This is a genomic window from Gracilimonas tropica DSM 19535, from assembly GCF_000375425.1.
Taxonomy (GTDB): Bacteria; Bacteroidota; Rhodothermia; order Balneolales; family Balneolaceae; genus Gracilimonas; species Gracilimonas tropica.
The window spans coordinates 57,672-115,342 of record NZ_AQXG01000002.1 but is presented as its reverse complement, the minus strand read 5'-3'; the positions used below and the strand labels follow the sequence as shown (position 1 = coordinate 115,342).

Genomic DNA, 57,671 nt, shown 5'->3' with positions numbered 1-57,671 from the left:
TATATATTAACTACTGTTTATTTATAAAAACAGTAGTTATGAGACCAACAAGTACGCCAGATAGTTACTTAAGAAATCCCTTGGATCAAATTTTGGGATATCCAGGCAACATCCAGTTGCTTCGAACCTTAATTGATAGCGGGAGAGGTTTGAGTACAACGGAAATTTCCGAGAGGACGGGCCTGTCCGTTCCAGGGGTTCATAAAATTATTTCAAGATTACTTGAGACGGGTGTTGTGCAACGTGAGGGAAGCGGGAGAACGTCAAAGGTCTTTATTCGTGAAGAGCATCCTTTAACACCAGTACTAACCGAGCTTTTTCAAACCGAAAAACGAAATTCTCAGAATCTTTTTAAGAAACTTAAACAGTGCGTAGATGAACTGGAGGTGAAACCAAAGTCAGTGTGGATCTATGGTAAAGTTGCTAAAGGAACCGATGATTATGGAGATCCGCTTCAGATTGCAATATATGGGCATGCAAAAAAGATAGATGAGCTCACGGAAAAGTATAAAGAACGATTAATTAATGATCATGTTGAGAATGACTTTGATGTGACCATTGAGGTGAGAGGGGTTACTTCGGCAGAGGTAGATTTGATCAAAGAGCCTGACAAAATCATGATCTGGGGATTTGATCCTTCGCAATTGTATTCCGAGCAAAGTGAAAGCAAAAAAAGTTCGATATCTCACCAAGAATTAGATGCTCGTTCACTGAATGATGCGGGTTTATGGATGGATTTTTTAAAAAAACATCCTGAAGTAATCGAAAGAACAAAAACGAATCTCAAGGAGAAGATTCAGTCGGAACAATCCGGCGTTAGAAAGGAATTACAGGAATGGCATAGACTGCTTGAAAACATGTCCTTCCAACGGTTGAAGAAATTTATGCAATCAGATTCGGAGCGTTCCACCCGAATGCGACAATCCTTACCTTTCTGGCCGGTGCTAACCGAAGCCGAAAGAAAAGATTTTAAATCTATGGCTAAAGAATAATGAACAGAGAACAATTGGAACATGCGATACGATCTGCTTGCGAAGTGTCCGGAGATAACGAGTTATATATCTTTGGATCACAGGCTATATTAGGACAGTTTGCCACAAGCAGATGAAAAACTGACTCGTTCCATAGAGGTTGATGCCTCTCCAAAGAATAAACCTGAGGCCGTTGACAAGATTGATGGAGCTTTAGGAGAGAATTCTCCTTTTCATCATACGCACGGGTTCTATGTCCATGGAGTTTCGATTGAAACAGCTTCATTGCCCGAAGGTTGGGAAGAGCGTACCAACAAAGTTCAGGATTATATGGATGAAAATAATATTGGCTGGTGTGTTGAAGCTCATGATCTGGCTGCCTCCAAACTAATCGCTTACCGGGAAAAGGATATAAGTTTTGTTCGAACGCTACTCTTGGAGCAATTGGTCAATGCCCAAACTCTTAAGGATCGGATAAAGATGGTACAAAGTGACAAATCTTTAAAAGAAAGAGCACTTAACTGGCTTACTCGAATCATTGAGGAATCGTAGCCGGAGGAATTCTACGGAGTTATATGAGTAAACCGGAATAAAGCAGCATTCCTGATAGCCTCTTATTCACAAGCAAAAAGCCTGATTCGCGAAAGTGAATCAGGCTTTTTTACTTTTCAGTGATTATTTCATAATTGTTACTCGATATGAAAATGATTATCTGACCGTACCAGATCGGGTCGTGTGCCATAGGGATCAATACTTATATATTTAGGGAGGCTATCAACCTTTACGGTAATTTCCTGTTCTCCGCTTATTATTGTCTGTGAATCAAGTGATAATACTTGTTTCCTGGTAGCCTCTGATGGATGGGCAGTAAATACTCCAATTGTAACTGGCTCATCCATTTCAGTCGGATGATCCATACCATCCACTGATTCAAATTTTAAGGCTTTTACTCTAATTGTTATTTCATATCCACCTTCCTGAAGTTTAACATAACCTATATCTTCAACTGAAAGGTCATAAGTGATAATCTCTTTAAACCAATCGTCAATGAGGGCATGGTGTTCTTCTGAGGTGCCTGCATATAATTCGGTTAAAAATTCAAGGGTGGTGACAGTAGCATCGACCTCATGTTTATGCTTTTTTACTAGTGTTTTCAGGATATCATTTATGGCGTTCTCACCAATGAGATCTTTAAGTGCCATCATCACCATATAGCTTTTACCATATAACATGTAATGCTCACCCTGTTCCAAATACAACGGCTGTTCCGGGGTGGAGGCATAAGACCGGCCGGTAAAATAGGTGTGATTGGCAGACTTGCCCAGCTGGAATAGTGAAGGCATTCCATAATATTTTTCCATAACGACTCCTTCTGTGTATTTAGCAAATCCTTCTACAAAGATCTGGCCACCGCTGATACTTTGCGTGCCAAGCTGATGTCCCCACCATTGGTGTGCCACTTCGTGAATTGTTCGTTTGGCAACCAGGTTAAAAGCTTTCGGATCGCGCTCATCCACTAAATAGAGATTATCTTCTACCATACTGATAGTTCCTGCAGCCGCGAAACCTCCGAATCCCCAGAAAGATGGAAGTTCTGTAATGCGCAGATGATCGAGTGGATAAGGGCCGAACTCATTCTGCATATAATCCAGTGTTTGTTTCATGCTGTTCATGACGGTTGTATTGTTAAAGCCATGTCCAGAATGGTAGTATTGTTCAAGACTGATACCCTTATAACTTTCCTGAACCGTTTCATAATCTGCAGAGTGATAGGTGATGATGGGCGCCACAGGGTAGGGTGTTTTGTAACGGTAGTAGTTCCTGTCCTTCTCGGTCCACATTTCTTGAAGATTGCCTACAGAGATGCCTGTTTGACCGTCAGGAACAGAAAGTGTTGTTTCAAAATCGACGCGACCAAAACCGGATTCCATCAATTCAAAATCGGCTTCGGATGGTTTATCTATTGTACGCTTCGGTAGACCTCGTTTTCTACGTTCGTCGTTGTCTTGAATTTCAAGGCTTTCAGAGTATCCGAAATAAGGGCTGAAATCGCGCAGATGGATATAACTTCCATTCTTGACGATATCATTACCTGAGAACAAGCCTTTGCCATCATTAGTAGCGGAAAAAGTCAGATCAACGGATTGCCCGGGTAATACAGGCGTATCGAATTGGAATTCGTAGATCCCAAGTGTGGAATCAATATTAACTAACGTTGCACGTTCGAGTTGAATATTACTGATTTTTTTCTTCTCAATGATGAGAGATCGATGTACGGACGTATCACTCTTATTTTCGAGGGTGTATATAGCATCGACGGCGTAACTTCTTTGTTCTGGGTAAAGTGCCAGATCCGTAGTGATAGCTACTGGATATAACCATTCTTCCTGAGCATAATGCTTGTACTGTTTTTCATAATCTGCCCAGCGATTTAGCATTTCCTCAGAAGAGATATACTCGGATTCGATGTTGGTCTTGTAAAAGATCATACCTGAGGTAGTGAAAAAGGCCAAACCCAATACGATCACCGCAGTTAAATGGTAGGATGACCACTCTTTGAATACTCGCTTAATCTGAATGAAGAAACCATCAGTGATACCTCTTTGCCAAACATGCTGACCGATCAGTGAAAGGATTAATCCTAAAAGGAGCCAATGTGTAGATAACAGATTAAAACTGGAAGCATTGTTACTTACACCGGCCATGTCAGAAAAGACTACAGGTGGCATCGCTCCAATTCTCAAAAGCGGATGTTCTATGCCGAGATTCCCGGCTAACGAAGTTCCAAATACGGCAACTACCAATCCTGTGAGTCCCATGCCGATGTATTTATCCGGTGACAGCCCCTGTATAAACAAAGCAACCAGCAGGTAAAATAAAAGCGGTGTACCCTGATAATAAAATAGTGAAAGATATCTGCTAACGTCTATCTCCGGATGATCCATTATGAACTGAAAAGTAATAGCGATCAGGATCTCCAGGGTTATCAAAAGAAGTGGGATACATATCAATACAGAGACTTTTGACCAAAAGAAGGAAGCGTTAGAAGCAGGAGTGGCATCGAGGATCAAATACATGTTCTCGGTCCGTTCTTTCCAGCCCCATTCGCCACTAAAGAAGATGATCAATAATACACCAAATATAAAAATAGCAGTGGTGTTGAGTTCTGCAAGAATTGCAGTCACCGGATACAAACTTTCGGAATAGCTTCCACCTTCTACTAGTGTTGAATAAAACTCAGAGCCCATGATCACGGCCATTAATACGATCATTACCTGAAATGGGAGACTCTTAAATAATTGGTTAATTCCTATTTTACTTTGAGATAAAAAACTTTGCCAAAAAGCCTTGTTTCCGCTATTTGACGATGGACTAAGTGGTAAATAGGCCGTTTCAACGGGATTAGCATCATTCAAAGGTTCATTGGTTGAGTCAGGCTTTTGATTTTTTCTGTTTAGAGTCCTGAAAGAGAATAACCGATAAGCTCCGCCTAAAATAGCTGCGGTGATTGAGATCCAAAGCAATCGGTTTAGCAGAAAGTTTCCGCTCAGAGATACCAATACTTTATTTTTTTGCAGTGGGGTCAGGTATTGACTTTGCTCCATGAAGGCTGATATGCCAAACGGATCTGCAAGCGCGGCAAGCATCATATTGTCAGTGTGTGTAGGGGTTGAATCAGCAAGTACCGGGGAATTGAAGTAAAAGGAGGAGATAAAGTAAAGGACATATATCAGTACAGCGGATGTATAGATCGACATTCTGTTCTTAGTGAGAAGTCCTATCGAAAATATAAATCCGGTACAGATTAAAACATTAGGCAATACAAACACCAGCCAATTCCAGAAATAGGGGAAAGTTGAAAAGGGAGCCAGCCGCTCAGGGTCCATGTCCACGATCATAGTGCCGGCCATCATACCCGGCAGTAACATACTTACTGATAAGAGACTGAAGAAAAACACTCCACCAAACCGACTGAAGAAGAAATGATGTTTTTGAATGCCGGTAGAAAACATAATTTCTTGCATGCGATACGTGGAATCGCGTAAGATCCCATTGATAACAAAAAACATGATCGCAAATACTGATCCTAGCGTAAAAACAGAGGTGTAGTAACTGATCTGATACGGAGCATTGAAGTTGATCATATCCGGTGCAAATCCTTGTCCGCCGATTTGAAATCCGGTGAGAAAGAACAGAGTCATAGCAACGGGAAGCGCCCAAAGTTTACGTTGATATATGATCTCGAATTTGAGTAAGGATGCAAGCATCATACCCCCACAGTTTGAAGTTCTGAGTTCGAAACCATGGAGAAATAATAATCTTCAAGGGTAGGAGTGACGGCCTCAAAATCATTGCCGGGGGAACTTTCCGCTTTTACATGAATTTGGGTTTTCCCTGCTATGAGTCGGGTTGAGATTACTTTATGTTCTTTGCGGTAGTGCGATAGATCACCAGCTGAGATAGTTTTTCGCCAGATCTTTCCTTCCAATGTTTCCACCAATTTGGCCGGACTTCCGTGAACCACTAATTGTCCGCAATCCAATACCCCCATATTAGAGCACAGATTGTAAATATCAGCGACAATGTGGGTCGACAGGATCACAATAATATTCTCCCCGATCTTGCTGAGCAGGTTCAGGAAACGGTGACGTTCTTCGGGGTCTAATCCCGCGGTAGGCTCATCTACTATGATGATCTGGGGATCACCAAGCAGTGCCTGGGCAATACCAAAACGCTGACGCATACCCCCGGAGTAGGTATGTACATATTTTTTTCGGTGCTCCCATAAATTGGTTTGATGCAACAGGTTTTCAATTTGCTGACTGCGCTTTTCTTTGTTCAGTAACCCCTTCATTACACCTATATGGTGCAGTAATTCAACGGCCGATGACTTAGGATAAACGCCAAATTCCTGAGGAAGGTAGCCCAGCACCTTGCGAACGATATCAGGGTTTTTATGGATGTCTTCTCCATTGAAAAGTATGGTTCCCGATGAAGGAGATTGCAGGGTGGCGATCGTTCGCATGAGCGATGACTTACCGGCTCCATTAGCCCCTAAAAGTCCAAACATGCCATTATTTATTGTCAGTGAAACATCGTTTAGCGCTTTGGTTCCATTAGGATAAATTTTGGATATATGTTGAATGTCGAGGGTGTTCATAAAGGAATTTTGCTGTTTGGTTATGAGCTAACTTTTATCACATTGATTTGGGTGTCATCCGAGAATGTAAAACCGCATTTATCTGCTTAACTCAATTCGGTTCATATCAAAATATGTTTCGGTTTAATACTAAATTTCAGCGATAGAAATTGTAGTATGATGATTATGAGAAAAAGCTGAGGGCTAATAAGAATTTCATCTTTGCCCTCAGCTTATTAGTTGAAATTGAATCCTACTCCGGTCATTACAGCAAAGGCTTCTCTATTGCCATTATCTGACTCAATTTGTCCTGCCTGAATAATCCCTTGAAGATCGATTGAGAATGAACCCTTTCGATATACCTCATATCCGGAGCTGAGGAGTATAGCGGCACCAAAATCTATTCTGCACTGGTCACCGGTGTTATCCGTGTAGAAGGCCGGTACATCCATAGCTAAGCCAATACCACCGTTGATCCAAAGGTTTGGTTTGATCCAATATTGAAGGGATGGAACAAGGCCACTGATACTTCTATCCTGACCAGATTCTTCATAAGAAAGACCTTGGGTACTTAGCATAATGGCCAAATCAGGATTTATCATATAACCGGCTTTCAGATTAGGTAAACTGATACCAAAGCCGTCTGATGTATTGGCAGTGTTACCACTTAAAGAAAGGTGCCCAACTCCAACCATTGCGCCGACAACAAATCCTTTTCGGTCGGATTGAGTTTGGTTTTGTTGAGCATAGGCTTGTAGGGTTACAAGCATTAAGGTGATTACGAATATTGTTTGTTTCATAGTTTTAGATTGTTAGTTATTTGATTAGTTACCTTAAATCACTGTGAGCAAATTACGAGCACCTTACTGGGATCTCATTGACTTAGGTTAAGAAGTGATTCCCCTTTTTTTGTATTGCTATTTAAAAAAGGAATACGGTAATTCGGTTTAATTCAGAAAACTTGATGATGAGCAACTTTAAAATGTCAGCAATGATGGCTGAAAATCTTCCGATGGATGAGGAAGAAAAACAAGCCATCGATGAATGCATACCGATCAAAAACTTTGAAAGAGGCACCGTTTTACTTCGGGAAGGACAAGTGGCTAAGGACAGTTACTTCAATTTGAAAGGGTGTGTTCGTCATTATTATATCATTGATGGAGAAGAGAAAACCACTGCCTTTTATACAGAAGGAGAGTCTATTGCCTCCCTTAGCAGTTATGTGAATAAAACACCCGCCAATCATTACCTGGAATGTGTAGAAGATTGCACCTTAGCTGTTTTGAATTATGATAAAGAAAGAGAGCTGTACGGAAGAGTAAAAGGGTTTGAAAGCCTTTGCCGGGCCTCGGTGGAAGAGGATCTTGGTAAACAGCAACAGCTGCTTGCAGCATATATCACCAAAAGCCCTGAAGATCGGTACCTTGATCTGCTTGAAAACAGGCCGGAACTTCTACATCGCGTTCCCCAATATCATCTGGCAAGTTATTTAGGAGTTAAGCCGGAATCGTTGAGCCGAATTAGAAAACGAATAGCGGAGAAAAAGTGATTTTTAATCAAGAGGAATAAAAGAGAGTAACGTAAATAGAATATTTGTTGCCATGTGTACAAATAAGGGGTATCTAAAACCGAACTCAATTCTGGTATATCCTGCAATTGTGGCACTAAACAACTGTGGTAACGTAATAATGGGTAACAGTAAGAGATTCGCTAAATTCAATTCAAAATTGAAAAGATGTAGCCAAGCAAAACTAATACAAGAGAAATAATAAATGAATCTGAAATTATGATGCCAAAAGCGCTCAAAGTATATTTTGATCTTTTCTCTTCGAATAAAAACATATGCTATTAACATTAGTATAATTGCAAAGAATACTCTAATTCCGAAAGTCTCATCAACAAGTGATAATCTGGTCCTGAAAACAGCCTTTGTAAGTATATAATAAGTAAAAGCTCCTGAGGTGAGGGCAAAGTATATCGGTTTAAATTTCAGTGATAATCTAAAAGTAATCTCCTCGTAGACTGGTAAAATTATTCCTGCCACCAGTAGTAACATGATTGGACTGAATCGCTCCAACATACTTACCGCTGTTAGGTTTTTAGGTTCATATACAAATTGAAGTAAAGACGCTACTGCAATTGAAAAACAAATTTTTATAATGAATAAGCCAATTGTATCATAGGTTTTATTTTTTACTGATTTTACAGCTAACGGGTCACTATCTGGGCGTTTGATGAAGCTAAATAAATCACCTAAAAGAGAAAGGTAATATTTGGGTTTTATGAAAGGATAGGTCATTGAAATTATTTCTTGTTAGCATTAGTTAATCAGGTAATTCAGACTACGCAATCTTGGAAATTTCACGAGTAGCCAATGATTACACCCTTAATTAAGGATGTTACCAATACTCGAATATGCGCCGGATCTTTCCCTGCTCAAATTCGAATAAGGTCATTTGAGATTCGCCGACAGAATTTTTTTCATCTTCCTTTTTCAAATATCGACGACCAATTGCCATTGCATTTAATCCGGTGATCTTCTGATCGATAATTACATCGATAATTTGTCCGTCATATCCACCATCTTCCAGGTTTCGCTTGTATCCATTATAAAGGTCTTCCCGTGTATAGACCCCTCCATAATTGGGATGGACATAGGTAAAATCGTCAGTAAAAAGAGTAAAAACGCTGTCTATATCTTCAATTGTGGAATTTTCCTGGAAAATGATAAGGTTTAAATCGTAGTAGGCTTTTACGGTGTGATCAAGAGAGTCTTTGTGAGCTTGGCTTATTTTATTTTGAGCATTGCCTGTGTTTACGAACAATGTTCCTCCTAATACTAATACCAATAGGACTATGTTTTTTAACATCTAATCTATTTTAAACCATTGATTTGTTACAGTAGGTCGCTTTCTCAAAATCCCTGATATTAATAGAGATAATTGGAACCTCGGGAAACATAACATTGAGTTCAGAAATTATCTTTTGGGATAAATCTGCTTTTTGATCTGTGTTTCGCCCCTCCATGATATTTGCAAAAATGTGGATAAAGTCATCCTTGGAACTTCCTGCCATATAATCTTGAAAAGGATTGATCCGAACTTTGATATCCTCTGGATCAAAAAGTCCAGTGGATTTGGCGGTATTATAAACCAACTGCATTATGGATTCAGGTGATTTTGATTGTACAACTGTGTTGGAACAGTCAAGTATGAAATGTGGCATTATAATTTTGTTTGTTTAATTATTGAGATAATTCAGACAAAGCGATCTTAGCAATTTCGCGGGTAACCACCGTTGGAGAGTTGCAATCACAGTTACTAAAACCAACTACATAAATATCCTGATCCGGCAAATAAACTCCCATAGATTTGAAACCAAAAATACTGCCACCATGCTCTCTCACTGGTTCACCATCCCATTCTTTCAGGTGCCATCCGAAACCATAGGTGGTGTTTTCACCATTAGCCAATGTTCCGGGAGTAAAAGCTTTCTGAAGTGTTTCATGACTTAGCAGTTCTTCAGAATTCAGTGCATTTTGCCAGATCAACATATCATCCACCGTTGACATCAGCGAGCCAGAAGCATAGGGTATATTTAGACTCACCCACATTTTATTGGTATAACCACCTCGGTCATGATAACCGTAAGCTCGGTTTTTGATCAGCTCCCTGTCTGATGCATACCTGGAATCAGCCATTCCTAACTTGTCAAAGATCTTTTCTTCAATGAAGTTCTCATAGCTCATTCCTGAGACTTGCTCGATCACATACCCAAGCACTACGTACCCAGAATTATTGTATTCAAACTTTTCGCCCGGACTAAACTCCACAGGTTCATCTTTGAAGAAATCAATTAACTCTTTTGGAGAGAGATCCTTTCTTGCGATCTGCATGATCGTCTTCATTTTGGTGAAATCTTTTATACCTGAGGTATGATTCAGTAAATGCCTGAGGGTGAGACTGTCTCTCTGAACAGGAAAATCAGAGATATATTTACGGACGTCATCCTGTAGGCTGAGTTTTCCTTCCACTTCCAATATTAGTATTCCAATTGCGGTAAACTGCTTTGTCATAGAACCAATCTGGAATACATTGTTCGGGGTCATGTCAACACCCAGTTCCAAATTGGCTTTCCCGAATGCTTTTCTGTAAACAGGTTCTCCATCTTTTGCCACCAAATAGACACTGCCGGGACCATTTGCCTCAAACATTTCTGTTAGCAAGCTATCAACATAACTTTCAAGTGACTGAGCTTGAATATTTACATAAGGCGTTAGCAAAAAAGCATTTAGGATTAGGGAGGTAATTACAAGTTTTAGTGTTTTATTTATATTTAGGTGCATGTTTATAAGTGTTTCGTTGTTTATTGGAGCGCATTATTGATAAAACTTTTTTCTGTGAAATAGAACATTCCGAGCAGGACCTGCTGAGATTTCGTAACTGCAAGGATTTCTATTGCTTGGTTAGAACAATTATCGCCTAAAAATCTTGGTCTTTTTTAAACATCCTTTTTTGTCAACCATTTTAAAATGGTTTTGTTTGTTTCTACTGGTTTTTCCTGAGGAATCCAATGACCACAATCTATGCTTACAACATCAAGATTAGGTGCAAAATCTTTTAAACTCTCTGATTTTGGAATTAAATCACGATTGCCATAAATCATTAGTGTAGGATGTTGAATAATTGGTTTGACATCAGCCAACAAATGCCAGTTACGGTCAAGGTTTCTGTACCAATTAATACTACCTGTAAATCCGGATGATTCGAATGCTGATACAAAAACTGATAAATCATCCTCACTCATAATAGGTTCACCAAGAGGCTTTTCTGCTGTAGCCATGTTAATCAATAACATTCCTGGTTTGGGAGGAGCTAGTGGCACATTTTTACGAAATAGATTTCTAAGAAACTGAGATGTGTTCTTTTCTAAAATAGTATCTGCTACCCCTGGTTGTTTATTGAAGTGAACAAAGTAGAAGTCTTTTCCAAAGACCTTTTCCATGAACTCGAGCCAAGGTATTTCACCTCTCTCTTGATAAGGAAGTGCAAAATTAATCACTTTATTTACTCGTTTTGGGTGCAACAGAGCTAGATTCCAAACTACATTTGCTCCCCAATCGTGGCCAACAAAAGTTGCATTTTCGTATTCATAATAATCGAGTAATGCAACAAGGTCGCCTGTTAAGTGTTTTATATCATAGTCTGTTACTTTTCCAGGACGTGATGAATTGCCATAGCCTCGTTGGTTTGGAACAATAACATGATAACCAGCTTTCACTAATTCTGGGATCTGATATCTCCAAGAATATGCATGTTCAGGAAAACCATGACAGAGTATAATTGGTTTTGTATTATCATTTCCAGCCTCAAAAATTTCTAACTCGATATTATTTAACGATATCATTGTAGGTTTTGGAAAGTCAGTCGGGTAGGTAATTTGACTATTATTTAGTTTCATGTGTTTATGGATTCAGGTGATTTTGATTGTACAACTGTGTTGGAACAGTCCAGTACAAAATGTGGCATATCTGTTAGATTAATTGGCAAGAATCCAGGTTGAAATTTCACTTAAAAAATTATCTACAAATTTCTTTTCGAGTGTTGCATACTCATCCCTGCTTCCTGTTATCGCCTTTTGGAAGTAATGGTTAGCATGTTCAAAAGTTATTAAATGGTAGTCTGTTCCTGATTTAAGAAGGGCATTTTCCATGCGGTCTTTATTTTGACCAATTGTAACTTGGTAATCTAAACCACCAAACAAGCTTAGTACAGGTACTTCCAGTTGTTCGAGATCGCATGAAGGGTCATAGTAAAGAAAGGATGTAAGTGAAGGCAATGCATAAATGATTTTATATTCGTTTGCTTTAGCTATTGCATCTTGCTGTATTTTCAGGCTATCGATATCTCTTTCAGTCGATAACTCATACAAAATAGATTCAGTGGTTTTTTTGAATAAATGGTATGCCTCGTCGATATTCGTATTATCCTCAATAGCCCTCATCAGTTTGTTATGTGCGGAAACATCAGCTTCAATAAGTGATTTTGAAATGGAGGTCGTGGCGTATTCCTGTCTAACTTGATATAACACTACTTCTACAAGTGGAACCGAAGGGGCTCCCATTAGGATTACTTTTTTTACCGACTCATTTCCCACAGCTACTTTTGCTGCAAGAATACCTCCCTGACTATGTCCAAATAGTATAAAATCTTTGAATCCATGGACTTCATTGGATTTAAAATAGTCCATTATTCTTTCCAGGTCATTTGAGTGGTCATCAATTGTGCTGTTAACAAAATTACCCGTACTGGTTCCAACACCTCTATCATCATAACGGAACGATGCTATTCCTTGAGAAGCCAAATGGTCGGCAATGACTTTAAATATTTTAAAACCCTCTAGTGTTTCATCTCTATCCTGATCGCCACTGCCGGAGCTCATAATAACTAGTGATGTTGTCTCAAGAATAGCTGGAAGAGTTAGGGTACCACCAATTTTAACGTCATCCGTTTGTATGATTAGGTCAATCTCATTGGAATTTAGATTATTATTTTGTGGATAGGGGGATTGCCTGATAAGCCCAATAATTAATACAAAAAGACCAAAAATGAAGGTGATATTGAATAGAAATACTTTTTTCATTGTTGATTCCTCACTCCTTTAATGAGTAACCAAAGTGTCAGGGTTATTTCCCCGATGCCTGCTGAAAATCCAACGATGAGGGCAAACGTGCTTTTCAACTCCGGGAAAAAGATGAAGCCAAATGATTCGATCAGGTATCCGAATGCGGCAATCGTTATAAGTACACCAATGAATTTTGGAAACAAGCTTGATCGATACAGCAGGTATCCAAGCAAAAAGCAATGGATTCCAAAGAAAGCCCCGGCAATTAGATAGCCCATGTTATGCAGTTCCATGAAAAACAGTGAGAATTCCTGAAGCTGGGTGAGATCAAAGGAGGATGTAAAACCGGGAGATTCCAGCACTCTCAGTGCAGCGAAATGATTCAATAAGTTCAGGCTTCCAATTGCAGGATGGGCAATCAGCCGGAATGCTGCAGCCGTCATAGCCAGTCCTTTGCTGACCGGTTTTAGCAGGATATAAAGCAACACGGAAACACCGGTATCACTCAAAAAAGCAATGAGGTCTGTCATAAGTCCTGCTTTAAACAGAAAAGCATTATCTAATATATTTTGAGTGGTAGCACCTGCGTTTCCGGCAACAATCAACATCTCACGTACGGCACCCTGACTGAATCCGGCACATACAATAATGAGTAGGTATAAAAAACCGGTTATTCGGGCTAGTTTTTTAAAATTCGTTGATTCCATTTTGATCTCCATTAGTATTGTTAAGCTTAAAAAGTAATGACCACATTACCTGTTTTGTGCCCCTGAGCTACATAATCAAAAGCTTTGTTGATTGTGTCTAAGGTGAATTCTTTATCAATGACTGCCCTGAGCTTATGGTTTTTGAAAAGCTCAGTTATTAATCTCAGGTCATCCGTTTTTTCTTTGTTTTTTCTGAGTCCGGTTAAAGCGAGAATGCTTTTCTGTTTGCTTCGTCCGGTTCTTAGCATATCGAAGACAGAGCGCAGGCTGAGTATGGTCGTCAAGTATCGTCCTTTAGGGGTTAACAAATGCTTTGTTTTAGCAATGGAATACTTTCCAACCGTATCAAATATGATATCGTACCGGCTATGGATGTCTTTTATAGGTGTTTTCCGATAATCAATAATCCTGTCTGCACCCAAAGATTTAACCAAGAGTGCATTTTGGGAACTACATACTGCAGTAACTTCTGCTCCGTAATATTTTGCTAATTGGACGGCATACGTACCCACGCTTCCCGAGGCTCCGATAATCAGTACCCGGTCACCTTCCTTGATTTTTCCATGGTCCCGTAAAAAAGGTAGGGCAGTTAGGGAGCCATATGAAATAGCACCTGCTTCTTTGAAAGACAGATATTTGGGTTTGCGAACGATGGGGTCCTTATCTGTAACTAAAACATATTCTGCATGAGCTCCATAGTTGGTGCCACTGTCAGTAATGACCTCATCACCAATTTCAAAGCCTGTGACTTTTTTCCCAGTCATTTCAACGACACCGGATAATTCTGTACCCAGAGTTTTAATTTTTGGAGAAATAACTCCAGTGGCCATTCTGGGAAAGAATTTTTTACCGGATCTGAATATAGCATCAACAGCAGTTACGGTAGTCGCTTTTACTTTGATCAAGATTTCGTGGTCTTTTGGTATCAGGTTGTCAACTTCTTCAACTACAATAGAGTTTTTATTACCATAGGTTTTAAATATTGCAGCTTTCATAATTGTTCTCCGTTAGTATTACAGTGTTGAGCAAGATTAAAGAACTATCAAAGTTGTTTCATTGACTTAAGTCAATAAGTAAGAATAAAATCTTCGCCTGTGAAATTGATCTTAGTCAATGTTATAGTTAGGTAGTAATCAGATTTTCTTCAAAACCTCTTATGATCAATGATCGGGGTGTTAATTGAAATTTTAATTCAAAAGTAAACCATGAAGAAGTATTTAATAACCGGATGTAGCAGGGGCATCGGAATGGCAACTGTGAAATTACTTTTAGATGGTCAAGGTGTTTCAGTAATAGGGACATCAACGACTGGTCATTGTTCGGTAGATCATCCTGACTTTAGGTGTTATTCATTAGATCTGAGCTCATCAAAGTCCATCAAGGAGTTTTCAAGAAAAATTGCGGGTACAAGAATTGATGTTTTGATCAATAATGCAGCAGTTCTTTTGGAGAAATGGAATCGAACAGCAATTGATATGGAAGAGCTAAGAAAAACATTTAATGTGAATTTCTTTGGTACTATCGAGTTTACTGAGCAAATTTTAAACTCAGTCAATGAAGGCGGCCATATAATTAATATTTCATCTGAATGGGGTGCTTTCAGTGAATTAAATTTCGATGCCCATCAGCCCCATTATAAAATGTCAAAGACGGCTTTGAATATGTATACCAAGCTCTTGTCGAAAAGAGTAGAGGCTAAAAATATTACCGTTTCAGCTTTAGATCCGGGATGGACCCAAACAAACATGGGAGGGAGTGAAGCCCCGCGGAAACCTCAAGATGTAGCTCATGAAATTGTTCAGTTAAGTAAATCCGAAGTTCCTACGGGGGGATTTTGGCACCAAGGTAAAATTAGGCAATGGTAGCGTGAGCAATACCTTTAATTCATTGTATGAAAAAGCTCTTTAGTTGATTTTCTCACCTTACCCCAGTACTGTGACTCATCTTCAGATGATCGGTAACCAACAGGAGCAATTACCGTGGATTTTAAACCCAATTCCCTAAGATTCAGAATGTCATCATAGCTCTCCTTTTCGAAACCCTCCATAGGACAGGCATCGATCTTTAATTCTGCACAGGCCACTAGCAGGTTATTGAGAGCCAGATAGACCTGTTTCTCCATCCAGGTATGGGTCTCATGTTCAGGAAGTTCAAAGACTTTTTCTTTGATAAATGAGCCATAATTGTGCAGGGCCTTTTCGTCAGCATGATTTTGAGATATAACCATGCTGACATAGTTATCGATATCGTGTTCGGTCACTTTATCAAGGCGACAAAAGACAAATAGATGAGATGCATCGGTTATTTGTGGCTGATCCCATGAGGCTTTTCTGAGTTCTTTTCTGATTTCAGGATCTTCAATAACCAAAACTTTATATAGTTGAAGTCCATAAGAAGAAACCGATAGTCTGATGGCTTCTTTCAGTTTCGATAGATCATTAGGTGATAGTTTCTTGTTTGAATCAAATTTCTTGGTGGCATAACGCCAATTCAGGTTTTCTAAAAGTTGCATGATGTTGTTTCTTGATAAATGGTTATTGGGTGTTGGAAAAAGAGTAAGTATGCATTTCGAATTGATCCTTAAATCCGAGTTTTCTATAGAGATTTACTGCAGCATCTGATGCCTGGAGGAAAATATTTTCAGGGTTTTCGTTGATCAGTAATTGCAGAGAAGCCAGGGTGATCTCCTTGGCAAACCCGCGTCTTCTGAAAGCAGGCGAAACCCCCAAAGCGTGAATACCAGCGTTATTATGGTAATCTATAAATAACATTACTGTACCTACACTTTCTCCTTCACTATGAGCTATGTAGTAATTAGTGAATCTGGAAGTTGACTTGACTACTGAGGAAGGTATTGTGTAGCCAAATGCTTGCTCAAACAATTTACTCCATGTGTCGGCTTCCTTAGAATCCTTCACGTGTTTCAAATCTATTGTAAGCTCGTCATCACTATCTTTGAGCCAGGGTTTAGGCAAGTACATTGCTGTTTGGTGTGTAGTCAACACTGTAAAAGGTTCTATAGGACTACTCGTTGGTGATTCACCATAACTATCTTCCCATAATGAGAGTTTTAGTGAATTTTTGGAAGCTATTACTAAGTCATCTTCACCAATGCTGCTTCTTTGTTTTGAAAACCAAATTCTTGATGGCCAGTCTGAATTTAGAATGTTACTCAGATTGATATTACCATTTGTTTTAAAGCTACCGCACATTTCACCTGCCAAACTCCATAATGTTGTCAGGTTATAAATATTTTCTTTATTCAGGTATTCTTTGTCTTTCATTTTGAGTTGATTAATAAGATTCCAGTTATCATTATGATGACTCCAAGTATTCGCTTAAAGTCTGCAGGCTCTACAGGCAGGTTGAACCATCCGAAATGGCCGGCAATCACAGAAAAGATCAACTGCCCACACAGGCCAAGTGAGATCATGGTTGAGATCCCTAATTTTGGAATGGTGTAATAGTAGAGCGTGATCCCGATCAGGCTTAGCAATGCCCCCGTAAACCAAAGATAGGCCGGTATAGATCTTATCTCATTCAATGAGGGGTATTCATTGACAGATACCAGAACAGCTCCCAAAGCAAAAGTGGTGCTGACAATGTATGCAACCGCAGATGCGAGCAAAGGATTATTTAATAGTACTCCAAGTTGGGTGTTGAATCCACCTTGTGCGGCGAGGAACACCCCGCCTACTAAAGCCAGAATAACAAAAGCTAAATAGTTCATGATATTACCGGATAGGAATTGCAATGGGTCTCATTGGCGATCCACTTGCCCCACGGAGTTTGAGAGAGCCAGCTATGAATGCAAAAGTATATACCTCTTCCTGTGCAAGCTCCTCCAGATACATTTGTTCAATGAACATGACTCCTTTTTCAGCTAATAAATAGGTATGAACCGGAACCCAGTTGTCATCTCTTTCAGGGGGGAATGCTTCAAAACTTAAATTATCAGCGCCAAGCAGCATGACTTTGCGTTCTTCAACAAGCCATTTGGCTGCATCTAAACTTATTCCGGGATATTGATCCAGATAAGCATGAGCATCCTGGTAGTTTTTTGCCTGTCCAGTTCTGATCAAAACTACATCTCCCGGCTCTAAAGAAACGTTCTGATCCTTCAACACTTTTTGGAGATCAGATGCTGTGATCCGGTAGTTTGGTGTTAATTGACCCAAGTACGACCGCACGTCGATCATGACGCCCCGGGCAATGATGTTAGGAATGGTTTCCGCTCCGGTTTTTTTCCATCCTTTATCTCCAAGATGCTGCTCAGGTGTAAATCCATTCCAAATCTTACCATCCAGCCCAAAATGATTGAGGGCATCTATATGAGTTCCCATGTGGGTATACATGGAAATGGCATCACCGGTATAGCTTACTTTCCGGTTCATCTCCTCACCTAATCCATTGGGATTATCAACGATGGTCCCATTTGGGGTGTGAGTGAGCCAGTACTGATAACCGGGATCACCAAGGGCACTAAAACTTGGCATTCCAACAAAATATTCAACACTTAGATCGAATACTTTACCCGACTTTATTCGCCCAAGAATATCGAGCCTGGACTGATCGCTCATCATATTCAGGGTGCCTATCTCATCCTCTGGTCCCCAGGGGCTTTGGCCTGCTTGTTCTGTAGATTGTGCAAAGGTCTGAATATTCAATACAAATAGACCTATCATCAAAAAGGCGATTTTTTTTATCGCACTGGTAGGAGACACTCGTTTATCTGATTGCTCACTAAATAGGGCGATTTTGAAATTGCTTAATACTACCTGAAGTTTCTTGAACTCAAGAGGATTCGACAGACTATTAGAATTGGAGTTAAAGTTCTCATCGAAATTACCTAAAGAGTAAGTATGTACAGATTTTGCCCCCCAGAAAGGCATGACGTCCTTCAATACTGAAAGATTGGATGCCCCTCCGGTTTTGCCTGGGGAAGTACTGACAAGAAGTACCGGTTTATTTCTGAAGATCTTCTGGTCGATTCTGGATAACCAGTCAACAATGTTTTTGAAAAAACCGGGCATCAAACCATTGTATTCAGGAGAAGCTACTATAAACCCGTCAGCTTCTTCAAACTGCTGAAAGAGTATTTCTATTTTCTGCGGTATTCCCTCATCTGTCTCCAATTCTTGATTATAAATAGGGACATTTACATCCTTGAGATCGATGTAATTAACTTCAGCTTTCTGAAAATAAGAAAGCACAGCTTTGGTAAGCTTTGCATTGATTGAGTTCCGGCTGTTACTACCGGCAAGAGCTATAATTTTCATTGTACTATCATTTGGTTTTAAATGTGACAGCACAAAGTTCGCGGAGTAGAGAGCCTAATTCATTGACTCAAATCAAGAAGTCATTTGGAGCTCATCCTTTTTCTGACTCTACTTAATGATTCGGGAGTGATGCCAAGGTAAGACGCGATCATGAATTGGGGAACCCGTTGTTCAATTTCAGGGTACGTGTTTCTGAAATCGGAATACCTCTCTTCAATTGGTTTGCTCATTCCATGTATAGTTCGGTTCTGCAATGCTACATAAGCATTTTCGAATTTTATTCTATAAAATCGTTCCAAAGCGGGAGCTTCATCAAAGAGTTTAGTTAGTTCATTTTTGCTGATCTGTAAAACAACACTATCCTCTAATGCCTGAATAAAAAAAGTGGCCGGGGTTTCTGTTAAATAACTATATAGGTCATTGATCCACCAACCTTTGACAGCAAATTGTAAGATGTGTTCCTGTGCATTCTCATCGATATTATAATTTCTTAGACAGCCTTCTGCAATAAATCTCATATGATGAGAGACATCACCTTTATAGAGAAGCATTTCTTTTTTCTTTAAATGCCGTGGTATGAATCGTTCTCTGATTAGGCTTTTTATAGAATCATCTAAAGAAACGATTTCTGAGATATGGTCAATAAGTAACTGATGTGAGTCCATCTATGTAGGAGTGAATATTGTATAGATGAGCGATAATATAAAAGAGATTAAATGAAATGCACGCCTATCCAAAAAATTGATCGTATTTGAGCTGCAAGAGAGCAAAATCCATGAATGTACTTAAATAGGTAAGGAATAGTTTACAGAGAAAAAATATTGATAAGTATATTTATCTGATAAAAGTACTAAGCCTGATACACTTTAATAAACATTCCCAGGGTTCACAATTTTTCTTACGAATTATCTTTAACGGAAAATGTTTTTATTCATAAGTAAGAACCCCCGGATGTACTACATCTAAAGAAAAATTAAAAACTGAGTTGCTATGGAAAACCCTGCTTTACCCTCAGAACAGATTAAGAGTGATGAGATCGATCCCACTTTCAGATACTCAAGGAATGAGCTGATCGATACATTCAACCGCGTGAGAGCCTTTACGGAAGAGATTACGGAACCACTCGAAATTGAAGACTATGTTGTTCAGGTGACTGAGAATGCGAGTCCGGCCAAGTGGCATCTGGCTCATACCACCTGGTTTTTTGAGACTTTTTTGTTGGAGAAGGAGCTCAAGGATTACGATCCCATTCATCCCCAATACAGTTATTTGTTTAATTCCTATTATCTGCAGACGGGAGTTCCTCACTGCCGGGCAAGGCGGGGAAATATTTCACGTCCCACGGTAAAACAGGTGTTTGAATATCGGAAAAGCATCAATGAACACGTAGCCGGGCTAATCAAAAATGCCACGGACGAGCAGTACAAAAAATGGGCACCGATCATCGAGATCGGGATTCACCATGAGCAGCAGCATCAGGAATTGCTGATGACCGATCTGAAATATATGTTTGCTCAAAATCCGTTGAATATCACCTATAAAGAGGCAGATCGCCCGAAAGTAAAATCGGTTCCGGAATTAAGCTGGAGCTCTTTTGGTGAAGGTGTCTATGAAGTAGGCCACAAGGGCGATGACTTTGGATATGACAACGAATTCCCGCGCCACAAAACCTATATCCACGACTTTGAGCTTGCGAATCGCCTGGTAACGAATGCTGAGTTCATAGAATTTATTGAGTCAGGAGCCTATGGGGAACCAAAATGGTGGTTGGATGAAGGCTTTTCCACTGTTCGGGATGAGGGCTGGAATGCTCCGCTTTATTGGGAAAAAAGAGATGGGGAATGGTGGCAGTTTACCCTCAGCGGGATGGAAAAAATAGATCCGAACGAGCCGGTCACCCACGTCAGTTATTTTGAAGCCGATGCTTATGCCCTCTGGAGAGGTTATCGGTTACCCACGGAATTTGAATGGGAAGTTGCGGCTGAATCAATGGAGGTTACCGGCAATTTTGCCGATGCTGCAAATCTTCATCCGGTAGCATTACAAAATGCACGATCAGGCCTTCAACAAATGTTTGGAGATGTGTGGCAGTGGACCCAAAGTTCCTATGCTCCGTATCCAGGGTACAAACCGCTGCCCGGCGCATTGGGCGAATACAACGGTAAGTTTATGTGCAATCAGTATGTACTTCGGGGCGGATCGTGTGCCACTTCGAAGTCTCATTTCCGAAAAACATATCGCAATTTTTTCCACGCCAACGAGCGCTGGCAGTTTACCGGAATCCGTTTAGCAAAATAACATGAACTTGATGAAGAGTGAATTTGCCACCTTTGCAAAACCTGTGAAGGCAGAAAGCTCGCAGCGTCTTAAGGTATTGCGAGCGTTAAGGGATTCATACCGTAAACCCGAATACTACGAGGACCATCGGACGCTCGTAGGTTCTCCAGATAAAATTGCTAATCTGTAAAGGTATAAATGTACTCATCAAAGAGGAATATGGAATCAAATACAACAGAAGTAAGTGTTCATTCTGGGATGCTGAAAGAGGTGCTGGAAGGCCTTGGAAAGACTCAGAAAACATTGCCCAGTAAATTTTTTTATGATAAACGAGGGTCGGAGTTATTTGAACAGATCTGTGAATTGGACGAGTATTACCCAACCAGAACAGAGCTCTCTATAATGAAGAACAATATCGGGGACATAGCAGGGCAACTTGGTTCAGGCATTCAGCTTATAGAGCTTGGTAGCGGAAGCAGCCTGAAAACCCGCTTACTGCTGGATCACCTTCCGAATTTACATTCCTATGTTCCGGTTGACATCTCCAATGATTTTTTGTCCTCTGCGGCGGAGCAACTGCAATCTGAGTATCCAAACTTAGAAATAAATCCGGTTTCTGCGGACTATACCAAACCTTTTGATCTGCCGGATACAAACGAGGGCATCCGAAGAATTGTCTACTACCCGGGCTCCACTATTGGGAATTTTACCAAGGATGAAGCCGGTGATTTTATCGCTTTGATTTCAGAATTGATTGGAAAAAATGGTGGCCTGTTAATAGGGTTTGACCTGATCAAAGACCGGGAAACCTTGATTGCAGCCTATGACGACGAGAAGGGAATCACGGCTCAATTCAACAAAAATATCCTAACGCGAATCAACCGGGAGCTGGATGCTAATTTCAATCCCGATGCGTTTGATCACAAAGCCATTTTCAATGAAGAAAAAAGCAGAATAGAGATGCACCTGGTGAGCCAAAAAGACCAAACGGTTTATATGATGGGGTCAAAAATCACCATTGCTGAAGGAGAAACCATTCATACAGAAAATTCCCACAAATACTCACCGGAATCCTTCAGAGAAATTACTCAGCCCCATTTTAGAACTGAGAAAACGTGGACTGACGAAAACGAACTATTTGCCGTTCAATTCTTGACAAAGAAGCATTCGGTTTTAAAGGACTGAAAGCCTTGTATGTAAATTGTACGTTCAAGTCCTCACCACCGAAAAGTGCAAATAAAAGAAAGTATTTCACAATGAGTACCGCGGTTAGTTTAAGACCATAGCAACCCAGGTCCGGTTGCCCTGATTTGCGGGCAACAGCAGTCTTGTTATTCAATTTGCTCGAATCCAATAATTTTTTTTGGACAATTTTGCTGCCCGGCGGGTGGAGAGCTTCTTCAGTTATGCTTTTTATTCATTTAAAGATCCCGCAATAGAAATCCTTATGAACTTTTATGGATGGTAGGCTGAATAAATAAATCGAAGTCCTTCATAGATCGCTTTGAGAGGAACGGATCGGTGGTCTTCATCTTCAAAGTATACAATCCTGATATTCTGAGGCTCATCAGATCGCTCCGTCAATAGCGTGTAGTAAGTATCATGCCTTTTCTTATTCCGTTCGAGATTAGCTGCTCCCTGATTGGCCGTTGCAAGATATAATTTCTTGTGGAAGGAGGCAGAGGGCACTGCATTCACTTTGTTAGCCATCATCTGTTCGTTCCACCAGATGCTGGGATCTATAGATATAAAAGCATCATAAATGCTTGTGCTATCAGCATAAGCATTTATTGCCAGGAGTCCACCGAGCGAGTGTCCGGTCAGGATCCTGTACGTTTCGGTTCGGTATGTTTCATCTATATATGGGATCAGCTCTTCCTCAATAAAGGTTAAAAAATCTCTGCCGCCTCCCATAGTATTCGGGCGAACGGTTTTGATCTTTGTAACGGTGAAATCACGTTCACGATCAATATTATCAATGGCAACGACGATCATTTCCGGGGCCATATTGTTTCCCGCGCGGTCTGAGCTCAAAAAGTGAACGATACCTGTGGTTGTTTTAAAATGCGTGTATCCGTCCAGCAAGATCATAACCGGGTAGCTTCGATCTTCTGAAGTATGATAGGAGTCTGGAAGTCCGATATGAAAGGTTCGTGTTTCTCCCAGAACCTCAGAGTAGATATCCGATTTTATATAGGTTCCGGAATCTTGCATATTCTGCCCGACGATACGTTGTGAGCAAAGCAAGAGAATAATTAAAAAGGTAGAAGCAAGGGTTTTAGTCATGTTGTTTGCCTGATGAATCTGATCTTGTTGGGGGCATAATTGCGAAGATTCCTGAAATAATGATACTTAAATCGAGTAATATCACCTCATGTTTTTTACTGGCAGAGGGATTCGTTACTGGATTCTCCGTCTCATCCGTGTTCCATTAAAATAATCCCCGCAGGGGGATAATCATATCCTGTCCATTAAATTTTTTTGGATCTGTTGCTTCTTGCCATGTCGGGGTGTATAATCACGGATTCTTAATTAACCCTTCCTAAATGAAATCTTCCCTACTGGCTTTATCTTTAGTATTGGCAGTGGTATGCTTTTCCGGCACGGTTCGTGCTCAAGGAACTGCCCCTGTTACTTCTCTTTCTGATATTTATTATCCCGGCGATATCGATATCATGTGGCAGTTAGAACAGTCACAAGAACCGGAAATTTTGATCGGTTCAACCCAAAACTATGATGATGCTACATCAAAATACCTGGGTATTATTTACCTTTTTCAAAAGGAATACGGTGATACGTTCGATCTCAAACTAAACGTTGTAGATTCGGCCATTGTATATAACGGAGATTTTAGCACTAATAATGCTTTCAGTTACCTTCCACCGTATATATTTGTCAGGGACACGGTGCTTATGGTGGATGGCAGTTCTCTTATCGGGGTTCCGAATTCCCTGGAAACGGAACGACTTTGTTTGATCTATTGTGATGGAGGCAATACTGCCGGTAGCCTTGCCTACGAGGAGTTTATAACCTATGACGACAGTACCATTATTGCCCTTGAACAACGGTACGAGTTTGATCAGGCTTATTTAGATATTATCCGTCTTCGCAATCGAAATGGAAACCTGATAGCTACCGATACTATTTACACCGCGGATTCTCTCCCTTATTTCGTCTCTTCTGATTATGCCTATTCCCGGGAATCTGACTTTTGGTATGTACCCCTGTTTACTCAATTTACAAATGGGTTGTTAAAGGTGAACTTAAATACATTAGAGTATGAGTTCTTACCTAATTTGCCGACAGCCGGTAACAGGCCTTTCAAGGTATTAAATGATACCCTATATCTTGCGGCAGACAATAACCGTATTGATCTTTATGATCTCAAAACCGAGAGCTTTACCGGAATCTCTATTGACGAATCCCAGGTACGTGCCACACATCCATCGTATGGTCGTGCAGGTAATGAGCTTTATAATCCGAGTAGTTATTTCTTTCCAAATCTGGTTACAGATTCTCTCCGTATTTATGGGGGATTGGAAGTGGTTTGGGACCCGCTTAAATCAGCCTGGATATATACGGGCAAGGATTACAATCCTGACGAATTGGTGTATCATGAATATCCTTATTTCTTCTTTCGGACAAAGTTTCAAAACAGCAAGGATTACCGCACGGGTACGTATGAAGTGAACCCTGTTTATGCTTTTTCCTCCGAACCCTCTTACGTGAACGGGCTTTTCCTGCTGCGGGATTACCTGGGAAATTCTTTTAATCTGAACCCATCTCTTATATCTTTCCGGGCAAGAGAGGATGGTCAAATGATATCTACCAGCGAGTCTTTCTTTACTTTTGAACCGGTAGAAAATGTTCCTGTTGATTTCCGTATGGTGATGATGATCGACAACAGTTTCAGTGTGGGGGCCGAACTACCAGAACTTAAAGAAGCCGCTGTTGAAGTTATCCAGCAGCTTCCGGAAGACCTTGAGATCGCGCTCTATTCCTTTTCTGGATCTACTCAGCTTTTGGTGGATTATACATCGGATAAGGCTGCGCTGGCCCAGGCCGTGAACTCAATTACGTTGGGCGGAACCACTACAAATTTGCATGGCAGTATGATCACCGGTTTGAGCCGCTGGGAGAATTCTTATTCGGATACCGGACTTCAGCTCGGTTCCATGATTGTGATCACGGACGGAGAAGATACACAGGGAACTAATTCCGCTCAGGATGTACTCGATGCGCGGGGAGATAAACAGATCATTACCATTAAAATAGGGAATAGTTCTACCGTTATTGAGGATTTTGGTAACGCAGGCAGTTTTCGGTTTCAGAACTTTTCAGCCTTGCTAAATGGTATTGATGTCATCATAAAAAGACTAAATGAGGATGCACAGAATCTGATGTGGTTCAGCTATGCCTCTCCAAAGCGCGGGGACCAAGACCGGGTTTTTAGTCTGGAGATTCTCGGTTGGTTTAACCTTAACTCGTATAGTCGCGATGCCGGGTTGTTTTCCAATATTCTGGAACTCCGTTATAACAGTGCAAACTTTTCGGATATCATTCCGGGGGTATATGTGAATCGTTCGGTGTACGATACGGATGGCCTGAACTCCATTAAAGCACTACCGGGAGACAGTTTGTTACTGCAAGCTTTTACGTTACTCCCGATATTTCCGGAGCAACACACGTTCGAATTACAAGAGCCGATTAATCCGGGTTTGAGTATCCGGATTTTTGAGGAGGATAGCAGTCAGGCCTATTTGCATTTTGAACCGGGCATTCAACTCGATGGCAGTGATACCCTTATTGTCCGCGACGAGGGGAATTCTTACACCAGGAAGATACCGATCGAAGCTAACTTGATTACATCCAATGAGGAAATCAGAGAAAACCCTGAACGGTTTGAATTGACACAAAATTATCCAAATCCGTTTAACCCCGTTACCAGGATTCATTATTCGTTACCAGTAAATGGAAAGGTCCGGTTGGAAGTGAGGAATATACTGGGGCAGTTAGTTTCAACTTTGGTCGACCAACCCCAGATGGCGGGAAGCTATTCCGTGATGTTTGACGGCTCGTCTCTTTCGAGTGGTGTATACTTTTACAGCCTGAAAGCAGGAGACAAGACTCAAACCAAAAGGATGACTTTGATCAAATAAGCCTCATAGTTCTTCCAGTTAGTTACAGCCGGGGTCATCTCCGGCTTTTTGGGTACAGATTGATCTTATAGAAGTACCTTTTGAAGAACTTTACATCATCAGAAAGCAAAACCTGCGTTGATGAGGCTAATTTCTCATGAAAGATACATCTCAAAACCGAACCTGTATCGTGGCCAGTAATCCCTTTTTAGGTAAAGGTAATACTCCAAAGTGAATCTCCGAAACTGATCCGGAACGCAGGATATCCTCCTTGGCTTGCCGATAGGTTTCAAAGCGCTGCTCTTCCTCTGATCTGACTAAAAAACTTGTTACCCTGCCAACAGCCGGCCAGATGAAAATATGCAGCCGGTCCCGATCCGAAACATCTTCTGCTGCAAGACTGGCTACTCCACCGGCTACAATAGATGAAATTCCGCCAATGATGCGTTCCCTTTTCCTTTTTTGAGCAAGCTCTTCAAATCGACGGTCCCAAAAATAGAAATTTTGGCTTTTTTCGCCGGGGCTGTTTTTCAGGTCTTCTCTGAAATCTGCGTATAACCGTTCCGATTCACTTTTAATCTTGAAAGGAAGTAAACTCATTGCCCCTAAAAAAGCTCCTCCACCTAAAAGTGAATAACCAACGATGCGGGCATCATCATTCTTAGCAGCAGCAAGCGTTACAGTTCCTCCAACCGCGGTTCCGGCGCCCAATCCAAGTAATATGTATCCTCCGATCATGCGTCCCTGACGGTCTCTGTCGGCCAGTGATTCGAGGCTGTTGTCCAGTAAATTGATTAAAACATCCTGCCGGTTCATAGGAAGCGTATCCTGCAGGAAAACACGGTCTGTAACCCATAATTCTTGTGCAGCGATTTTGGCCGAAAATACCCCTCCCACTATCAGGGTGATACAGCAAATGCGATGACTAAGACTACCCAAATTCATATGTGCTCCTTCTTTCCGGCATTTTGAGGAAATGGCTGACTGAACCGGAATACAGCCACTGATATACTTAGCACAATGCGTACCCAAGGCTTGCAGTCATTATTCCCTGAATTCATGTAATTCAGGGTTGATCGTTGAGATAGGTATTTCCCGCACATACCAATGGCTCCATAACGCCCATAATTCTAAGAGGTGAGGGAAATATGGAAACCACACTGCTCATTGGTATAACCCATTGATGCCCAGCTTCATAAAAACTACATATTGTCGTGTGATTTTAGCATGGTTTGGTCTGTTAAGCAGGTCGGTAAGTATAAATATCATAAGACTATGAAATCGAATCCAAAGGTTGGTGAGTTCCATTCCAAAGAACACTTCCTGAAAACTGAAATAATGGCCCCGGCCGGGGACTGGGCTTCCCTGAAGGCTGCCATTCAAGGTGGAGCCGATTCGGTGTATTTTGGCATCGAACAGCTGAATATGAGGGCACGGGCATCCAATAATTTTACCTTGGCTGATCTTCCTAAGATCGCAGACGTGGCACGTGAGGAAAGTATCCGAACGTACCTGACGCTCAATACGGTGCTGTATGATCATGACCTTCCATTGATGAAGAAGATCATTGATGCGGTCAAAGAGCATGGCATCACGGCTATTATTGCGGCCGATCAGGCGGCGATTTCGTACGCTGCAAGAAACGGGGTGGAGGTTCATATTTCAACCCAGGCCAATATCTCGAATATTGAGATGGTAGCGTTCTACAGTCATTTTGCAGATGTGATGGTGCTGGCCCGGGAACTGAGTCTCGGACAAATGAAGAAGATCGTGGAGGGAGTGAAAGAACGGGACATCCGGGGGCCATCCGGTAACCTGGTACAGATCGAGGTTTTTGCCCATGGAGCACTTTGTATGGCTGTTTCCGGGAAATGTTATCTGAGTCTTCATACCTATAATTCATCAGCGAACAGGGGAGCTTGCAAGCAAAATTGCAGACATGCGTATCGGGTAACCAATGAGGAAGGCGAGGAGCTTCTGATCGATAATGAATACATCATGTCACCCAAGGATCTGTGTACGATCGACTTTTTAGATCAGCTGCTGGATACCGGGATCGAAGTGTTGAAGCTGGAAGGGCGGGGACGTTCACCGGAATATGTTAAAACTGTAACCCGGTGTTATAAAGAAGCAGCTCAAGCCGTAGCAGATGGAACATATACCCGGGAAAAAGTGGATGCCTGGAAGAAGGAACTTGAAGAAGTGTACAACCGTGGTTTTTGGGACGGCTATTACCTGGGCAGGAAGCTAGGAGAATGGAGTCGCATTCATGGTTCGGCCGCAACCAAAGAAAAACGTTTTATAGGGAAAGTGCTTCATTACTACCCAAAGGCAAAAGTGGCGCATGTGCGGATCAAAGCCGGTGGTTTTAACAGGAGTGATTCACTGATCATTATTGGCAATAAAACCGGGGTTGCTGAACCTGAAATTGATTCTATTTGGGTGGGAGATCGGCCTGCAGACGTAGTGGCCAAAGGAGAAGAATGTACGATCAGATTGGATTGTGTGGTGAATGAAGGGGACAAGGTGTACCTCTGGGAGGACAGAGACTGATGAAGATCACGTTTTACAGAGATCGATGTATAGGATGTAATTACTGCGTAGAGGCCTGGCCCGAGCGCTGGCAGATGTCGAAAAGGGATGGTAAATGTGTATTAATTGGTGGCAAGAAGAAAGGGAAGCTCTATCATGCGGAAGCAGGAGAATTTGAGCGGGAATATAACGAACGGGCAGCACAAGCCTGTCCGGTAGATGCCATTCGCATCAATAAATGAAAAATTCACCATCACCAAGACCGTATGTGGTTCATGCCATTAAACAGAAAATGAAATTTTAGTAAAAGAAAGTACTGCCATGACTGATCCATTTTTCTCTCCCAAAGGCGTAGCCATAATTGGAGCTTCTCATGATCCCCATAAGCTGGGCTACGGTGCTCTGCGGAATCTGATCCGGTATCGTTACCGGGGAGGGATTTATCCGGTTAATAAGAGATCTTATGAGATCCTGGAAAAAACTTGCTACCCAAGTGTGAGCGATGTGCCTGATCCGGTGGACCTTGCCATTATTATTGTCCCGGCTCCGGCCGTGGCAGAAACGCTGCGGGAATGCGGCGAGAGGGGGATTCAGCATGTGGTAATTGTCACCGGCGGATTTAGTGAAACCGGTCCGGAAGGAAAGATCATGGAAGAAGAGTTGCTGGCCATTGCCAAAGAGTATGGGATCCGTATAGTTGGCCCAAATTGCATTGGCACAATTGATACGCATACCCCGGTCAATACTACTTTTGTGGTGGGGATGCCTGAGCCGGGAGAGATTGGTTTTATTTCTCATTCCGGGGCTATGGTGGCCGCGATCATTGACTGGGCAAGCGGAAGTGGAATTGGTTTTTCACGTATCGTCAGCCTGGGAAATCAGATCGATGTCAATGAAACGGAAATGATGAGAACCATAGCACTGGATCCCAATACAAAGGTTATAACGGGATATATAGAAGGCGTGGCAAATGGACAAAGGTTCTTAAAAGAAGCACGTAAAACCGCCCTCGAAAAACCATTTTTGATGCTGAAAGGCGGGAAAGGAGAAAGCGGAGCCAAGGCAGTAGCTTCGCATACGGGTGCACTGGCCGGCAGCAAGGAAGCTTTTCAGACAGCGTTCAGGCACAGTGGCATACAGGAAGCAGAGACCATCGAAGAGATGTTTGAATGGGCACGGGCTATGGCCTGGCAACCGCTTCCTAAAGGAGATCGGGTGGCGGTTCTTACCAATGCGGGAGGTCCGGCTATTTTGGCGGTTGATGCCCTCGAAAAACAAGGATTGAAGATCGCTTCGCTTTCTGTGGAAACGAAAGCCTTCTTATCTAAAAGATTACCAGAAGCATCCAGTGTAAACAATCCGGTAGATGTATTGGCGGGCTCGGGTCCGGCAACTTATACGCTGGCATTGGAAGCTCTTTTATCGGATGATAACGTGGATGCTGTGGTTGTTATACAAGCTCCACAGGATTGGTTCTTGCCGGTGAGCCTTGCCGAGGTAGTAGGAGAAGTAGCCGGTTCACACCACAAAACGGTGATCACATCTATCATGGGGAAAGCTTCGGTGGAAGAAGCCCTGAAGATCCTACAAAAGCGCAAGATACCGAATGTTGCTTTTCCGGAACGCTCGGCTTCGGTCCTGGCGGCTATGATCAACAGAAGAAAATGGCTGGAGGAAGCTAAGGATGGCTCTCCTGAACGGATCAAAGCTGATCAAAATAAAGCCGGGGAAGCCGTACATGATGCGAATTGGGCAGAGCTGTTAAAGGTGTATGGAATTCCATTTCCGGATCAGCGGGAAGCAGCCTCTAAGGTGGAGGCAATTGAAATTTTTAAATCCATGAGCGGCCCGGTTGCCATGAAATTACTTTCTGATGACATTTCTCACAAATCAGACATTGGTGGAGTGATCCTGAATGTTAAAACGGCTGAAGAAGCTGGAGAAGCCTGGGACCGTATCAAAAAGGCAGCTCAATCAAGCAATGGGAAGCTAAAGGGAGTTTTAATTCAGGAAATGATAAGTGAAGCTCCCGAGGTGATTACCGGATTTGTACGTGACCCGCAATTCGGGCCAATGGTACTTTTTGGATCCGGCGGAACCGATGTGGAATTGTACAAAGATGTGGATATGGCGATCGCTCCGCTTACCAAAGTACAAGCACATAAATTGATGCGGCGGACTAAAGTGTACCAAAAGCTGCAAGGCTGGCGGAATTTCAAAAAATGCGATATCGAAGCGGTAGCTCAGGTGCTGGTGGCTCTGGGACAGATTGCATCGGATCATCCGCAGATCGGGGAGCTTGAGATCAATCCGCTGGTCGTTCTTCCGGAAGGTAAAGGCACTAAAGCGGTTGATGTAAGAGGAAGCTTACAGGCCGAAAATTAGGATCCAGCTCTTCTTCACATGTCCTTCACAAATAAAGACAATTTTATCTTAAATAGGAATAATACGTTTAAGACACCTTATTTGAGGTCCCAATTTATGACACATTCTCTTCATACTTTTTCCATTCCCGTAATGGGAACCGGGCATTCTATAGACTCCCCAATCCGCGTAGCACCTTATGGAATTGACTCCGTAATTTCAGTCGTGGATGACCTGCTGGTCGAGAAGATCCGAAAATATTACACTGAAAAGTTTAACCTGCCCTATAAGAATATTCCGCGTTCTGCAGAAGATGGACGGGCTAAAAGGATCACGGCCTATCTGGATCTGGTGCATGATATAGTGCACCGTACATTCGATGAACTGAAGTCGCAGCCCTTTTTTGAGGACAACGATAAAGCCAAGTATTTCAGGATGCTGCCGGAAGGAAATCCGCTAAAGTCTGTATACCAGCAGTTGTTGAAGATGACAGATGAAAATGAGCGTTCCGGCTTGTCTCAGAAATTAGAGGCTATGATGCGGCCGGGTTCTATTGATGTGAACATCATGGCAAAAGTGGATAAACTTAACTTCACTAAATCCGGTGAGCCGATGAGCGCTGAATACAGTGATGGAAGCGCGGCTTTGAGAGGCTTTGCCCTAAGTAAGCTCTCTTCCAGCCTGGTGTTGTCGGCAGGATTCAATCCACGGTTGTATAATTACCTGGCTGAGTTCAAAGACTTTTACCGGGATGCTTCAGGTAACATCAAAAAGAAGATCATTCTAAAAGTGAGTGATTTCAGGTCAGCATTGATTCAGGGTAAATACCTTGCCAAAAAGGGACTGGAAGTGTTTGAGTATCGCATTGAATCGGGATTGAATTGTGGGGGACATGCTTTTGCCACCGACGGACTTCTGTTGCCGGTTCTGTTGAAGGAGTTCAAGGAAAAGAAAGAAATGCTGAGTTCAGTTATTCGTCCGCTGATAGCAAAATTTTATGAAGAGGAGCGAGGTGGTTTTTCAGAAGACTGGAAGTTTACAGCACCTCGCATCACGGTACAGGGAGGTATTGGAACAAATGGCGAAATGAAGCGTCTGCTTGGGGAATATGACATGGATTCCACCGGTTGGGGAAGCCCGTTCTTATTGGTTCCCGAAGCAACTACCGTTGACAAGACAACACGTACTTTACTGGAAAATGCCAAAGAAGAGGATCTGTACCTGAGTGGGGTTTCACCGCTGGGTGTGCCATTCAACAACGTACGAAATACCGGTTCAAAGCAGTGGCATCAGGAGCGCATTGAAAAAGGGAAGCCCGGATCGCAGTGTCCAAAGGGATTTCTGGAATCAAATACGGAATTTACGGAAAACCCAATTTGTACTGCTTCAACACAATATCAGCTGTTGAAGATAGATCAGATCAATCACAGCGACTATCCCGAGGCAAAGAAAGAACGGCTCAAAACCAAGGTCTTGGATAAAGCCTGCTTGTGTGATCACCTCGGCAACGGGGCTCTGATCCAGCTTGGTATCCAAAAAGAAAGCCGCTCTCCGCAGGCTATTTGTCCCGGGCCCAACATTGCTTACTTCAACGGAGAATATACCCTGGAAGAAATGGTAGATCATATCTATGGCAGAGGGGAATCTTTGGTGGATGGAGACCGTCCGCATATGTTTGCCAAAGAATTGCGCATGTACGTGGATTACCTTCAGGATTTAGTGGATCAGCAGGAAGCAGATCCCGCCGAAGACAAAAAGCTGGTACGTTTTCGCAAGAACCTGGAATCGGGCATGGACTATTGTCTGGAGATCGCGGCATCCGAAGCATTCGAAGGGGAAAATCTCAGATCCATTATAGATACTGTTCAAAAAGAAAAGCTACGCTTAGAGCATATATTTTCATTGGCTGTGGCATAGAGATTAGAGGGGCGGAAAGATGATCCGCCCTTATTTTAGGATAAGGATATTCTTTTTCTTTTCGGAGAAACGGGCTGATTTGGCTTGTCGGGTAAGATTTAGCGAAAAAAATTTCGTTAATAATCTTTGAGACGAAAAAAATAATTGTTTCGGAGTTTCCTGCGTATTTAATTAGGGGATCTTTCTCAAACCATGGTTATCAGAAATGAGGCCATTCAGAAACTTCGCTAATTCATCAGAAGAGCAGTACAGAAAGATAATAATTATGAGAAGTTATCATCTCGGGAGCGGGCGCTATGATACAAAAGCTGACCAACGAATATCTTAATTTTGAAAAACAGGAACTGCTTGAGCCTTTTGTTGAAAAACTCTTGGCTTTAGATAATTTTGCCGGTAGTTTTTCTTGTCTTACCTGGCTGTCGCAAAACGAATTCTTGTATTTGAGCCGGGGCATCGAATCGGCATTAGGACATCCTCTCGAAAATTTTGAGCGCTACGGTTTGGTACGGTTTCAGCATCTTATTCCAGACAATCAAATACAGCGCATTTACTCGGGCTTAGATAAGCAGCTGGCAGAAATGGAAAAAAGTGATGAATCCATTTTCAGTAATATGATCTTTAGTATGGACGGGGCCATGCTGGATGTGAATAAAAAAGTGAGAAAAGTCTTGTTCCAGGCCTCCATCATGGATGTTCGTTATACGGAGATCCCAAGCTACCTGATGATCGGCACATGGACTGTAACGGAGGGGCGAGCGGATATCGAGGTGGCCGAACATTCTAAAGCATTACAGAGAAAGCTGCGGGATATCAAACAGTTGTATATTCAAGCCAAACCAAATCACTTCAAGGTATTAAAGATCCAAAAACAGATCTCGGCAAGAGAGAAAGAAGTTGCCTGCCTAATTGCAGAGGGACTGAGCACCAAGGCCATCAGTGACCGGCTCAACATAAGCTTTAATACCGTGGAAACGCACCGGAAAAACCTGCTGGCTAAATTGGAAGCCAAGAATTCCGCAGAGCTGATCTATAAAGTGGGCAAGTATATGAATATCAATTAGGGGTTTTCATAATCACTGAATTCAGGGATTGATTTAGCGGTGGTACGGCCTAAATTTCGGCTATCTATTCATCCTAATTCAGCATATGAAAAAACTACTGCTCTTCCTTCTTCTTGTAATCTGTTGTCATGGAATGGTCAATGCACAGAACGCGGAACCGCTCTATTATCAGGGAATCGTTGACAGCCTCTATTCAGAGATCCTGCATGAAACCCGCCACTTTTATATCTACGAACCACAAAGCACCCGGCAATTGGAAATGGCTGAAACCGAGCATCCTGTTCTGTATCTGTTGGATGCCAACAGTCAGTTTGCTCTGACCTCCCAAATCGTGAAGAACTTAAGCTTTGATGCTATTCCATCCATGCTCATCGTAAGTATTTTGAATACCAACAGAACACGGGATTTAACTCCTACGCATGTGCCATCCGATCCCTCAGGCTTTAATCTGTCTCAATCGGGGGGAGGAGATATGTTTCTTGATTTCATAGAAAAAGAGCTCATTCCCTATATTGACCAAAACTACAGTACGACTCCATACCGTACCTTTATTGGTCATTCACTTGGAGGGTTACTTTCGGGATATGCCCTGGCTACCAGACCTCATTTGTTTAATAATGTAATCTCACTGGATCCAACTTCCACCTGGGATGATGAGCTGATGTATCGAAGCTTGAAAGAAACCGGAGATAAAGGAGGGCTTGCAGGAAAAGGATACGTTTTGGCTGTGGCCGATCCGGAACCAACCGGTGATAAAATAATTGATTCACTATTAACAACCTTTCGTATTCCAAACGATAAAATGGCCGGTTACCTGGATCAAGTTGAAGGTCTTGATTTTCAGTTCAAAAATTATCCGAAAGGCAATCATACTGATATGGTCATTCCAGGCACCTATGATGGGTTGAAATTTCTGTTTTCCTGGTATGCTGATCTGAATCAGCAAATGATAGATGCTGCAGACCCCTTTATCAGTAAAGATCTAAGTGATGAAGAGTTGATCGCGCGTATCGAAGAGATCCACCGTCAAATGTCTGATCATTTTGGATATCAGGTTTTGCCAAAAGAGGATATGATCAATTCTTTAGGATATTGGTCGTTGCAGGCCGGAAGTATGAGCAGAAGTAAACTCCTGTTCGAGATGAACATTGCCAATTACCCGGAAAGTGCCAATGTATATGACTCCATGGGAGATTATTATCTGGCAGCGGATCAGCCGCAAGAAGCTGCCCGGTTTTTCAGGGAAGCATTAAAACGGGATGAGAATCCGGGTACGAGGGCAAAGCTGGAACAAATTGAAAATAAAGGAAGCAATGAGTGAGCGATTTTCATTCCTGCCCCGGCTTGTATTTTTACTGATCCTGATATCTTCGAGCCCATACGGCTTTTCTCAGGGTGCGGATACCTCAGCATACACCGAAGGGTACTTCGATTTCGAAACGGGCAAGGTACATTACCTCGATTTCGGCGGGACCGGTATGCCGGTAGTTTTTATTCCTTCAAACGACCGTACCGCTTTTACCTTTGAGGATTTTGCCCCCAGGTTTACGGATCAATTTCAAGTGTTCGCGATCACGTTGCCCGGTTCAGGAAAGTCTGATGGTTCGCCAAACCTGGCTTTTTCCAATTTTGACCTGAAAACCGAAGTGGCCATTGAGCTGCTGAACCACCTGAATATCCGGCGAGCGGTTTTTATAGATCGGTATTTCCATGTGCCGGTCTATTTAGCTGAACGATATCCCGACCGGGTAGCCGCAGTAGTGATGATGACCGGCTTCCCGCCGGATCCCTATTCCCTGCACCTGGAGGAGATCATGGCAAAGGATGAAACACAGATCCTGGAAATGACAGAACGATGGAATCAAACCATAGTGGACGAATTGCCCGATTTAGTTTTTGAACCGGAGTATATCAAAGGGGAGAAAAGTATATCCGTGCCTATCCTGATGTTGCGTCATGATCAAAATGATCCATTATGGGAAAGAGACTACCGGGGGATGCTGGAAATGGCTCAATGGTCCGTCGAAAACCCCGAAGATTTCCCGGATTCCCTTTCCAGGGAATATATTCAACGCCTTGCCCGGGACTCCGTTCTGCAGCAGCAGGTCAAAGCATTCTATGAGACAACCATTCAGGAGTTTTGGGAACAAACTGCCCGGGAGTTTTATCAGACGTTTAGTGAAGTCACAATCGTTGAACTGAGCGGCGAGGAGGATTACGGGTATTATCACTACATGCGGGCTCCGGATATGATCGAACAGCCTCTGCGGGAGTTCTTGCGATCTATCGAGGAACTGAAAGAGTGAGCTATTCCTGCTCCAAAAAGATCTCCCCAAAAACTTCGAATTGCTTTTGATTCCCATCCCTGATCTCAAATTCAAAGAAATCCTCCAGGTCATAATATCTGCCTTGCGGTTTCCCGAGGTAGGAATTCCCATACCAATGTACCAAGTGGAAGGTAAGTCGGTGGTTAAAGATGACTTTCAGCTGTGAATTTTCTGAGATCACTTCAGCAGATCCGTACATGGGATGTTTATAGACGCCTTCCAGGTCTTTTGATGTGATATCTGGAAGTTTATCCGGATCCTTTAAAGCAGTTTTATGCTCTTCCCAGTCACGAACCATTTCTGCAAAGGGATCTTTTACAGCCTTAAGGAAATTCCGGCTGTTGTCATCATAGGCCCAAAGATCGATGGCCTTGTAAAAGGTGGCGCGCCAGATCCCCGCCCAATCGCGATTGGTTAGTGTGAAAAAGGCTAACTTTTTGGAAGGCACCACACCGAACTGAGCATTCATTCCATCCATACTTCCCGGATGGAAAACCACTTTTTCACCCCGGTAATCGTGCAGAAACCATCCCATGCCATAGGTTCGGAAATTTGGCTGAACGAAGGTGTAGAGATCATCAAATTCCGGAAGGCTTTCCACCACATGAGTTCGGGTCAGGTATCGGAAGGTTTCAGGAGAGATGATCTGCTTTTTTCGGAAGCGGCCTTCATTCACCAAAAACTCGAGTAAATGCTCCATATCGGCCTGGCACGACCATATATTCCCTGCAGCTCCCATCTGATCGGCCAGGTTGATCGGATGGGAGATCCATTGGTTATCCTCATACAAATAGGGAGTGGCATAATTTCCGTAAGGTATCACATCAACTGCACGGGCAAAAGTATGGTCCATTTTCAGGGGATCAAAGAGATTGGTCTGTATAAAATCAGTCCAGTGTTGCCCTGAAACGGCCCCGATCACTTCCCCGGCGATCACATACATCAGGTTGTTGTATTCAAAAGTTGCCCGGAGCGGGTGGATCTTCTCGGCCATTGAATACCGGTTCAGTAGTTCTTTGGTGGAGGTGCTGTCGAGAAGCCAAAGCAGATCTTCAGAGGCATACCCCAGGTTGTGCGTAAACAGATCCTTGATGCGAGCCTCGTTGGTGACATAGGGATCGGATAACCTGAAATCGGGATAGTGATCTTTAACACGGTCCTCCCAGTTCAGCTTGCCCTGTTCCACCAGGATCCCCATAGCTATTCCGATCAGGGGTTTGGTTGCAGATCCTAAATTGAACACGGTGTGCCGGTCAACCGGAGTTTGTTCATTGATATTCTTTATTCCCAACGCTTTGCTGAACACCAGGCTGTCCTGATAGTAGACGGCCGTTACCGATCCGGGCACGTGCCTTTTTTGCATGGCGGATTGGATCACTGATTCAAAGGAATCGCTTTTGGTCTGTGCAAAGGACTCCGGAATACAGAATTGAAATAGAATCCAGAGAGTGATAAGTAAACTTGAAGCTTTCATTGGCCGAACTTTAGTTTTTAACCATTTGATGATGATGCTCAATTTCAGCTTTTGTCAATCCCAAAAACCGGGCAGCGTTATTGTAGAAAATATCTCGCTTTTGCTGATCCGTCAGCCATTCGATATCCAGGATCACCTGCAGGTGTTGCTCTACCATCCCGAAATAATCGGACCCGAACATCAGACGATCACCCAGGCCGGCTTCATAGAGCTTTCTCAAATTAGGCTCCCATACCGCTTTCGGCATAAACAGGCTTACCGCCGAAATTTCAGTATAGATCTGCGGATAGGCTTTCATCAGCTCAATGGCCTCATCGGAGTACTCGCCTCCATAATGCATCAGGTAGATCTTGAGATCCGGGTATTGCTCCAGAATGGGTTTCAGTAATTCGGGGTTGGCGTAGGCGGGATTGTAATTGGGATATTCCTCTTTATTGACCCGTTCCATTGGAGGACCGAGTTCTGCATGAATGCCCACAGGAAGGTCAAACTCGGCCGCGATCTTCCAGTAGGGAGCCAGTCGTTCGTCGGTGGGAGGGATGCCATAGTAGTTGAACATGGATTCACCCAGAATCTTCAAATTGCCCTTGCCGTAGATTTCCCGCAGCTCTTCTTCACTGTAAAATTCATTTTCACACGGTTTATCCTGCTCTACAAGTTGGTTACAGGGGAAGATGAGTCCGGCCCAAAAGCGATCAGCGGCTTCCGCATACAGGCTGGCATATGTTAGATTCCCGCCGCCCAATGCCAGTACCACATTGTTCTCGGTGAAATTCTTCACCATCCATTCCAGTTTAGCTCGGTCAATATCCGGATGCAGGTCGCGGTATCGATCATTTTCCTCATACCCTTTGGTGATATGAAAATGCATGTCGATCACGGGCTGTCCTTTGAGGAAGTTTTGCAGGGAATCCTGGGCAAAGGAACTGTTATAGAGGAGAAAGTATGCTGCTACAAGGATCAAAAATTTCTTCATAATGGGGGGAATGTTTGGAATTTTCTAAGCGATAAAATAATGATGGATTTTTGGTTTGCGTTCAATCCCTGAATTCAGGGACAAATTACCATGCAGGTCGAAGTTTTTTATATAATGAGCTCCCTTTGATGGATAAGTATGTTATCTAAATTGATAAGCAACTTTGGCAAGCTGAAACACAAGACATACCCCTTGCTTCAATCTGATTTTTAATGTGGTCATTCTCCACTTAGCTGCAATAAAAACCCCTTAATAGGTTCAACGATTAATTCAGGATTATCCCGGTACTCATAACCAATTATTTGAGGCACGTCGAGCCGGACTAATTTCAGGTTTTTACCGTATGCTTTTTTTAATTCATCCTGAGCTTCAATGGTAGCCGGGTAAACCCGGTTGATATGAAAATCGAAGACCTCTTTTTGCAGGTTTTTATCCACTGCTAAACGGGCAAAATATTCCCGGGCGGTGGAATCCTGTATCTTTCGAATTTCTGTATCCCGAAAAGCCGGATCTGAGGCCAATTGATCTAGGTATTTACGAACTGGGGAATCCGGCATGGCTCCTCTGACATCCTCCATTAGTGGGGAACCAACCAACACAAGTGCCCCAACCCCTTTCTCATTTCCAATTCTTCCGGATTTTGATACAATAGCCAATGCAGGGACATCGATGGATAAGGAATCCTTCTCTAAGAATAAAGGCCGATACTTACTTCTTGCCTGAGTAATAATCTTCTTGTCATTATTACCCGGACTTGCCTGTAGAAACATTTCGAATGCCCGGTTAGGATCTTTGGAATACATATCCATCCAGGGCACTGAAAAACCGGAGAGATAAACAATCCCCGCAACCCGATCCGGATAGTTTTCGGCCAGGTAGGTTAGCTCGGAACTCACGGATGCATTCCCTATGAATACCGCTCTATCCAGTCCCAGGGCATTGGTAAATCCAATGAGGTAATCTCCTTGACTCGGTACATCAAATTGACCCGGACCAGAGCGACCATAACCCGGACGGGTGATAGCAAATACCCGATTTTGATCGGTTAACATAGGCCCAAAATCTTGATAGGTAGAAGCATCCCAAGCTTCCGAATGGACCAAAATCACAGGTAATCCTGTACCTCCAAAATCCAGATAATGTACACGAATACCTTCAACATTAATGAAATGATCGGAAGAAGGGCTCTCTTGCTTCAATTGCTCTTGTGCAAACAATAGGTTTCCGAAAGAAGATAAGAGCAATAAAAATACTGTAAGTCTCATTTGGCTTTTTGAATTAAACTGGGCTTTGCTGCTCATAAAAACAATCCCTGAATTCAGGGATTGCATCTCGTTGTTTTTAGAGGTAATTCAACAGCTAAATAAGTTTCGGTGGTACATTCGATATCATCAAAAGTAAAACTGCACCTATGAAGAGCTTCTTCTTTTTTTCATTTTTTCTATTTGTGTTCAGTTGCCAGGTTTCGGCACAGGAACGCGTTTTTTTTAGTTCATTTTCGCCGGAGACCTGGGAGGTGTATCTCTCCGAAGATGACGGCAAGACCTTCAAACCTATCACGGATCATCCCGCCCTCGATTACGATGCGGTGATCTCCCCGGATGAAAAATGGGTGGTGTTCACCTCCGAGCGAAGCGGAGTCCCTCAGCTGTACGTGAAGCCTCTGGATGGAAGTGAGCCCGCCCGAAAGCTGATCAACTCCCCATCTTTTCAGGATCAGGCCGCATTTTCTCCTGACGGCTCCAAACTGGCTTTTGTTGGATCTCATGAAGGAAATGCGGAGATCTACCTGATCGATTTTCTGCCTGAAACAACCCTGGATATATCCCGGGCAAAGAATATCACAGAACATCCGGGAGGAGATTTCAGACCCAATTTTTCACCGGATGGAAAGCATGTAGCCTTTTCGAGCGATCGGGGACATGCTATTCGTCCCCACAGGGCCTTCCCCTTTGCCATGGATCGGATTGGTGATATCTACACCCTGAATCTGCAAACGAATGAACTCAAGCGTTTGACCGAGGAGGATGAGTGGGATGGAAGTCCCGTTTGGTCAAAAACAGGAGAGGAGATCTATTTCTACAGCCTTCGCCATGGAAACCAGGCTTCAGTTTTCAAGATGAATTCCGACGGTTCCTCCCAACAGTTATTGTCAGATACGACCCATCTTGGTATTTCTCCGGTATTGATCTCTGATGACCGGTTGAGTTATACGACTCTTAATCGTCGGGATGATCGGGTATATAACCTCGTTCTCGATATCAATTCCGGCCGTTTGGATACACTGTATAAAGGGGAGCTTGACCTGTTTAATCTGCATAGAAGTCCCAGCGGTCTTTGGGTAGCTCATGGTGCGGTAACGGCAAAGGAAATCCCCAGCAATCGGGGAGGATTTGCAGGAGGCCTGATCGGTGCCGGCTTTCCGAATGTGTGGAACGGGGATTCTCTGAATGTGGAATTGACGGCAATACGACGTGCGTTTGCTGCTCCACCGGATCCCAATGGTCCTTTCCTGATCTTTGATTCTATGAACCAGGGAGATCCCCTTCAGTTTTTCCAGGAGTATGCTACACCTTTTATATGGCCCTTTCTGCTTTTGGTTGTTCTTTTGATTTTTATGGTTTTTAGAGGATTTTATCTGGGATTCCGTAATCGAAAAGAGGAAAAAGTATCGAAGTTTATATTGGCAGGATTAGGTGTTTTATTCGCGTTTATAGTGATCTCAGCCATATTTTTTAACTTTTTCCTGATCAATTTTGAATCTTTTGACTTGATGCTTCCCATAATGGCAGCCTTTATGGTTATATTTGCTTTGATAGGGATTACGTTCAACAAAAAAAGCAACCGGCTTAAAACTTCCGCCCCGGCGCGATCAGCACTCTACAAATATCTTACCGTAAGTTTCGCTCTTTTGGGGGGATTGGCATTCTATCTGGCATTCTTTTCCACGAATATGGTGCAAACTCAACCCGAGTTGGTACGCGTCAATTATAAAACACTGGAAACAGAAACCCTGGATGTCCTCGACCGGAATTACGGAGTGCATCCGGCTTTTAGTACCGTCATTGATATGAAATTTATGAAGGACGGCTCCGGCCTGTTGATCACAACCGGGCCATTCAGGGGAGGGGAAGGCACGAAAGCCACCGTTTGGCAATATGATCTGGACTCAAACGAACAGATCAGGCGTACCGATTCGGATCATAATAGTGGGTTTGGAGATCTTTCCTTATCCAATAAAACTTTTGTTTTCAGGAGCAACCGGGATGGCGATCAAGATATATTTGTAGAAGAGAGCGGGTCGCTGATCAACCTCACAAACAATCCGGCCCGCGATAATTTTCCGGTCATCTCACCGGATGGGAATACGATCATTTACGTAAGCGATCAGAATGGAAAGGATGTGGGACAAGGCATAAAAACCATGGATCTGTACATTATTGAGCGTACCGGTGATGGGTGGTCTGTACCGGAGCAGCTGACTTATAATCAAGGCCAAACCGGGCATCCTTATTTCTCTCCAGATGGGGAGTGGATCATGTATACTAGTGAAGCCTATGGTATCAACGATGAACAGCCCATTTCACAGAGCTTTATTTTTTCTCCACAAATGTACGGTGAGATCGTTGCTCTTCGCCTGAAAGATCAAAAGCGAGTTCGGGTGACTCACAACAAATGGGAAGAGGGAGCCCCCATTTGGGTGAAAGCGATCGAGTAGTCGCGACCTTATAAAGGATAGTTGGAATTACATGATGAAGGAATTCCTGAAGGTTCAGGATACGCCTGCAAAACCTACTACATAATTTTTGCCGTAAAATTTAGCGCAGTTGGGGCAGGTGGTGTAGAAGAAGTAGATATCCTCCGGCTGCTTTCCTTCTTTGCGAACTTCACCCCGCAGCTGATGATACCATTTCCCGGCTTCTTTATATGGTCCTTCAAATACACGAGTCTCAAAATCACCGCTTAGGTACGACATATCTTCACCAGGTACTTCTTTGGTGACGGCGAAATAGTGTTCGCTTTTCCAGGGAGAGACATCTTTACTTAAAACCACGAAATGATCCATATCTGCAGCTCCGGCATCTTCGATGGCTTTAAAGGTTTTGGAAAACACGCTCCCCATATTAAGGGGCATATGAAAAAAGCTGCGGGTAGTGGCTTTAACAAAAGGTTTGTCTTCAAAATGCAGATTTTGATGATCCCAGCCCTGAGGCTTGAACCGGGGACAACATCCGGTGAGATTATCATAAGCATCATAAAATGGCAGTTCATTGGTTTTCATGGCAGACTCATATCTAAGCTTAGTTAGCAGATAACTAAAGCATTGAGCTATTCTTTTGATGTAGGACAACTTCAAATTAGCCGGAAAGGAAAAGCATTACTGTTTGTGAGCGTGTTTATAAAACATCTTATTTGTAGGTAAAAATTGTACGGGATAGCGTCGGGTAATGCTTGCAATTAAAAATCCTAAAGTTGCTAATCTTAGTTCAGGTAAGTTGTCAGCAGGTGAGGCGTTATTCCTGCCTGTCGGCCTTAGAAAAAAATAGCGGAAAGAAGATGGTGGAATGAAGCGTTAAGAAAGAAATCATACCGCTGAGAAAATAAGAATTAATCTCTGAGCGAGAAGGAATAAACATTGTTTAGTGGAAAAAGGAACCTTCGCCTGTCACGTACTGAATATTGTTGCTTCAATAAGGGGCAAAATTAGTAGCTAAAGGTGACTCCAAAGGAGTAATTTTAACTCGAACCGACAAAAAAATTAATAATGATTGAATTTGAAAACTAAGCAATAACTTATTTATAAATTCATCTCCCAAAAGATTGAAGGAAATCATGGCTTTAACATTGGAAAGTTCAGCATTTAAACAAGGAGAAGAAATTCCCGGGAAGTATACCTGCGATGGAGAGAATATATCTCCGCCGCTGCAATGGAGTGGGGTTCCTGAGAAAACCAGATCTTTTGCTCTTATCTTTGATGATCCGGATGCCCCATCAAAAACGTGGGTTCATTGGGTGATGTATGATATACCGGTTGAAAAAAGAGTTTTGGGCGAACATATTGCAACTACTGCCATCCTGAAAACAGGGGCTCTGCATGGATTAAACGATTTCAAGAAATACGGGTACGGAGGACCTTGTCCGCCAAGTGGTACGCACCGATATTTCATGAAATTGTACGCCCTTGATAAGATGCTGAAAGCCAAGCCGGGCCTCACCAAACAACAGCTGCTTGATGCCATGGAGGGACATGTTCTTGAAAAAGCTGAGTTAATGGGAACTTATAGGCGGAGGTAAGAGGCGAATTACGTAGTTATAAGGCTTAAACTGCGTAATTGGCTTCAAATGTAATCTGTAATCTCCAAATAAAATTGCACCCCTGAAAACCCAGATCAAAAATAAAAAAAGCCAACGATTTCCTTTCGCCGGGATTGTCCGGTTCAAGTTTTGGAGGTTTCATCTCAGCTCCGCTTAACGAAGCACCCTCAATCGCTGGCTCTGTTGCCAATACATTACATATCAACAACATGGACCGTTGCACACTTTTCTTTTCTTTAGTGGAAGAGCTAAGAATGCCCGGTCACTGATTCAGGCATTATCCCCGGAAGTACCGTAGTACAACCAAAGACTGTGCAAGTTCAAGTTGTCAAATGCTCTCTCTTGTTTCTGTGAGCAATGTACTGCTTAAAATGGGAACCGCATGTAAGGCGAAATTTTATTGCGATGTACAATTTTTTCTTACACGAAACCTCCCCGGTCATCTTACTCATCCAATACGAAGGTGATTTTGGCATTTACGCGGTATTTTTCGACCCGGTTTTTGGAAACAACGCCCTGAATATTCTCACAGTACACGCTTTTGATATTATGGACGGTTTTGGATGCATGCTTGACCGCATTTTCAATGGCTTTCTCCATTGTTTCTCCCTCAGCGATCACTTCTATAACTTTGGCTAATGACATGGTTATCTCTCCTTCACTTATATTATTGGTTACATAAATGATAGGGAGTCAAGGCGTATCTGATTGCCCGCCATTTCCTTTATGTGCAGTAGGGAAATGTACGAGTGAGATCGGCTGTCAGCCTGTGATGGTTCTGTTTCGGGCGGCACCTAAACCGAAAGCAAGTTGTACAGCTGCAATGATGAGCATGGCGTATAGAGGAAGATTCCAACTAAGCGTTACATCATGAATGATCCCAAATAAAACAGGCCCAAAAGCTGCAACAAAGTAACCTGCCGACTGAGCCATTCCGGAAAGTCCGGTTGTGAGTTCAGCGGAATCGGCCCGAAGTACCATAAAAAGTAAAGCAAGGCTGAAATTACCTCCCAACCCAAAACCGAGAATTCCTATCCATGCAGAAACAAGGAAGGTATCAAAAAACAGAATGCCGGTAATACCGATGATCTCCATGGTTCCGGTAATGAGCACGATCCGTCGCTGATCCTTAAACCGTCCCGCTATGATCGGGATCACCAAAGAACCTAAGATCCCCGTGGCTTGTGAAATGGATAAAATAAATCCTGCATTAGTGGGGCTCAATCCTCTTTCGATCATGATTTCCGGCAACCAGGCAAGTACTGCATAAAAGATAAGAGATTGTAAACCCATGAAGAGGGCGATCTGCCATGCAATACCGGAAGCTCCCAACTTTTTGATGGCGCTTATGATATGGATCGGGTTTTTTGGTTTGGTACGGTTCTTCAGCTGAGGAATCCATAGTAAAAATCCTAAAAGAGGAAATATCGCCCAGCTGCCCAGGGAAAATTGCCAATCAGTGGCATGTGCCAGGGGGACACTAATTCCGGCTCCCAGCGTGGCCCCGATTCCCATCACACCGGAGTACAAACTGGTCATGAAGCCCGAATGTTCGGGGAAGTCTCTTTTCACGATAGAAGGCATTAGTACATTCATGACGGCGATTCCGATCCCAAGAAAGAGTGTCCCCGCATATAAAGCAGGGATATTGGCAAACGAACGGCCGATAATCCCTGTCGTCAAGATCACCAATGCAGCGCCTAATGTAACTTCCAGGCCAAAGCGCTGGGTAAAATAAAGTGTAAATCCCGACAGCGCCGCAAAGCAGATCAGGGGAAGGGTGGTGATAAGGCCGATCATGCTGTAAGAAAGTCCCAGTGCAGTCTGAATGTATTCGGTAAGCGGCCCTACGCCGGATAGCGGAGAACGCATGGCCAGCGCGATAAAAATGATGCCAAGAATGAGTAGAAAATTTCTTTTTAAAAAGCTGAGAATGCGCGTACTGATGGAAGACCTCTTTTTTGATGAAACAACTAAAATAAACAGACCAAAAGATACGGATGTTTATGCTTGATACGATAGTTTTATCAGCAAGAAGGCATTCTAATCAATCTATTGCAGTGATAGATAATGAGGTATCGGTTCATTCAAACCTTCCCTCATTTTAGTTGTTTCATTGAACAAAAGTTTTGGGCCTGATTTCAAATGATGATCGTTCTATCTAATCCGATTTCTTCTATAAAATACTCATCATGCGAAACGACAAGTAGGGTACCTGAGTAATTTGAAAGTGCATCAGCAAAGATCTTCAGATTTCGCAGATCAAGGTTATTAGTGGGTTCATCTAAAATAATGACCTCAGGCTTTTCTTCTGTAAGTGACATACAGCATAGGGAAAGCCGCATTAATTCTCCTCCACTGAGGAACTGATTTTTCAGCGTCCACATTGGTTTGGGGACCAGATACCGGTGTAACATTGCCTTTAACTCATGGTCAGCTACAGATACTTCATTCGCTGCTTTTACTTGTTGGAGGATGGTGCATTCCCGATCAATGAATCGGTATTCCTGGTCTAATACGCTTACATGATTTGCTTTGACCTCAAGTATCCCCGAAGTTGGTTTGATTTCTTGCTTCAATAACTTAATGAGTGTGGTTTTTCCGGATCCGTTTTTACCCTTGATCCTGATTCTGTCTCCTGATCTTATCTTGAACCGGAGGGGTTCTGCAAAAACAGTAACTGAATCCGGATAGCTGTAATTAAGCCCTTTCGCTGTGAAAAGAATTTTGCCATCACGGATTGAAGCATCCTGAATGGATATTTTAATATCATTCTGTTGTCGTTTCTTTTCTCTCAATGAATTCAGGTGTTCTCTGCTTTCTTCAATTTTAGTTAGGTGCGCCTCATTAAGTTTAGAGGAAGAGTTTTCGGCCTTATTCTTCATGGCGTGAGCCAATATTTTCGGGATATTTTCCTTCCTCGCTTTTTTACTGCCCCGGGCATCGAGTTTCTGCTTTCTTTGCAAAGTATCCCGGTGCTTTTTCTTATTCTCTGAAATGGTTTTTTGAGCATGCCGGATCTGATCTTCTAATGCTTCCGTCTCGATCCTTTTTTGTTCTTCATAAAAGCTGTAATTGCCGCCATATTTTTTTACGCCAATCGAGGAGAGTTCGTAGATGGGATTACAAAGATCCAGAAGTTGTCGGTCATGGCTCACAGATAGCAGATCACAATTTGTGGTTTTTATGAAGTCGTAAACGATTTTTCTTCCCGAATCATCAAGGTGATTGGTGGGTTCATCCATCAGTACCAGTTTGGGTTGATGAACCTGAATTCCCGCCAGGAAAAGCCTTGTTTTTTGGCCTCCGCTGCATAACCCAAACCTGCATTCCAAAGGAATTTTAGGGAGCTGCCAAAACTCAAGTGCAGCCTGGTAACGTTCTGTGAAATCCCAATCATTGCCGATCAAGTCAAAATAATGCTGATTTACAGATCCCTGTTCTATGGCATGAAGTGCATCCAGTTTTACCTGAATTTGCAGAACTTGTGCTACCGTAAAATGATCAAACTGACCGATATGCTGAGGAACGTACCAAAACGGGGAACCGATCTGAATGGAACCGGAGGAGGGAGGCCGAAGGCCTGCTATTATTTTTAGTAAAGTAGATTTTCCTGTTCCGTTATCTCCAACGAGGGCTGCTTTTTCACCCGGTTCAAGTGAAAAATTGAAATTATGAAATAACAGCTGACCAGCAGGGTAAGAAAATGAAATGTTGTTTAGAAGAACTTGCATGAAATTTCAAGATGGAATGAGACATTTTTGTGGATGGGGCGGAATGACTCATTTGAATTTTCATGGCAATACGTGTGTGATAGGTTGTGTAGTTAAGATTTAATCTAAGCTAACCCGGATTAAGCAAAGTTAAATTAGCAATTCGCCGGGTGAATTTTGATTTCTTTTTTTAAATGATCGGAAAAAGTTTCAGACAGCAGTCTTTTGATTTCTTTCTGTGAAACCGAACCATTATTACGGCACTAATGCATTATTGATGCGATGAATTATCAGAAAGATCAATTCTCTTCATTCAGCGCTTTATTCATTGCTTGGTAATAAACGGTTCCCATGATCGCATACCCTTCTGCGTTCAAATGCACGCCATCGCCGGAGAGATGCTGGCTTGGGTTTAAAGCTGCTTCCATATCGGCAAGGATTATACGATCTCCGTTTGCCCGTCTGTCTTTGATATGCTCCCGGAGAGCGGCATTGTATTGCTTAACGAGTACGGCACGATCCTGGGTTTCCATCCCTGATTTCCCCACATTATCAGAAGAAACGGGGGGTATCGTAGCCGCAAGGATGTACGTTCCCGGGTCGGAAGATTCATAAATAAGATCGATCAGTTTGTTCCAACGGTCTGCGATCTCCTGTCCGGTTTCATCAAAGTACCAGGCGATGTCGTTGGTGCCAACCATCAGCGCCACGTATTTAGGACGATGCGTTTTCATCAGCGATTCTGCTTTATCCATGATGCCCTGAATCTTAATACCACCCACGCCTTCATGGTCAGGATCAGGGATGGAGCTATTCTGCCGCTGATTTCCAACATAATCCAGATCGTGGCCATCGGCTTCCAGTAAATTCCAAAGTTTTACCCTTGGGCGCGAATCGTTCGTCATACTGTCGCCCAGGGGCATGATCACCAGGGTTTCATCGGAAGGAGCCGGTGGTTCCGGTTCCGGCTGAGGTTCAATTTCGTAGGTCAAAGCAGCCTCAAGTTTTTGTTGGTCAGCATTTTGGATTTCTACGTTAATCAGGAAATCTCCTGAAAGGTCATCCGGTTGACTTAACCTGAAATTTCCATTGCCCAGGGAGTCGATGGAGATATCATCAGAATAGAGAACTACCGAAGTAAATTCTGCATCGCTTTCAAAATAGTCGAAAATGCTGAATTCTACAGAATCGCCTTGTTTTCCCGAGATCAGAGAGCCGGTTTGGGTGATTTCCGCAGGCTCGAAAACCGGTTCATCCGGGGTAGAATCCGATCCTGAGATGGCATAAATAAGTTCAGTATCCAATTCAAAGTCATCCTCATTCTTCAATTCTGCATGTATCACAAAATTACCGGTAGTATCGCGAGAGTGAACCACACGAAAGGAATCTTCCGAAAGCGCCGTGAATTTCAGATGGTCTCCATACAAATCAGCTGAAGTAAACGGCACCTTGCTTTCAAAATAATCGGGGATGAATAAAATGGAAGCTTTTCCAAGATCCCCATATAAGGTATCCGCCACCTGAATGATGGGTTCGATTTCATCCTGAATGGGCGGCTCAGGAACCGGTTCGTTGGGAATCTGGTCACAACTGATGGCCATCAAGCCAAGAAATAGAAACAAAAACAGGGAGAGAATATTATTCTGCATGGCAAAAGTAGGTAGTAGAATTAAAAAGCCCTTCCCTAAAAAGAGATTATGGGGGAGGGATTGTTACAATTTGAGGAAGGACATTCTATATAACAGATAAAATCGGAATTTGTTCCACATCCGAATTAAGAAAACAGAAAAATTTTGTCAGTGACAGTGTTAACACTATTTATCTTATTTGGAAAGAAGTGTGCAGAATTTTGATATTCCTTTCAGAGGACGTTTAAAAGATGTATTATTGGGTGTGAAAATTTCAGCCACATACCGATTTTTAGCAACACTTTTGAGTGTAAGCATCATCGCAGGTATTTCAATTCCTGCGGGATTGCATGCTATGACTGAGGAAGTGTGTGAAGCCGGGATCGGAGAGATCCATCATTCGATGTCATCGCATGCCGAAGATTGTCCAATGGAAATGGATGATACCCACCGGATGCCCAAGCATCATCAGGCTCACGACTTTGGTTTTGCATGTGCCTGTTCCATTGATGAAGCTCCGTTGAACATCGAAGCCCAGGCGCAGCTTAAAGTGAAAGCCCCTGTTTTGGCTGTCACCCAAATACTTTCTGCTGATCATTTCAGTGAAACCAAAAACCAATCTTTTCAACGTTCGGTTTCTGATAATTTTTCTTCACTGCCCATCTATTTGCTCAACGAGACTTTTCTGAAATAGGGATTGGTATATCCAAGAGTCAGTAGCCTTATTTCTGACCCGTGTTCTGAACATTGAATAGCAAAACATTCGACATTCAATCTTGAATTGGATACGTCTACTATTCTAAATCCTGCAAGCAAAATATGTTTTTGTCGGGATGATGTTCTTACCGAATACCAAATACCATTTATCAATTCCTAACAATTAAAACATGCTTAATAAGACCATCCGGTTTTTCCTGGAGAATAAGCTGGTCGCTGTGTTACTTCTGCTCATTCTGTGTGGGTGGGGATTAGCGGTTGCCCCTTTTAACTGGAACCTTGATTTCTTACCTCGAGATCGTGTGCCGGTAGATGCAATTCCAAATCTCGGAGAAAACCAGCAGATCATTTATACCGAGTGGGAAGGACAATCTCCCCAGGATATTGAAGATCAGGTAACCTATCCTTTGACCACCCAACTGTTGACGGTTCCGGGCATTAAAACCGTGCGCAGTAATTCTATGACCGGACTATCCAGTATCTATGTGATCTTTGAAGAGAACGTGGATTATTACTGGAGTCGCTCCCGCATCCTCGAAAAGTTGAATTCATTGCCAGCAGGAACATTGCCCGAATCTGCCAAACCGGCTTTGGGTCCTGATGCTACCGCATTGGGACAGATCTTCTGGTACACCTTAGAAGGCAGAGACAGTGAAGGGAATCCAACCGGCGGGTGGGACCCACAGGAATTGCGCTCTATTCAGGATTTCTATGTTCGATATGGACTCTCAGGTGCTCAGGGTGTAGCCGAAGTGGCTTCCATTGGCGGGTACATCAAAGAATACCAGGTCGATATCAATCCCAATAAATTAAAAACTTATGGGGTCACGCTGCCGCAAGTGATCGATGCGGTGCGGAAAGCCAATGCCGAAACCGGCGCAAGAACCGTGGAGCTGAACAATGCAGAGTATTTGGTTCGGGGAATTGGCTATGTGCAAGAGTTGGAAGATCTGGAATCGGCCGTAGTAAAAGTAGTGGAAGGCACCCCCGTTCGCATTCAGGATGTGGCTTTTGTAAGTATGGGGCCCGCACCAAGACGTGGCGCACTCGATAAAGCAGGGGCCGAAGCTGTTGGTGGCGTAGTGGTAGCACGACAAGGGGCCAATCCGCAAGCGGTGATCGATAATGTGAAAGCCCAGATCGAAGAAATTTCAGCCGGACTCCCTTCCAAAACGCTGGAAGACGGCACAGAGTCGAAAGTCACGATCGTGCCATTTTATGATCGCTCCACGCTGATCTCCGAAACCCTGGGTACACTCGAAGAAGCGCTCACCCTGCAAATTCTGATCACCATCATAGTGATCGTTGTAATGGTGATGAACCTGCGGACCTCGTTTCTCATTTCAATGATGCTGCCTGTTGCGGTACTCATGACCTTCATTGCCATGAAATACTTTGGGGTAGATGCCAATATCGTGGCTCTTTCCGGGATCGCAATTGCCATTGGAACCATTGTTGATATGGGCGTAATCCTTTCCGAAAACATGCTCCGGCATATGGAGGAAAAGGTGGAAGAGGAGTCACTTTTGGAAGTGATATACAATGCCACGGTCGAAGTGGCCGGTGCGGTTTTAACGGCTATTGCTACCACTATAGTTAGCTTCTTGCCTGTGTTTACGATGGTTGCTGCCGAGGGTAAATTGTTCAAACCTTTAGCCTACACTAAGACCTTCGCGCTCATCGCATCCATCATCATTACCATAACATTGATCCCGCCTTTTGCACATTGGTTCTTTGGGCTGAAGATCAAAAAACCAAAATTGAAACTTGGCTGGAACGGGGTATTGGTCATTGGCGGATTTGTAACTATGCTGACCATCTCAGGCTGGGGAGGTTTCCTGATCCTCGGATTTGGATTGATCAACGGAGCCGGATATTTCCTCGGTGAAAATTATCGCCGGCGCATTCCTTTATTGAATAATGCCTTAGCGGTGGTTGTAGTCACGTGGTTACTAACAACCTATTGGCTGCCTTTCGGCCCTTCGGTTTCCTTCTTCGGTAACCTGATCTTCATAGTGATGATCATTGCGCTTATACTATTCGTATTCTGGTTGATCATCAGATACTATGAATCCATTATCGGCTGGTGCCTGGATCATAAGAAAACCTTTCTCGCCATCCCTGCTTTCTTTGTGTTTTTTGGAGCGATGATCTGGTTGGGTTTTGCGGCAACTTTCGGCTTTATATCCAAAGGATTTAATGCGGTTGGACTTGAGATCAGTGAGACGTCAGTCTGGACGGCCGCCAGTGAAGCATTTCCGGGTTTGGGTGAAGAATTCATGCCGGCTTTGGATGAAGGGGCCTTTCTCTATATGCCAACTACCATGCCGCATGTTGGAGTAGAGGAGGCTGAAGACATGATGCAGAAGATCGATCTTGCCGTGAGTTCCATTCCAGAAGTGAAGCTGGTGGTTGGAAAAATGGGTCGGGCTGAATCGGCTTTGGATCCCGCCCCGGTTTCTATGTTTGAAAATGTAATCCTCTATAAATCAGAGTATCGCACCGATGAAGATGGTCGCCGAATTCGGTTTAAAGTGAATGCTGAAGGGAAATATGAAAGAGATGCCAATGGCGAGCTCATTCCGGACGAAGACGGCAAATATTATCGCCAATGGCGTGATCATATACAGTCGCCAGATGACATTTGGGACGAGATCGTTAAAGTCGCCAAAGTGCCCGGAACGACTTCTGCTCCCAAACTTCAACCCATCGAAACACGTCTGGTGATGTTACAATCAGGTATGCGGGCTCCGATGGGCATCAAAGTGAAAGGGAATGACCTTCGCGAGATCGAAGACTTTGGATTGAAGCTGGAGGAGGTGCTGCGCAAAGTGGAAGGCATAAAAGCTTCATCGGTGTTTGCCGAGCGGATCGTAGGAAAGCCATACCTGGAAGTAAAATGGGATCGCGAGCAGCTTGCCCGCTATGGATTGAATATCGAAGACGTACAGCAGTTTATGTCGATGGGAGTGGGCGGTATGGCAGTCTCTACGTCGGTAGAAGGACGGGAGCGTTACCCCATCCGCGTACGATTTGCCCGGGAATTGCGGGATAGTCCGGAAGCTATCAACGAGCTATTGGTGCCTGCTAAAACCGGCGCTCAGGTTCCGTTGAGTCAGCTGGCGGAAATTGAATACCGGCAGGGGCCACAAGCCATCAAAAGTGAAGATACTTTTCTGGTCGGTTACGTCATCTTTGATAAAGCCGACGGTTTTGCAGAGATCGAAGTGGTAGAGAATGCCACAGCCGACATTCAACAAAAAATTGAAAATGGGGAGCTGGAGGTGCCCGCAGGAATCAACTTTGAATTTGCCGGAGATTATGAAAACCAGGTTCGCGCCGAAAAACGTCTGAGCGTGATCTTACCTATTGCCCTGATTGTGATCTTCTTGATCATGTACTTCCAGTTCAAATCGGTGGCAACCACTTCCATGATCTTCAGTAGCATATTTGTGGCCTGGGCCGGTGGATTTTTGCTCATCTGGCTATACGGACAAGGCTGGTTCCTGAATTTTGACCTGTTTGGCCAAAACCTCAGAGACCTATTCCAAATGGGCACGGTGAATTTGAGCGTGGCCGTTTGGGTGGGTTTCATCGCATTGTTTGGTATTGCAGCAGATGGCGGTGTAGTAATGGCTACATACCTCGATCAGCTGTTTGATCGCAAAAAACCTGCCTCATCTTCCGAACTAAGAGATGTGGTTATTGAAGCAAGTACCCGTCGTATTCGCCCGACTTTAATGACTACTGCCACAACCATCCTGGCGCTGCTGCCTGTTCTCACTTCAACCGGACGTGGATCGGACATCATGGTCCCGATGGCTATCCCAAGCGTGGGAGGGATGTTTCTGCAGATCATCACGCTTTTGGTGATTCCGGTGCTATACTATTTGTGGAAAGAATTTAAAATGAATAGAAAAATATCATGAAAGAACATCGAACAAGGAACATCCAATATCGAACTTTGAACGGGGAGGAAAACTACCTGTTTTTTGATAGAGACCGATGTCATTTGCTAAAGAAATCAGAGATAGAGTACAGTAGGAGCAACGAAGCTCGAATACACCTTTCTGTAACCCGCGGTTCCGGCAGGCATTCCGAACCAACGGCTCGGAACGAAAGAAAATCCCCCCTTGAGGGAGGTGGATCGCGTAACGAAAGCGGAGCAAGACGGAGAGTGTTGACTTTGAGGACTAATGAGTTTGCAAATGAGAATAAAAGCCCATGGCACCAACACCTCTCCCTGCTAAAGCCGGACTCTCCTCAGGGAGAGATTTTCTTAGCGAAATTAGGGCGCTCTTTTTGGCTGCTGATTTTGTTTCTGATGCTATCATTTTCTTACACAGCAACCGCTCAAACTATTTCTCAGTACCAGCAGGAGGCTGCGGAGAATAATCCCCAGTTAAAAGCAGCTTATCAGCGATATTTAGCAGCGCTGGAGGAAAGTCCGATTGTGGGAGCGTTGCCTGATCCGGAAGTTTCTTTTGCCTATTTCATCAAACCGATCGAGACGAGAGTGGGGCCTCAACAGGGGCGTATTTCGGTTTCTCAAATGTTGCCATGGTTTGGGAGCTTGGGAGATCGCCGGTCGGTGGCTTCCCTGAAAGCAAAAGCAAGATATGAGGAATTTCAGGAGGCCCGAAACCGACTATTCTACCAGGTAGAAAGAACCGTACTGGATCTGTATGAAGTGGATGAAAGCATTCGTCTGGCCAATGAAAACCTGATGATTCTGAATTCGCTGGTGGAGCTGAGTCTTGCCCGCTACGAAACGGACCGGGCCACACAGGTGGATGTTCTCCGTGCCCAAATCGAACAGGAAGACCTTCGCATTCAGATCGAGTTGCTGAAAGATAACAGAGGTGTTCTGATTCAAAAGATGAAAGAACTGTTGAACAAGAAAGAAGCTTTAGCAATCAGTGCTCCTGATACGTTAACAGTGGAATATATTTCAAGCAGAGAAGAGCTTTTAGGGCAAATGCAGCAGCAAAATCCTGATCTCCAAAGGCTTCAATATCAGGAAGCTTCTTCTCGGGAAAACAGATCACTGGCTGCCAAACAAAACAAACCGGATATTATGCTGGGTGTGGATTACATCTTCAATGGGGAATCTGAAATGCCAAATGTAGCCAATAGCGGTGAGGATGCCCTGATGGTGATGGCCGGCTTCAAAATACCTCTGTTTGGAAAGAAAAATAGAGCCACTCTCAGGCAGGCAGATCAGCAGGTTCGGGAAACCCAATTTCAGCTTTCAAGTCGGGAGAATACCCTGGAAACGGAACTGGATGCTTCTTTGCGAGATTATGAAGACGCTCTTCGGCGATATCAGTTATACGATCAAAAGCAGATCCAACGCATCACTCAGGCTATTAACATTATGATGGAAGCCTACGCCTCCGACAGCTCTGATTTCGAGGAGATCTTGCGCATGCAGCGAAAACAGCTCAGTTACCAATTAAAGCGGGTTCAGGCTATCACAGATCAGCATCAAGCCAAGGCTTATATCGAGTACCTGACGGGCAAACATAATCTCAAAGAGAATATCGAATAGTGAATATTGACCATTATTGAATTTTGAATAGCTGAACAAATTTTACCTAAAAATCATACATCATGAATACTAAAAACATACTTATTTACTCAGCATTTATACTCGGCGGATTACTGCTGGGATATCTCTTTTTTGGAGGAGGATCGGCGGAACCCCAGAGCCTGGATGAGCACATTTCTGAAACCCACACCAATGAAAAGGGAGAGATCGTATACACCTGCAGCATGCACCCTCAGATCAGGGAAAGTGAGCCGGGGAATTGTCCCATTTGTGGGATGGAGCTTATTCCTGCAGATGATATGAATAGCGATGAGTCCCAATCGCTGGGAGAGAATGCCATTCAGTTTTCTGAAGCGGCTTTGGCATTGGCAGAGATCGAAACCACGCCGGTGAGAACAGGCATTCCCGTGATGGAAGCACGTTTACCGGGAAAAGTGGTGGTGAACCAGAATTTAGTGTCGAATGTGACGGCGCATTTTCCGGGACGAGTCCGGGAGTTGTATGTAGATTACATTGGCGATTATGTGCGTAAGGGACAGAAATTGGCTTCGATCTATTCCCCGGAATTGATCACTGCCCAGCGGGAATTGCTGGAAACGGCTCGCTTTAAAGAGCAGAATCCGAAGTTGTATGAGGCGGCACGACGTAAGCTCTTGCTCTGGGAATTTCCGGCTGAAACCATCAATCAGATCGAACGTTCCGGAGAGGTAATGGAAGAACTGGATTTCTTCTCGCCCGTCTCCGGTTATGTTTCCCAGATCGACATTTCCAGGGAAGACCACATCAACGAAGGATCAATGTTATACCGGGTAGCCGATCTCTCCAAAGTATGGGTGGAATTTGAGGCGTTTGAGTCGACGGTGAGTCAGCTGGAAAGGGGAGATGAAGTGAATTTTACAGTGAGTTCTCTTCCGGGAAATACCTTCACAGGAAAAGTGAATTTTATTGAGCCTTTTTTGGATGAAAGTTCACGCACGGTCAATGTACGGATCACCGCAGATAATGATCAGAACCGCATGAAGCCCGGCATGTTTGCTGAAGGAATTATCACTTCCAAAAAAGAAGGGCAGCCACAACTTTTGGTTCCCCGGAGTGCTGTACTGTGGACGGGATCGCGTTCAATTGTGTTTGTGGATGTTTCCACCTCCGGTACACCGGCTTTTGAGGCGCGGGAAGTCACACTGGGGATACGAGCCGGTAATGAGTATGTGATAGAAGCCGGATTAGAAGTAGGAGAAGAAGTGGTAACCAATGGCACTTTTAAAGTGGATGCCGCTGCCCAACTCAGCGACAAACTAAGTATGATGAACCGGGAGCCCGGAACCGGAGCCAATCGTGGTGCTCACGATCATGGCGGTATGGATATGAACTCCAATGAAATGGAACCGATGGAAGATCATTCGCAACATCAAATGTCCGGAAGTCTACAAGCAGACAAAGGCCTGAGTGTATTGATCCCGGAATACCTGAAGCTAAAAGAAGCCTTAACGAAAGATGATTTTGATGCAGCTCAGGATTATATCACCACTTTTTCGAAAGAGGAATTTGGAGATATAGAGGAGTTGAGGGCTGAGTTCAAGGTGATCTCCGGAATGCTGACCGAACGTGTTGAAGAAGAAGGTTATGATGGAACATTATACAAACAATACTGCCCGATGTATGATGGAGGCAGTACCTGGATCAGCGATAAAGAAAGCATTACTAATCCATTTTATGGTTCTAAGATGCATAATTGCGGAGAGACCGTAGAAAGACTTAATTGACATACTTACCTGACAGTGATTAATTAAGACACCGACAGAATAAATGTGTAACCCAATAAAACCCTTCTCGTTATGGAATTTATATTAACCCCCCAATGGGCTCCAAACATTCATCCTTTGCTGGTACATTTCCCAATCGCCATTTTGGTGGTTGCTGCACTGGCGAATCTTGTAACTCTTTTTGTTCCCTCTACAT

The 57,671-nt window shown here is 43.2% G+C and carries 47 protein-coding genes, 1 pseudogene and 1 riboswitch (1 of these 49 only partly in view); of the genes and pseudogenes, 21 read left to right on the top strand and 27 right to left on the bottom strand.

Going from position 1 to position 57,671, the window contains the following annotated elements; genetic code table 11:
• Positions 1 to 38: 38 nt before the first annotated feature.
• Complete coding sequence (locus B151_RS19360) at positions 39 to 992, top strand: winged helix-turn-helix transcriptional regulator (RefSeq protein ID WP_026166464.1); 954 nt, start codon at positions 39 to 41, stop codon at positions 990 to 992.
• Positions 993 to 1,091: 99 nt separating this feature from the next.
• Positions 1,092 to 1,523 carry a DUF6036 family nucleotidyltransferase gene (locus B151_RS17920; protein ID WP_020402342.1) on the top strand — a complete coding sequence of 144 codons (432 nt, stop codon included), beginning with the start codon at positions 1,092 to 1,094 and terminating at the stop codon, positions 1,521 to 1,523.
• 137 nt (positions 1,524 to 1,660) lie between these two features.
• On the opposite strand, the gene B151_RS0104140 is transcribed toward B151_RS17920, so the two are convergent.
• The 3 genes from B151_RS0104140 to B151_RS0104130 form a co-directional block, all read right to left on the bottom strand.
• The gene (locus B151_RS0104140) at positions 1,661 to 5,242 is read right to left on the bottom strand and encodes a M1 family aminopeptidase (RefSeq protein ID WP_020402341.1); all 3,582 of its coding nucleotides are present in this window, start codon (positions 5,240 to 5,242) and stop codon (positions 1,661 to 1,663) included.
• Positions 5,239 to 6,132, bottom strand: coding sequence for an ABC transporter ATP-binding protein (locus tag B151_RS0104135; protein WP_020402340.1), 894 nt, complete (start codon positions 6,130 to 6,132; stop codon positions 5,239 to 5,241). The genes B151_RS0104140 and B151_RS0104135 overlap by 4 nt, the downstream gene beginning before the upstream one ends.
• A gap of 215 nt (positions 6,133 to 6,347) precedes the next feature.
• Positions 6,348 to 6,911 carry an outer membrane beta-barrel protein gene (locus B151_RS0104130; protein ID WP_051069707.1) on the bottom strand — a complete coding sequence of 188 codons (564 nt, stop codon included), beginning with the start codon at positions 6,909 to 6,911 and terminating at the stop codon, positions 6,348 to 6,350.
• A gap of 164 nt (positions 6,912 to 7,075) precedes the next feature.
• Between B151_RS0104130 and B151_RS0104125 the strand changes: the two genes are divergently transcribed.
• On the top strand, positions 7,076 to 7,660 hold the full coding sequence (locus B151_RS0104125) for a Crp/Fnr family transcriptional regulator (protein WP_211207819.1): 585 nt from the start codon (positions 7,076 to 7,078) through the stop codon (positions 7,658 to 7,660).
• A 3-nt stretch (positions 7,661 to 7,663) separates the two neighbouring features.
• On the opposite strand, the gene B151_RS0104120 is transcribed toward B151_RS0104125, so the two are convergent.
• From B151_RS0104120 to B151_RS0104085, 8 genes are all read right to left on the bottom strand, one after another.
• Positions 7,664 to 8,410, bottom strand: coding sequence for a hypothetical protein (locus B151_RS0104120; protein ID WP_020402337.1), 747 nt, complete (start codon positions 8,408 to 8,410; stop codon positions 7,664 to 7,666).
• Between the two features lie 100 nt (positions 8,411 to 8,510).
• Positions 8,511 to 8,981, bottom strand: a complete 471-nt coding sequence (locus B151_RS0104115; protein ID WP_040516575.1) for a nuclear transport factor 2-like protein — start codon at positions 8,979 to 8,981, stop codon at positions 8,511 to 8,513.
• 10 nt (positions 8,982 to 8,991) lie between these two features.
• Positions 8,992 to 9,336, bottom strand: a complete 345-nt coding sequence (locus B151_RS0104110; protein ID WP_026166460.1) for a 5-carboxymethyl-2-hydroxymuconate Delta-isomerase — start codon at positions 9,334 to 9,336, stop codon at positions 8,992 to 8,994.
• A gap of 19 nt (positions 9,337 to 9,355) precedes the next feature.
• On the bottom strand, positions 9,356 to 10,456 hold the full coding sequence (locus B151_RS0104105; protein ID WP_020402334.1) for a serine hydrolase domain-containing protein: 1,101 nt from the start codon (positions 10,454 to 10,456) through the stop codon (positions 9,356 to 9,358).
• Between the two features lie 155 nt (positions 10,457 to 10,611).
• Positions 10,612 to 11,571: an alpha/beta fold hydrolase gene (locus tag B151_RS0104100; protein WP_020402333.1), complete on the bottom strand. Its 960-nt coding sequence runs from the start codon at positions 11,569 to 11,571 to the stop codon at positions 10,612 to 10,614.
• Between the two features lie 78 nt (positions 11,572 to 11,649).
• Complete coding sequence (locus tag B151_RS0104095; protein WP_020402332.1) at positions 11,650 to 12,753, bottom strand: alpha/beta hydrolase family protein; 1,104 nt, start codon at positions 12,751 to 12,753, stop codon at positions 11,650 to 11,652.
• Entirely contained in the window at positions 12,750 to 13,442 is a 693-nt protein-coding gene (locus B151_RS0104090; protein ID WP_211207818.1) for a DUF4386 domain-containing protein, read from the bottom strand. The genes B151_RS0104095 and B151_RS0104090 overlap by 4 nt, the downstream gene beginning before the upstream one ends.
• 26 nt (positions 13,443 to 13,468) lie before the next feature.
• Positions 13,469 to 14,437: an NAD(P)-dependent alcohol dehydrogenase gene (locus tag B151_RS0104085; RefSeq protein WP_020402330.1), complete on the bottom strand. Its 969-nt coding sequence runs from the start codon at positions 14,435 to 14,437 to the stop codon at positions 13,469 to 13,471.
• Positions 14,438 to 14,647: 210 nt separating this feature from the next.
• On the opposite strand from B151_RS0104085, the gene B151_RS0104080 reads away from it, so the two are divergent.
• Entirely contained in the window at positions 14,648 to 15,307 is a 660-nt protein-coding gene (locus tag B151_RS0104080; RefSeq protein ID WP_020402329.1) for an SDR family NAD(P)-dependent oxidoreductase, read from the top strand.
• Between the two features lie 14 nt (positions 15,308 to 15,321).
• On the opposite strand, the gene B151_RS0104075 is transcribed toward B151_RS0104080, so the two are convergent.
• From B151_RS0104075 to B151_RS0104055, 6 genes and pseudogenes are all read right to left on the bottom strand, one after another.
• On the bottom strand, positions 15,322 to 15,954 hold the full coding sequence (locus B151_RS0104075; RefSeq protein ID WP_020402328.1) for an NAD(P)H-dependent oxidoreductase: 633 nt from the start codon (positions 15,952 to 15,954) through the stop codon (positions 15,322 to 15,324).
• Positions 15,955 to 15,976: 22 nt separating this feature from the next.
• Complete coding sequence (locus B151_RS0104070) at positions 15,977 to 16,726, bottom strand: GNAT family N-acetyltransferase (RefSeq protein WP_020402327.1); 750 nt, start codon at positions 16,724 to 16,726, stop codon at positions 15,977 to 15,979.
• Complete coding sequence (locus tag B151_RS0104065; protein ID WP_020402326.1) at positions 16,723 to 17,172, bottom strand: DMT family transporter; 450 nt, start codon at positions 17,170 to 17,172, stop codon at positions 16,723 to 16,725. Before B151_RS0104065 ends, B151_RS0104070 begins: the two co-directional genes overlap by 4 nt.
• 4 nt (positions 17,173 to 17,176) lie before the next feature.
• On the bottom strand, positions 17,177 to 18,166 hold the full coding sequence (locus B151_RS20485; RefSeq protein ID WP_425402403.1) for a cyclase family protein: 990 nt from the start codon (positions 18,164 to 18,166) through the stop codon (positions 17,177 to 17,179).
• 126 nt (positions 18,167 to 18,292) lie between these two features.
• A pseudogene (locus tag B151_RS20480) lies at positions 18,293 to 18,721 on the bottom strand (NADPH-dependent FMN reductase); the annotation flags it as partial.
• Between the two features lie 80 nt (positions 18,722 to 18,801).
• Entirely contained in the window at positions 18,802 to 19,386 is a 585-nt protein-coding gene (locus B151_RS0104055; protein WP_020402324.1) for a Crp/Fnr family transcriptional regulator, read from the bottom strand.
• Positions 19,387 to 19,711: 325 nt separating this feature from the next.
• On the opposite strand from B151_RS0104055, the gene egtB reads away from it, so the two are divergent.
• Positions 19,712 to 21,019 carry an ergothioneine biosynthesis protein EgtB gene (gene egtB, locus B151_RS0104050; protein WP_020402323.1) on the top strand — a complete coding sequence of 436 codons (1,308 nt, stop codon included), beginning with the start codon at positions 19,712 to 19,714 and terminating at the stop codon, positions 21,017 to 21,019.
• A 198-nt stretch (positions 21,020 to 21,217) separates the two neighbouring features.
• Positions 21,218 to 22,183, top strand: a complete 966-nt coding sequence (gene egtD / locus B151_RS0104040) for an L-histidine N(alpha)-methyltransferase (RefSeq protein WP_020402322.1) — start codon at positions 21,218 to 21,220, stop codon at positions 22,181 to 22,183.
• Positions 22,184 to 22,453: 270 nt separating this feature from the next.
• Here egtD and B151_RS0104035 read toward each other — a convergent pair whose 3' ends face one another.
• Positions 22,454 to 23,284: an alpha/beta hydrolase gene (locus B151_RS0104035; RefSeq protein ID WP_020402321.1), complete on the bottom strand. Its 831-nt coding sequence runs from the start codon at positions 23,282 to 23,284 to the stop codon at positions 22,454 to 22,456.
• Positions 23,285 to 23,544: 260 nt separating this feature from the next.
• Here B151_RS0104035 and B151_RS19355 point away from each other — a divergent pair, with 260 nt between their 5' ends.
• Positions 23,545 to 26,157, top strand: coding sequence for a VWA domain-containing protein (locus B151_RS19355; protein ID WP_020402320.1), 2,613 nt, complete (start codon positions 23,545 to 23,547; stop codon positions 26,155 to 26,157).
• A 150-nt stretch (positions 26,158 to 26,307) separates the two neighbouring features.
• Here B151_RS19355 and B151_RS0104025 read toward each other — a convergent pair whose 3' ends face one another.
• Complete coding sequence (locus tag B151_RS0104025; RefSeq protein ID WP_211207817.1) at positions 26,308 to 27,168, bottom strand: hypothetical protein; 861 nt, start codon at positions 27,166 to 27,168, stop codon at positions 26,308 to 26,310.
• 243 nt (positions 27,169 to 27,411) lie between these two features.
• Between B151_RS0104025 and B151_RS0104020 the strand changes: the two genes are divergently transcribed.
• From B151_RS0104020 to B151_RS0103990, 7 genes are all read left to right on the top strand, one after another.
• The gene (locus tag B151_RS0104020; RefSeq protein ID WP_020402318.1) at positions 27,412 to 28,689 is read left to right on the top strand and encodes a peptidase U32 family protein; all 1,278 of its coding nucleotides are present in this window, start codon (positions 27,412 to 27,414) and stop codon (positions 28,687 to 28,689) included.
• Positions 28,689 to 28,910: a ferredoxin gene (locus B151_RS0104015; RefSeq protein WP_211207816.1), complete on the top strand. Its 222-nt coding sequence runs from the start codon at positions 28,689 to 28,691 to the stop codon at positions 28,908 to 28,910. Before B151_RS0104020 ends, B151_RS0104015 begins: the two co-directional genes overlap by 1 nt.
• 79 nt (positions 28,911 to 28,989) lie before the next feature.
• The gene (locus B151_RS0104010; protein WP_020402316.1) at positions 28,990 to 31,053 is read left to right on the top strand and encodes an acetate--CoA ligase family protein; all 2,064 of its coding nucleotides are present in this window, start codon (positions 28,990 to 28,992) and stop codon (positions 31,051 to 31,053) included.
• Positions 31,054 to 31,149: 96 nt separating this feature from the next.
• Positions 31,150 to 32,949: a hypothetical protein gene (locus B151_RS0104005; RefSeq protein ID WP_020402315.1), complete on the top strand. Its 1,800-nt coding sequence runs from the start codon at positions 31,150 to 31,152 to the stop codon at positions 32,947 to 32,949.
• 296 nt (positions 32,950 to 33,245) lie between these two features.
• Positions 33,246 to 34,010: a response regulator transcription factor gene (locus B151_RS20250; protein ID WP_020402314.1), complete on the top strand. Its 765-nt coding sequence runs from the start codon at positions 33,246 to 33,248 to the stop codon at positions 34,008 to 34,010.
• Between the two features lie 85 nt (positions 34,011 to 34,095).
• The gene (locus B151_RS0103995) at positions 34,096 to 35,331 is read left to right on the top strand and encodes an alpha/beta hydrolase-fold protein (protein ID WP_040516573.1); all 1,236 of its coding nucleotides are present in this window, start codon (positions 34,096 to 34,098) and stop codon (positions 35,329 to 35,331) included.
• The gene (locus tag B151_RS0103990; protein ID WP_020402312.1) at positions 35,324 to 36,316 is read left to right on the top strand and encodes an alpha/beta fold hydrolase; all 993 of its coding nucleotides are present in this window, start codon (positions 35,324 to 35,326) and stop codon (positions 36,314 to 36,316) included. Before B151_RS0103995 ends, B151_RS0103990 begins: the two co-directional genes overlap by 8 nt.
• A 1-nt stretch (position 36,317) precedes the next feature.
• On the opposite strand, the gene B151_RS0103985 is transcribed toward B151_RS0103990, so the two are convergent.
• From B151_RS0103985 to B151_RS0103975, 3 genes are all read right to left on the bottom strand, one after another.
• The gene (locus B151_RS0103985) at positions 36,318 to 37,811 is read right to left on the bottom strand and encodes a serine hydrolase (protein ID WP_026166454.1); all 1,494 of its coding nucleotides are present in this window, start codon (positions 37,809 to 37,811) and stop codon (positions 36,318 to 36,320) included.
• Positions 37,812 to 37,821: 10 nt separating this feature from the next.
• Positions 37,822 to 38,787: an amidohydrolase family protein gene (locus B151_RS0103980; RefSeq protein WP_020402310.1), complete on the bottom strand. Its 966-nt coding sequence runs from the start codon at positions 38,785 to 38,787 to the stop codon at positions 37,822 to 37,824.
• 218 nt (positions 38,788 to 39,005) lie between these two features.
• Entirely contained in the window at positions 39,006 to 40,052 is a 1,047-nt protein-coding gene (locus B151_RS0103975; RefSeq protein WP_157470687.1) for an alpha/beta fold hydrolase, read from the bottom strand.
• A 146-nt stretch (positions 40,053 to 40,198) separates the two neighbouring features.
• Here B151_RS0103975 and B151_RS0103970 point away from each other — a divergent pair, with 146 nt between their 5' ends.
• Complete coding sequence (locus B151_RS0103970) at positions 40,199 to 42,505, top strand: TolB family protein (protein WP_020402308.1); 2,307 nt, start codon at positions 40,199 to 40,201, stop codon at positions 42,503 to 42,505.
• Positions 42,506 to 42,559: 54 nt separating this feature from the next.
• Here B151_RS0103970 and B151_RS0103965 read toward each other — a convergent pair whose 3' ends face one another.
• Positions 42,560 to 43,069, bottom strand: coding sequence for a hydrolase (locus B151_RS0103965; RefSeq protein ID WP_020402307.1), 510 nt, complete (start codon positions 43,067 to 43,069; stop codon positions 42,560 to 42,562).
• A gap of 551 nt (positions 43,070 to 43,620) precedes the next feature.
• Between B151_RS0103965 and B151_RS0103960 the strand changes: the two genes are divergently transcribed.
• Entirely contained in the window at positions 43,621 to 44,082 is a 462-nt protein-coding gene (locus tag B151_RS0103960) for a YbhB/YbcL family Raf kinase inhibitor-like protein (RefSeq protein WP_040516572.1), read from the top strand.
• A 103-nt stretch (positions 44,083 to 44,185) separates the two neighbouring features.
• A riboswitch (TPP riboswitch) is annotated at positions 44,186 to 44,282 on the bottom strand.
• A 265-nt stretch (positions 44,283 to 44,547) separates the two neighbouring features.
• Here the strand turns inward: B151_RS0103960 and B151_RS0103950 are convergent.
• The 4 genes from B151_RS0103950 to B151_RS17910 all read right to left on the bottom strand — a co-directional run bounded on the left by B151_RS0103950 (position 44,548) and on the right by B151_RS17910 (position 49,465).
• Positions 44,548 to 44,748 (bottom strand): dodecin family protein, encoded by a 201-nt coding sequence (locus B151_RS0103950; protein ID WP_020402303.1) that lies wholly within the window; start codon positions 44,746 to 44,748, stop codon positions 44,548 to 44,550.
• Positions 44,749 to 44,865: 117 nt separating this feature from the next.
• Positions 44,866 to 45,987, bottom strand: coding sequence for a CynX/NimT family MFS transporter (locus B151_RS0103945; RefSeq protein ID WP_281103931.1), 1,122 nt, complete (start codon positions 45,985 to 45,987; stop codon positions 44,866 to 44,868).
• Positions 45,988 to 46,244: 257 nt separating this feature from the next.
• The gene (locus tag B151_RS0103935; protein WP_020402300.1) at positions 46,245 to 47,837 is read right to left on the bottom strand and encodes an ABC-F family ATP-binding cassette domain-containing protein; all 1,593 of its coding nucleotides are present in this window, start codon (positions 47,835 to 47,837) and stop codon (positions 46,245 to 46,247) included.
• Between the two features lie 278 nt (positions 47,838 to 48,115).
• The gene (locus B151_RS17910) at positions 48,116 to 49,465 is read right to left on the bottom strand and encodes a GDSL-type esterase/lipase family protein (RefSeq protein WP_020402299.1); all 1,350 of its coding nucleotides are present in this window, start codon (positions 49,463 to 49,465) and stop codon (positions 48,116 to 48,118) included.
• A gap of 190 nt (positions 49,466 to 49,655) precedes the next feature.
• Here B151_RS17910 and B151_RS0103925 point away from each other — a divergent pair, with 190 nt between their 5' ends.
• From B151_RS0103925 to B151_RS0103905, 5 genes are all read left to right on the top strand, one after another.
• Positions 49,656 to 50,138 (top strand): hypothetical protein, encoded by a 483-nt coding sequence (locus B151_RS0103925; RefSeq protein ID WP_026166452.1) that lies wholly within the window; start codon positions 49,656 to 49,658, stop codon positions 50,136 to 50,138.
• Positions 50,139 to 50,331: 193 nt separating this feature from the next.
• Complete coding sequence (locus B151_RS0103920; protein WP_020402297.1) at positions 50,332 to 54,090, top strand: efflux RND transporter permease subunit; 3,759 nt, start codon at positions 50,332 to 50,334, stop codon at positions 54,088 to 54,090.
• Complete coding sequence (locus B151_RS0103915; protein ID WP_020402296.1) at positions 54,087 to 55,712, top strand: TolC family protein; 1,626 nt, start codon at positions 54,087 to 54,089, stop codon at positions 55,710 to 55,712. The genes B151_RS0103920 and B151_RS0103915 overlap by 4 nt, the downstream gene beginning before the upstream one ends.
• Positions 55,713 to 55,774: 62 nt before the next feature.
• Complete coding sequence (locus tag B151_RS0103910) at positions 55,775 to 57,475, top strand: efflux RND transporter periplasmic adaptor subunit (RefSeq protein ID WP_020402295.1); 1,701 nt, start codon at positions 55,775 to 55,777, stop codon at positions 57,473 to 57,475.
• Positions 57,476 to 57,547: 72 nt separating this feature from the next.
• Positions 57,548 to 57,671, top strand: the beginning of a protein-coding gene (locus tag B151_RS0103905; protein WP_020402294.1) for a DUF2231 domain-containing protein. 947 nt of this gene lie beyond the right edge of the window; 124 of the gene's 1,071 nt are visible here — the first part of the coding sequence; the start codon lies at positions 57,548 to 57,550; the stop codon falls past the right edge of the window.

Coding starts and splice junctions, on each gene's coding strand:
- B151_RS0103995 (WP_040516573.1), top strand. CDS start 34,096: ATGAAAAAACTACTGCTCTTCCTTCTTCTTGTAATCTGTTGTCATGGA.
- B151_RS0104005 (WP_020402315.1), top strand. CDS start 31,150: ATGACACATTCTCTTCATACTTTTTCCATTCCCGTAATGGGAACCGGG.
- B151_RS0103965 (WP_020402307.1), bottom strand. CDS start 43,069: ATGAAAACCAATGAACTGCCATTTTATGATGCTTATGATAATCTCACC.
- B151_RS19355 (WP_020402320.1), top strand. CDS start 23,545: ATGAAATCTTCCCTACTGGCTTTATCTTTAGTATTGGCAGTGGTATGC.
- B151_RS0104065 (WP_020402326.1), bottom strand. CDS start 17,172: ATGAACTATTTAGCTTTTGTTATTCTGGCTTTAGTAGGCGGGGTGTTC.
- B151_RS0104135 (WP_020402340.1), bottom strand. CDS start 6,132: ATGAACACCCTCGACATTCAACATATATCCAAAATTTATCCTAATGGA.
- B151_RS0104095 (WP_020402332.1), bottom strand. CDS start 12,753: ATGAAAAAAGTATTTCTATTCAATATCACCTTCATTTTTGGTCTTTTT.
- B151_RS0104140 (WP_020402341.1), bottom strand. CDS start 5,242: ATGATGCTTGCATCCTTACTCAAATTCGAGATCATATATCAACGTAAA.
- B151_RS0104100 (WP_020402333.1), bottom strand. CDS start 11,571: ATGAAACTAAATAATAGTCAAATTACCTACCCGACTGACTTTCCAAAA.
- B151_RS17910 (WP_020402299.1), bottom strand. CDS start 49,465: ATGCAGAATAATATTCTCTCCCTGTTTTTGTTTCTATTTCTTGGCTTG.
- B151_RS0104090 (WP_211207818.1), bottom strand. CDS start 13,442: ATGGAATCAACGAATTTTAAAAAACTAGCCCGAATAACCGGTTTTTTA.
- B151_RS0104080 (WP_020402329.1), top strand. CDS start 14,648: ATGAAGAAGTATTTAATAACCGGATGTAGCAGGGGCATCGGAATGGCA.
- B151_RS0103920 (WP_020402297.1), top strand. CDS start 50,332: ATGCTTAATAAGACCATCCGGTTTTTCCTGGAGAATAAGCTGGTCGCT.
- B151_RS0103970 (WP_020402308.1), top strand. CDS start 40,199: ATGAAGAGCTTCTTCTTTTTTTCATTTTTTCTATTTGTGTTCAGTTGC.
- B151_RS0103980 (WP_020402310.1), bottom strand. CDS start 38,787: ATGAAGAAATTTTTGATCCTTGTAGCAGCATACTTTCTCCTCTATAAC.
- B151_RS0104125 (WP_211207819.1), top strand. CDS start 7,076: ATGATGAGCAACTTTAAAATGTCAGCAATGATGGCTGAAAATCTTCCG.
- B151_RS0104075 (WP_020402328.1), bottom strand. CDS start 15,954: ATGCAACTTTTAGAAAACCTGAATTGGCGTTATGCCACCAAGAAATTT.
- B151_RS0103975 (WP_157470687.1), bottom strand. CDS start 40,052: ATGAGACTTACAGTATTTTTATTGCTCTTATCTTCTTTCGGAAACCTA.
- B151_RS0104115 (WP_040516575.1), bottom strand. CDS start 8,981: ATGTTAAAAAACATAGTCCTATTGGTATTAGTATTAGGAGGAACATTG.
- B151_RS0104010 (WP_020402316.1), top strand. CDS start 28,990: ATGACTGATCCATTTTTCTCTCCCAAAGGCGTAGCCATAATTGGAGCT.
- B151_RS0104055 (WP_020402324.1), bottom strand. CDS start 19,386: ATGGACTCACATCAGTTACTTATTGACCATATCTCAGAAATCGTTTCT.
- B151_RS0103935 (WP_020402300.1), bottom strand. CDS start 47,837: ATGCAAGTTCTTCTAAACAACATTTCATTTTCTTACCCTGCTGGTCAG.
- B151_RS0104110 (WP_026166460.1), bottom strand. CDS start 9,336: ATGCCACATTTCATACTTGACTGTTCCAACACAGTTGTACAATCAAAA.
- B151_RS0104105 (WP_020402334.1), bottom strand. CDS start 10,456: ATGCACCTAAATATAAATAAAACACTAAAACTTGTAATTACCTCCCTA.
- egtB (WP_020402323.1), top strand. CDS start 19,712: ATGGAAAACCCTGCTTTACCCTCAGAACAGATTAAGAGTGATGAGATC.
- B151_RS0104070 (WP_020402327.1), bottom strand. CDS start 16,726: ATGAAAGACAAAGAATACCTGAATAAAGAAAATATTTATAACCTGACA.
- B151_RS0103990 (WP_020402312.1), top strand. CDS start 35,324: ATGAGTGAGCGATTTTCATTCCTGCCCCGGCTTGTATTTTTACTGATC.
- B151_RS0103950 (WP_020402303.1), bottom strand. CDS start 44,748: ATGTCATTAGCCAAAGTTATAGAAGTGATCGCTGAGGGAGAAACAATG.
- B151_RS0103910 (WP_020402295.1), top strand. CDS start 55,775: ATGAATACTAAAAACATACTTATTTACTCAGCATTTATACTCGGCGGA.
- B151_RS0104085 (WP_020402330.1), bottom strand. CDS start 14,437: ATGAAAGCTGCAATATTTAAAACCTATGGTAATAAAAACTCTATTGTA.
- B151_RS20250 (WP_020402314.1), top strand. CDS start 33,246: ATGATACAAAAGCTGACCAACGAATATCTTAATTTTGAAAAACAGGAA.
- B151_RS0103915 (WP_020402296.1), top strand. CDS start 54,087: ATGAAAGAACATCGAACAAGGAACATCCAATATCGAACTTTGAACGGG.
- egtD (WP_020402322.1), top strand. CDS start 21,218: ATGGAATCAAATACAACAGAAGTAAGTGTTCATTCTGGGATGCTGAAA.
- B151_RS0103985 (WP_026166454.1), bottom strand. CDS start 37,811: ATGAAAGCTTCAAGTTTACTTATCACTCTCTGGATTCTATTTCAATTC.
- B151_RS0104035 (WP_020402321.1), bottom strand. CDS start 23,284: ATGACTAAAACCCTTGCTTCTACCTTTTTAATTATTCTCTTGCTTTGC.
- B151_RS0104015 (WP_211207816.1), top strand. CDS start 28,689: ATGAAGATCACGTTTTACAGAGATCGATGTATAGGATGTAATTACTGC.
- B151_RS0104020 (WP_020402318.1), top strand. CDS start 27,412: ATGAAATCGAATCCAAAGGTTGGTGAGTTCCATTCCAAAGAACACTTC.
- B151_RS0104130 (WP_051069707.1), bottom strand. CDS start 6,911: ATGAAACAAACAATATTCGTAATCACCTTAATGCTTGTAACCCTACAA.
- B151_RS0103960 (WP_040516572.1), top strand. CDS start 43,621: ATGGCTTTAACATTGGAAAGTTCAGCATTTAAACAAGGAGAAGAAATT.
- B151_RS19360 (WP_026166464.1), top strand. CDS start 39: ATGAGACCAACAAGTACGCCAGATAGTTACTTAAGAAATCCCTTGGAT.
- B151_RS0104120 (WP_020402337.1), bottom strand. CDS start 8,410: ATGACCTATCCTTTCATAAAACCCAAATATTACCTTTCTCTTTTAGGT.